Annotated in this window: 53 protein-coding genes (2 of these 53 only partly in view); 24 read left to right on the forward strand and 29 right to left on the reverse strand. The window is 67.4% G+C overall.

Annotated elements, in window-relative coordinates:
- The 5 genes in view from OG394_RS18870 to OG394_RS18890 are tightly spaced (at most 9 nt apart) and all read right to left on the reverse strand, a layout consistent with a single transcriptional unit that may run on beyond the window.
- A protein-coding gene (locus tag OG394_RS18870; protein WP_328996712.1) for a FadR/GntR family transcriptional regulator crosses the window boundary here: on the reverse strand, positions 1-113 show its beginning. Its footprint begins 604 nt before the window's first position; only the first 113 of its 717 coding nucleotides appear in the window; its start codon is at positions 111-113; its stop codon lies beyond the left edge, outside the window.
- A gap of 9 nt (positions 114-122) precedes the next feature.
- Positions 123-902, reverse strand: coding sequence for a 3-oxoacyl-ACP reductase (locus OG394_RS18875; RefSeq protein ID WP_328996713.1), 780 nt, complete (start codon positions 900-902; stop codon positions 123-125).
- Positions 903-905: 3 nt separating this feature from the next.
- On the reverse strand, positions 906-2,264 hold the full coding sequence (locus OG394_RS18880; protein ID WP_328996847.1) for an aldehyde dehydrogenase family protein: 1,359 nt from the start codon (positions 2,262-2,264) through the stop codon (positions 906-908).
- The gene (locus OG394_RS18885) at positions 2,264-2,995 is read right to left on the reverse strand and encodes a gamma-glutamyl-gamma-aminobutyrate hydrolase family protein (protein ID WP_328996714.1); all 732 of its coding nucleotides are present in this window, start codon (positions 2,993-2,995) and stop codon (positions 2,264-2,266) included. Before OG394_RS18885 ends, OG394_RS18880 begins: the two co-directional genes overlap by 1 nt.
- Positions 2,976-4,337, reverse strand: a complete 1,362-nt coding sequence (locus OG394_RS18890; protein ID WP_328996715.1) for a glutamine synthetase family protein — start codon at positions 4,335-4,337, stop codon at positions 2,976-2,978. The genes OG394_RS18885 and OG394_RS18890 overlap by 20 nt, the downstream gene beginning before the upstream one ends.
- Before the next feature lie 196 nt (positions 4,338-4,533).
- Here OG394_RS18890 and eat point away from each other — a divergent pair, with 196 nt between their 5' ends.
- Positions 4,534-5,970 carry an ethanolamine permease gene (eat, locus tag OG394_RS18895; protein ID WP_328996716.1) on the forward strand — a complete coding sequence of 479 codons (1,437 nt, stop codon included), beginning with the start codon at positions 4,534-4,536 and terminating at the stop codon, positions 5,968-5,970.
- Between the two features lie 803 nt (positions 5,971-6,773).
- On the opposite strand, the gene OG394_RS18900 is transcribed toward eat, so the two are convergent.
- Positions 6,774-7,928, reverse strand: a complete 1,155-nt coding sequence (locus tag OG394_RS18900) for an IS30 family transposase (RefSeq protein ID WP_442914290.1) — start codon at positions 7,926-7,928, stop codon at positions 6,774-6,776.
- 820 nt (positions 7,929-8,748) lie between these two features.
- Between OG394_RS18900 and OG394_RS18905 the strand changes: the two genes are divergently transcribed.
- From OG394_RS18905 to OG394_RS18915, 3 genes are all read left to right on the forward strand, one after another.
- The gene (locus tag OG394_RS18905) at positions 8,749-10,062 is read left to right on the forward strand and encodes an MFS transporter (protein ID WP_328996717.1); all 1,314 of its coding nucleotides are present in this window, start codon (positions 8,749-8,751) and stop codon (positions 10,060-10,062) included.
- 83 nt (positions 10,063-10,145) lie between these two features.
- Positions 10,146-11,099 carry a zinc metalloprotease gene (locus OG394_RS18910; protein ID WP_328996718.1) on the forward strand — a complete coding sequence of 318 codons (954 nt, stop codon included), beginning with the start codon at positions 10,146-10,148 and terminating at the stop codon, positions 11,097-11,099.
- Between the two features lie 54 nt (positions 11,100-11,153).
- A complete protein-coding gene (locus tag OG394_RS18915) occupies positions 11,154-12,308 on the forward strand; it encodes a D-alanyl-D-alanine carboxypeptidase family protein (protein WP_328996719.1) in 1,155 nt (384 codons plus the stop codon).
- Between the two features lie 21 nt (positions 12,309-12,329).
- On the opposite strand, the gene OG394_RS18920 is transcribed toward OG394_RS18915, so the two are convergent.
- Positions 12,330-13,430 (reverse strand): YihY/virulence factor BrkB family protein, encoded by a 1,101-nt coding sequence (locus OG394_RS18920; protein WP_328996720.1) that lies wholly within the window; start codon positions 13,428-13,430, stop codon positions 12,330-12,332.
- Between the two features lie 39 nt (positions 13,431-13,469).
- Positions 13,470-13,982, reverse strand: coding sequence for a 2'-5' RNA ligase family protein (locus OG394_RS18925; RefSeq protein WP_328996721.1), 513 nt, complete (start codon positions 13,980-13,982; stop codon positions 13,470-13,472).
- Between the two features lie 104 nt (positions 13,983-14,086).
- Between OG394_RS18925 and OG394_RS18930 the strand changes: the two genes are divergently transcribed.
- Positions 14,087-14,644, forward strand: a complete 558-nt coding sequence (locus OG394_RS18930; RefSeq protein WP_328996722.1) for an alpha/beta hydrolase — start codon at positions 14,087-14,089, stop codon at positions 14,642-14,644.
- On the opposite strand, the gene OG394_RS18935 is transcribed toward OG394_RS18930, so the two are convergent.
- The 7 genes from OG394_RS18935 to OG394_RS18965 form a co-directional block, all read right to left on the reverse strand.
- Positions 14,641-14,778 carry a hypothetical protein gene (locus OG394_RS18935; RefSeq protein WP_328996723.1) on the reverse strand — a complete coding sequence of 46 codons (138 nt, stop codon included), beginning with the start codon at positions 14,776-14,778 and terminating at the stop codon, positions 14,641-14,643. The two genes, OG394_RS18930 and OG394_RS18935, sit on opposite strands and share 4 nt — an antisense overlap.
- A 64-nt stretch (positions 14,779-14,842) precedes the next feature.
- On the reverse strand, positions 14,843-14,980 hold the full coding sequence (locus OG394_RS18940) for a hypothetical protein (protein WP_328996724.1): 138 nt from the start codon (positions 14,978-14,980) through the stop codon (positions 14,843-14,845).
- Positions 14,981-15,339: 359 nt separating this feature from the next.
- Complete coding sequence (gene ngcE, locus OG394_RS18945) at positions 15,340-16,716, reverse strand: N-acetylglucosamine/diacetylchitobiose ABC transporter substrate-binding protein (protein ID WP_328996725.1); 1,377 nt, start codon at positions 16,714-16,716, stop codon at positions 15,340-15,342.
- 11 nt (positions 16,717-16,727) lie between these two features.
- Positions 16,728-17,624, reverse strand: coding sequence for a carbohydrate ABC transporter permease (locus OG394_RS18950; RefSeq protein ID WP_328996726.1), 897 nt, complete (start codon positions 17,622-17,624; stop codon positions 16,728-16,730).
- A gap of 9 nt (positions 17,625-17,633) precedes the next feature.
- Positions 17,634-18,545 (reverse strand): carbohydrate ABC transporter permease, encoded by a 912-nt coding sequence (locus tag OG394_RS18955; RefSeq protein ID WP_328996727.1) that lies wholly within the window; start codon positions 18,543-18,545, stop codon positions 17,634-17,636.
- 27 nt (positions 18,546-18,572) lie between these two features.
- Complete coding sequence (ngcE, locus tag OG394_RS18960; RefSeq protein WP_328996728.1) at positions 18,573-19,997, reverse strand: N-acetylglucosamine/diacetylchitobiose ABC transporter substrate-binding protein; 1,425 nt, start codon at positions 19,995-19,997, stop codon at positions 18,573-18,575.
- 22 nt (positions 19,998-20,019) lie between these two features.
- Positions 20,020-20,778, reverse strand: coding sequence for an SIS domain-containing protein (locus OG394_RS18965; RefSeq protein WP_328996729.1), 759 nt, complete (start codon positions 20,776-20,778; stop codon positions 20,020-20,022).
- Positions 20,779-21,001: 223 nt separating this feature from the next.
- Here OG394_RS18965 and OG394_RS18970 point away from each other — a divergent pair, with 223 nt between their 5' ends.
- The 3 genes from OG394_RS18970 (at position 21,002) to OG394_RS18980 (ending at position 24,097) form a co-directional block, all read left to right on the forward strand.
- Positions 21,002-22,048, forward strand: coding sequence for an N-acetylglucosamine kinase (locus OG394_RS18970; protein WP_328996730.1), 1,047 nt, complete (start codon positions 21,002-21,004; stop codon positions 22,046-22,048).
- 179 nt (positions 22,049-22,227) lie between these two features.
- Positions 22,228-22,839 (forward strand): ArsR/SmtB family transcription factor, encoded by a 612-nt coding sequence (locus tag OG394_RS18975; protein WP_328996731.1) that lies wholly within the window; start codon positions 22,228-22,230, stop codon positions 22,837-22,839.
- Positions 22,832-24,097 (forward strand): MFS transporter, encoded by a 1,266-nt coding sequence (locus tag OG394_RS18980; protein ID WP_328996732.1) that lies wholly within the window; start codon positions 22,832-22,834, stop codon positions 24,095-24,097. Before OG394_RS18975 ends, OG394_RS18980 begins: the two co-directional genes overlap by 8 nt.
- Here the strand turns inward: OG394_RS18980 and OG394_RS18985 are convergent.
- A complete protein-coding gene (locus tag OG394_RS18985; protein ID WP_328996733.1) occupies positions 24,057-25,358 on the reverse strand; it encodes a hemolysin family protein in 1,302 nt (433 codons plus the stop codon). The two genes, OG394_RS18980 and OG394_RS18985, sit on opposite strands and share 41 nt — an antisense overlap.
- Positions 25,359-25,670: 312 nt before the next feature.
- Here OG394_RS18985 and galT point away from each other — a divergent pair, with 312 nt between their 5' ends.
- Both galT and galK read left to right on the forward strand, forming a co-directional pair.
- Entirely contained in the window at positions 25,671-26,717 is a 1,047-nt protein-coding gene (galT, locus tag OG394_RS18990) for a galactose-1-phosphate uridylyltransferase (protein ID WP_328996734.1), read from the forward strand.
- Positions 26,714-27,850, forward strand: coding sequence for a galactokinase (gene galK / locus OG394_RS18995; protein WP_328996735.1), 1,137 nt, complete (start codon positions 26,714-26,716; stop codon positions 27,848-27,850). The genes galT and galK overlap by 4 nt, the downstream gene beginning before the upstream one ends.
- 101 nt (positions 27,851-27,951) lie before the next feature.
- Here galK and OG394_RS19000 read toward each other — a convergent pair whose 3' ends face one another.
- Both OG394_RS19000 and OG394_RS19005 read right to left on the reverse strand, forming a co-directional pair.
- Entirely contained in the window at positions 27,952-29,190 is a 1,239-nt protein-coding gene (locus OG394_RS19000; RefSeq protein WP_328996736.1) for an MFS transporter, read from the reverse strand.
- A gap of 7 nt (positions 29,191-29,197) precedes the next feature.
- Positions 29,198-30,013, reverse strand: coding sequence for a DeoR/GlpR family DNA-binding transcription regulator (locus tag OG394_RS19005; RefSeq protein WP_328996737.1), 816 nt, complete (start codon positions 30,011-30,013; stop codon positions 29,198-29,200).
- Between the two features lie 81 nt (positions 30,014-30,094).
- Here OG394_RS19005 and OG394_RS19010 point away from each other — a divergent pair, with 81 nt between their 5' ends.
- The 4 genes from OG394_RS19010 to OG394_RS19025 all read left to right on the forward strand — a co-directional run bounded on the left by OG394_RS19010 (position 30,095) and on the right by OG394_RS19025 (position 34,337).
- Complete coding sequence (locus OG394_RS19010; RefSeq protein ID WP_328996738.1) at positions 30,095-31,222, forward strand: GNAT family N-acetyltransferase; 1,128 nt, start codon at positions 30,095-30,097, stop codon at positions 31,220-31,222.
- Positions 31,219-32,184, forward strand: coding sequence for a GNAT family N-acetyltransferase (locus OG394_RS19015; protein ID WP_328996739.1), 966 nt, complete (start codon positions 31,219-31,221; stop codon positions 32,182-32,184). Before OG394_RS19010 ends, OG394_RS19015 begins: the two co-directional genes overlap by 4 nt.
- A gap of 8 nt (positions 32,185-32,192) precedes the next feature.
- Positions 32,193-32,852, forward strand: coding sequence for a GNAT family N-acetyltransferase (locus tag OG394_RS19020; protein ID WP_328996740.1), 660 nt, complete (start codon positions 32,193-32,195; stop codon positions 32,850-32,852).
- 687 nt (positions 32,853-33,539) lie between these two features.
- Positions 33,540-34,337, forward strand: a complete 798-nt coding sequence (locus tag OG394_RS19025; RefSeq protein ID WP_328996741.1) for an alpha/beta fold hydrolase — start codon at positions 33,540-33,542, stop codon at positions 34,335-34,337.
- Positions 34,338-34,667: 330 nt separating this feature from the next.
- Here OG394_RS19025 and OG394_RS19030 read toward each other — a convergent pair whose 3' ends face one another.
- On the reverse strand, positions 34,668-35,561 hold the full coding sequence (locus tag OG394_RS19030; protein WP_328996742.1) for an NAD-dependent epimerase/dehydratase family protein: 894 nt from the start codon (positions 35,559-35,561) through the stop codon (positions 34,668-34,670).
- Positions 35,562-35,749: 188 nt separating this feature from the next.
- Between OG394_RS19030 and OG394_RS19035 the strand changes: the two genes are divergently transcribed.
- From OG394_RS19035 to OG394_RS19045, 3 genes are all read left to right on the forward strand, one after another.
- The gene (locus OG394_RS19035; RefSeq protein WP_328996743.1) at positions 35,750-36,718 is read left to right on the forward strand and encodes a CAP domain-containing protein; all 969 of its coding nucleotides are present in this window, start codon (positions 35,750-35,752) and stop codon (positions 36,716-36,718) included.
- A 196-nt stretch (positions 36,719-36,914) separates the two neighbouring features.
- A complete protein-coding gene (locus OG394_RS19040) occupies positions 36,915-37,805 on the forward strand; it encodes a hypothetical protein (protein ID WP_328996744.1) in 891 nt (296 codons plus the stop codon).
- A gap of 99 nt (positions 37,806-37,904) precedes the next feature.
- Positions 37,905-38,156: a hypothetical protein gene (locus OG394_RS19045; protein ID WP_328996745.1), complete on the forward strand. Its 252-nt coding sequence runs from the start codon at positions 37,905-37,907 to the stop codon at positions 38,154-38,156.
- A gap of 54 nt (positions 38,157-38,210) precedes the next feature.
- Here the strand turns inward: OG394_RS19045 and OG394_RS19050 are convergent, their stop codons facing one another.
- From OG394_RS19050 to OG394_RS19070, 5 genes are all read right to left on the reverse strand, one after another.
- Positions 38,211-39,434 carry an NADP-dependent isocitrate dehydrogenase gene (locus OG394_RS19050; RefSeq protein WP_328996746.1) on the reverse strand — a complete coding sequence of 408 codons (1,224 nt, stop codon included), beginning with the start codon at positions 39,432-39,434 and terminating at the stop codon, positions 38,211-38,213.
- A 77-nt stretch (positions 39,435-39,511) separates the two neighbouring features.
- The gene (locus tag OG394_RS19055) at positions 39,512-40,672 is read right to left on the reverse strand and encodes a glycerophosphodiester phosphodiesterase (RefSeq protein ID WP_328996747.1); all 1,161 of its coding nucleotides are present in this window, start codon (positions 40,670-40,672) and stop codon (positions 39,512-39,514) included.
- A 145-nt stretch (positions 40,673-40,817) separates the two neighbouring features.
- Entirely contained in the window at positions 40,818-42,173 is a 1,356-nt protein-coding gene (locus OG394_RS19060; RefSeq protein ID WP_328996748.1) for a M1 family metallopeptidase, read from the reverse strand.
- A gap of 9 nt (positions 42,174-42,182) precedes the next feature.
- The gene (locus OG394_RS19065; RefSeq protein ID WP_328996749.1) at positions 42,183-43,097 is read right to left on the reverse strand and encodes an MOSC domain-containing protein; all 915 of its coding nucleotides are present in this window, start codon (positions 43,095-43,097) and stop codon (positions 42,183-42,185) included.
- Positions 43,098-43,214: 117 nt separating this feature from the next.
- Positions 43,215-44,018 (reverse strand): spermidine synthase, encoded by an 804-nt coding sequence (locus OG394_RS19070; RefSeq protein WP_328996750.1) that lies wholly within the window; start codon positions 44,016-44,018, stop codon positions 43,215-43,217.
- 112 nt (positions 44,019-44,130) lie between these two features.
- Between OG394_RS19070 and OG394_RS19075 the strand changes: the two genes are divergently transcribed.
- Together OG394_RS19075 and OG394_RS19080 are read left to right on the forward strand one after the other, a co-directional pair.
- Entirely contained in the window at positions 44,131-45,195 is a 1,065-nt protein-coding gene (locus OG394_RS19075) for a hypothetical protein (RefSeq protein ID WP_328996751.1), read from the forward strand.
- A 100-nt stretch (positions 45,196-45,295) separates the two neighbouring features.
- Positions 45,296-46,288: a malate dehydrogenase gene (locus OG394_RS19080; RefSeq protein WP_328996752.1), complete on the forward strand. Its 993-nt coding sequence runs from the start codon at positions 45,296-45,298 to the stop codon at positions 46,286-46,288.
- A gap of 57 nt (positions 46,289-46,345) precedes the next feature.
- Here the strand turns inward: OG394_RS19080 and OG394_RS19085 are convergent, their stop codons facing one another.
- The 3 genes from OG394_RS19085 to OG394_RS19095 all read right to left on the reverse strand — a co-directional run bounded on the left by OG394_RS19085 (position 46,346) and on the right by OG394_RS19095 (position 50,813).
- Positions 46,346-49,579, reverse strand: a complete 3,234-nt coding sequence (locus OG394_RS19085) for a S8 family peptidase (protein WP_328996753.1) — start codon at positions 49,577-49,579, stop codon at positions 46,346-46,348.
- Between the two features lie 107 nt (positions 49,580-49,686).
- Complete coding sequence (locus OG394_RS19090; RefSeq protein ID WP_328996754.1) at positions 49,687-49,959, reverse strand: DUF3017 domain-containing protein; 273 nt, start codon at positions 49,957-49,959, stop codon at positions 49,687-49,689.
- Positions 49,959-50,813: a bifunctional methylenetetrahydrofolate dehydrogenase/methenyltetrahydrofolate cyclohydrolase gene (locus OG394_RS19095; RefSeq protein ID WP_328996755.1), complete on the reverse strand. Its 855-nt coding sequence runs from the start codon at positions 50,811-50,813 to the stop codon at positions 49,959-49,961. The genes OG394_RS19090 and OG394_RS19095 overlap by 1 nt, the downstream gene beginning before the upstream one ends.
- 107 nt (positions 50,814-50,920) lie before the next feature.
- On the opposite strand from OG394_RS19095, the gene OG394_RS19100 reads away from it, so the two are divergent.
- Entirely contained in the window at positions 50,921-51,469 is a 549-nt protein-coding gene (locus OG394_RS19100) for a TetR/AcrR family transcriptional regulator (RefSeq protein WP_328996756.1), read from the forward strand.
- Between the two features lie 43 nt (positions 51,470-51,512).
- Positions 51,513-53,681, forward strand: a complete 2,169-nt coding sequence (locus OG394_RS19105; RefSeq protein ID WP_328996757.1) for an MMPL family transporter — start codon at positions 51,513-51,515, stop codon at positions 53,679-53,681.
- A 94-nt stretch (positions 53,682-53,775) separates the two neighbouring features.
- Here OG394_RS19105 and OG394_RS19110 read toward each other — a convergent pair whose 3' ends face one another.
- Together OG394_RS19110 and OG394_RS19115 are read right to left on the reverse strand one after the other, a co-directional pair.
- Positions 53,776-54,609 carry a hypothetical protein gene (locus OG394_RS19110; RefSeq protein WP_328996758.1) on the reverse strand — a complete coding sequence of 278 codons (834 nt, stop codon included), beginning with the start codon at positions 54,607-54,609 and terminating at the stop codon, positions 53,776-53,778.
- A 19-nt stretch (positions 54,610-54,628) separates the two neighbouring features.
- The gene (locus OG394_RS19115; protein WP_328996759.1) at positions 54,629-55,123 is read right to left on the reverse strand and encodes a SigE family RNA polymerase sigma factor; all 495 of its coding nucleotides are present in this window, start codon (positions 55,121-55,123) and stop codon (positions 54,629-54,631) included.
- 189 nt (positions 55,124-55,312) lie between these two features.
- On the opposite strand from OG394_RS19115, the gene OG394_RS19120 reads away from it, so the two are divergent.
- From OG394_RS19120 to OG394_RS19130, 3 genes are all read left to right on the forward strand, one after another.
- A complete protein-coding gene (locus OG394_RS19120) occupies positions 55,313-56,299 on the forward strand; it encodes a pirin family protein (protein WP_328996760.1) in 987 nt (328 codons plus the stop codon).
- A 191-nt stretch (positions 56,300-56,490) separates the two neighbouring features.
- Complete coding sequence (locus OG394_RS19125) at positions 56,491-57,258, forward strand: hypothetical protein (protein WP_328996761.1); 768 nt, start codon at positions 56,491-56,493, stop codon at positions 57,256-57,258.
- Positions 57,259-57,359: 101 nt separating this feature from the next.
- A protein-coding gene (locus OG394_RS19130; RefSeq protein ID WP_328996762.1) for a serine hydrolase domain-containing protein crosses the window boundary here: on the forward strand, positions 57,360-57,452 show its beginning. 1,059 nt of this gene lie beyond the right edge of the window; the window shows 93 of its 1,152 coding nt (coding positions 1-93); its start codon is at positions 57,360-57,362; the stop codon falls past the right edge of the window.

Here is a 57,452-nt window from a genome sequence, read left to right on the forward strand (position 1 = left end):
TCACCGGGCGCGACCACGCCCAGTTTGATTGCCTGTAGCAACCGCTCGACCGTCTCCTCGAACGGATTCCCCGTCCGGACCGGCCGGAACAGCGCCTCATCCGCTCCGCTCACGGCTAGAGCCTAGACCGGGGTGACGTACGCCCCGGAGATGCCGCCGTCCACCAGGAACGTGTTGGCGGTGATGAAGGACGAATCGTCGCTGGCCAGGAAGGCCACCGCGGCCGCGATCTCCTCGGGCTCACCGAAGCGGCCCATCGGCACGTGCACCAGGCGACGGTTGGCCCGCTCGGCGTCCTTGGCGAACAACTCCTTGAGCAGCGGCGTGTTGACCGGGCCCGGGCAGAGCGCGTTGACCCGGATGCCCTGCCGGGCGAACTCGACGCCCAGCTCACGGCTCATCGCCAGCACGCCACCCTTGGAGGCCGAGTACGAGATCTGGGAGGTCGCCGCGCCCATCACCGCGACGAACGACGCGGTGTTGATGATCGAGCCCTTGCCCTGCTTCTGCATGTACGGGATGGCGTATTTGCAGCAGTAGAACACCGAGGTCAGGTTGACCTCTTGCACCTTGCGCCAGGCCTCGATGCCGGTCTCCAGGATCGACCCGTCCTCGGGCGGCGAGATACCCGCGTTGTTGAAAGCGATATCCACGCTGCCGAAAACCTCGTTCGCCTGCTTGAACAGGTTCTCGACGTCGGTCTCGCTGGTCACGTCGGTCTGCACGAAGAGGCCGCCGACCTCGTCCGCGGCGGCCTTGCCGGTGGCCGGGTCGAGGTCGCCGATCACGACCTTGGCCCCCTCGGCCGCGAGCCGGCGGACACTGGCCAGGCCGATCCCGCTCGCACCACCGGTGACGACCGCGACCCTGTCAACGAGCCGGCTTGCCTTGACATCGGTCATTACTCAGTCCTCCGTGCTGATGAAGATGTTCTTGGTCTCGGTGAACGCGTCCAGCGCGTCCGGCCCGAGCTCGCGACCGAGCCCGGACTGCTTGTAACCGCCGAACGGCGTCGAATACCGCACCGACGAGTGCGAGTTGACCGACAGGTTGCCCGCCTCGACACCCCGCGCCACTCGGAGCGCGCGGCCGACGTCCCGGGTCCAGATCGAGCCGGCCAGGCCGTACTCGGAGTCGTTCGCGATCCTTTGGGCGTCCGCCTCGTCTTCGAAAGGCACCACCACTACGACCGGGCCGAAGATCTCCTCGCGCGCTGCTTCGTGTTGCTCGCTGACCGGCGCGAGAACGGTCGGCGCGAACCAATAGCCCGGGCCCTCCGGCTTGCTGCCGCGGATCGCGACGGGCGCGTCGTCAGGCACGTACGCCGAAACGCGATCGTGCTGCGCCTTCGAGATCAGCGGGCCCATCTCGGTCGCCTCGTCCGCCGGATCGCCGACCTTGACGCCCTTGACGGCCGGCTCAAGCAGCTCCATGAAACGGTCGAGGACCTTGCGCTCGACCAGGATGCGCGACCTCGCACAGCAATCCTGGCCCGCGTTGTCGAACACCCCGTACGGCGCTTGGGCGGCCGCCTTCTCCAGGTCGGCGTCGGCGAAGATGATGTTCGCGCTTTTGCCGCCGAGCTCCAGCGTCACCCGCTTCACCTGGTCGGCGCAGCCCGCCATGATCTGCTTGCCGACACCCGTCGAGCCGGTGAAGACGACCTTCCTGACTTTCTCGTGGGTGACGAAGCGCTGGCCGACGACCGTGCCCTTGCCGGGGATGATCTCGAGCACGCCTTCGGGGATACCCGCCTGCTTGGCGAGCTCGCCGAGGCGGATCGCGGTCAGCGGGGTGAGCTCGGCCGGCTTGAGTACGACGGTGTTGCCGGCGGCAAGCGCTGGGGCGAAACCCCAACCGGCGATGGGCATCGGGAAGTTCCACGGCACGATGACGCCGACCACGCCGAGCGGTTCGGCGAAGGTGATATCGATGCCTCCGGCAACAGGTATCTGCTTGCCGAAGAGCCGCTCGGGTGCTGCCGAGTAGTAGGTCAGCACGTCGCGAACGTTGCCCGCCTCCCAACGGGCATTGCCGATGGTGTGGCCCGAGTTCTCAACCTCGATGCGGGCGAGATTCTCCAGGTCCGCGTCGACCGCGTCGGCAAAGCGCCTGAGCAACCGGCCGCGGTCGGCGGGACTGACTTCACGCCATTTGAGGAAGGCCTTCGCGGCCCGGGCGATCGCCGCGTCGGTCTGCTCGAGCGAGGCCAGCTCGATCGAGGTCACGACCTTCTCGGTCGCCGGGTTGATCACGTCGTACATCACTTCGCGGCTCTTTCCTTCTGTGCTTCTGCGACTAGTGCGGTGAACAGGCGCAAGTCGTCCGGGAATTCCTCCGGATGCCACTGCACACCAAGGGCGAATCCCTTGCCTGGCAGCTCGACGGCCTCGATCGTGCCGTCGCCGGATCGTGCCGTGACCCGCAATTCCTTCGCGACCTTGTCGATGGCCTGGTGGTGATAGCACTGAACCGTCGTGGTGTCACCGAGTACGTCGTACGTCAGGCTGTCCGGCTCGATCTTGACCTCGGTACTGCCGAAGACCGCGGGCTCGGGTCGATGGTTGTGATGGGCAACGACGTCCGGGAGGTGCTGGTGCAACGTGCCACCTAAAGCGACGTTGAGCATTTGCAGACCGCGGCAAATGGCCAGTAGCGGCAGATCTCGTTGCAGGGCCGCGTGGATCAGGATCGCCTCGTGCTGGTCCCGCCCGGGCCGGGTGTCGACCGTCTCCGGATGGGCCTCAGCGCCGTACCCCGCGGGGTCGATATCGCAACCGCCCGCGATGACGAGACCATCCAGGATGTCGAGCACGTCGGGATCGGTGCCGACCGGCGGCAGCAGCAGCGGTACGCCGCCGGCCGCGTCGATCGCGTCGAGGTAGACCCGGGGCAGCAGCGCCGCGTCGCGATGCCAGACACCCCAGATCGTCGGCTCGAGGTAGGTGGTGATGCCGATTCGGGGCCGCTTCTTTTTAGAGTCTCTCGAAACCACGGATCCGCTCCCAATCGGTCACCGCCGCGTTGTAGGCGTCGAGTTCGACCTTGGCGGCGTTGACGTAGTGGTCCACCACATCGTCGCCGAAGGCGTTGCGCGCGATCGCGCTGTTGCCGAAGAGCTCCGCCGCCCGGTCGAGCGTCGTCGGCACATGCGGCTTGTCCGAGCTGTACGCGTTGCCCTCGAACAGCGGCTCCGGGTCGAGCTCGTTCTCGATACCGTGCAGGCCGGACGCGATCAGGGCCGCGACCGCCAAGTACGGGTTGACGTCGCCGCCTGGCAGACGGTTCTCGACTCGCAAGGACTCGCCGTGGCCGACTACGCGCAGGGCGCACGTACGGTTGTCCAGGCCCCAAGCGACGGCCGTCGGCGCGAAGCTGCCGGGCACGAATCGCTTGTAGGAGTTGATGTTCGGCGCCAGGAAGTACGTGAACTCTTCCAGGCAGGCGAGTTGGCCCGCGATGAAGCGTTCCATCAACTGGGAGAACCCGTGCGGCCGATCGCCGGCGAGCACCGCCTCGCCACTGGTCGACCGGAAACTCAGGTGGATATGGCACGAGTTGCCCTCGCGTTCGTCGTACTTCGCCATGAACGTGAGGCTCTTGCGATGCTGCGACGCGATCTCCTTGGCGCCGTTCTTGTAGATCGAGTGGTTGTCGCAGGTCCGCAAAGCTTCGTCGAAACGGAAGGCGATCTCCTGCTGACCGAGGTTGCACTCGCCCTTGGCCGACTCGACGTACAGCCCGGCGCCGGTCATCGAATTCCGGATATCCCGCAGCAGCGGCTCGACCCGGGCGGTGCCGAGCAGCGAGTAGTCGACGTTGTACTGATTGGCCGGTTCGAGGTGGTTATAGCGCTTGTCCCAGGCCGCTTCGAAGGTGTCGTTGAAGACGATGAACTCGAGCTCCGTGCCGACGTACGCCAGCAGGTCGCGCTCGGCGAGGCGGTCGAGCTGCTTGCGCAGGATCTGCCGCGGCGAGGCCGGCATCGGTTTGCCGTCGAGCCACTGGATGTCGCAGAGCACCATCGCCGTACCGGGAAGCCACGGGACCAGGCGGAGCGTGTCGAGGTCCGGCGCCATCAGCAGATCGCCGTACCCCTTCTCCCAGGAGGACATCTCGTAGCCGTCGACCGTGTTCATGTCGACGTCGACGGCGAGCAGGTAGTTGCAACCCTCGGTGCCGTGGGCGAGCACTTCCTCGACGAAGTAGCGCGCGCCACATCGCTTGCCCTGCAGGCGCCCCTGCATATCCGTGATGGCGACCAGAACCGTGTCGATCTGGCCGGAGCCGACCAGATCGCGAAGTTGCTGCACGCTCAGCTTGCCGTTCGATGTCACGCTGACTCCCGGGCGGTTGGCGGGTCGCTATTGGTCTGCGATCAGTCCATTGAGCTCATGGTAGGCCGCTCGCCCACACCAATGTCAATGTGCGCGATCCCTTGACACCACCCGCCTCGGCGGCCAGACACTAGTGGTCTGGCCGTAGACCATTGACTGCCCGATTGGTCCGGCCCGGCGATCGGAGGCCGCGGCGATGAAACGTAAAGCGAACGTCGACTACCAGCAGGTCGGCAAGGAATACCTCGAACACCGACAACTCCGGAGGGGCGCGGCCGGCTGGGTGCTGCTCGCCGGTCTGGGAGTCGCGTACGTCATCTCCGGCGACTTCGCCGGCTGGAACTTCGGTCTGGCCGAAGGCGGGTGGGGCGGTCTGCTGATCGCGACCGTACTGATGGCCACCATGTACACGTGCATGGTCTTCGGCCTGGCCGAACTGGCCTCCGCCATCCCGGTCGCAGGCGCCGGCTACGGCTTCGCCCGTCGCGCCCTCGGCCCACTCGGCGGATTCGCCACCGGTGTCGCCATCCTGATCGAGTACGCGATAGCGCCCGCCGCCATCGCGACCTTCATCGGCGGCTATATCGAAGCGCTCGGGCTATTCGGTTTGACGAGCAGCTGGCCGGTTTACCTCGCCTGCTACATCATCTTCGTCGGCATCCACTTGTACGGCGTTGGCGAGGCGCTTCGGTTGACCATGGTCATCACGGGTATCGCCGTGGTGGCGTTGATCGTCTTCGTGGTCGCGATGATTCCGCAGTTCTCGGTCGACCGGCTTTTCGATATCGAGCCGACGACTGCCGCAGGGGCGAACGACTTCATTCCCTTTGGTTATGCGGGGATTTTGGGAGCGCTGGTTTACGGGATTTGGTTCTTCCTCGCGGTTGAGGGTGTGCCGTTGGCTGCCGAGGAGGCGCGGGATCCAGCCAAGGACATGCCGCGCGGGATCATCACGGCAATGCTCATCCTGCTGGGTTTTGCCGCGTTGATGCTGGTCTTCGCACCTGGTGGTGCCGGGTCGAGCACGATCGCGGAGTCGGATAACCCACTGCCGGAGGCTTTGCGTACGGCGCTCGGTGGCGGCACGTGGGTCGCGGATTTCGTGAACTACGTGGGGCTTGCGGGGTTGGTGGCTAGCTTCTTCTCGATTGTTTACGCGTATTCGCGGCAGTTGTTCGCGTTGTCGCGGGCCGGGTATCTGCCGCGCTTCTTGTCGATGACTGGTTCGCGGAAGACGCCGTACCTGGCGTTGATCGTTCCTGGGACCATTGGGTTCCTGCTTGCGGCGATCACGAAGAATGGTGCGCTGCTGATCAACATCGCGGTATTCGGCGCGACTGTGTCGTACGTGTTGATGATGCTCGCGCATATCGTCCTGCGTGTCCGGGAGCCCGGTCTGGAACGGCCGTATCGGACGCCCGGTGGCATCGTCACGACGTCGGTCGCTCTGGTGCTGGCAATCGCCGCGGTCGTCGCAACGTTCTTCGTCGACGAACTGGCGGCTGCGATCACGGCCGGCATTTTCGTCATCGCTGTCGCGTACTTCTGGTTCTATAGTCGGCACCACTTGGTGGCGTCGGCTCCGGAGGAGGAGTTCGCGGCGATCCAGCAGGCGGAGTCGGAGCTTTCCTGATTCCCTTTACTTGCTGGTCATTGGTGGGCACCCGTCCCCTGAGTTCTTGCGAATTGTCAGGCCGGTCCGGGCCGCGTCAAGGGTTTCATCGGCTGACGCCGACGCATGCGCGCCCTTGACCCGGCCCGAACCAGCCAAGGACAGCGGGCTATTCAGGGGACGGGTGCAGTCTGACCGGGTGGGGGCCTGCCGGGCACTGCCGCGTCAACTTGGCGCGTCAACTTGGCGCGTCAACTTGGCGCGTCAACTTGGCGCGTCAACTTGGCGCGTCGAGTTGGCGCGTCGGGTGGGCGCGTCGAGTTGGCGCGTCGGATTGGGCGGACGTGCACGACCACACGACGGCCAGTTTCCGCAGAAAGCGGGCCCTTTCGGTGCCTCGCGTGGGCGTGCACGTCCGCCGCGGACCGCTACGCAGCCACAAGTCCAGTTTTCGGCGGGTTGAAGCGCTTCACTCTCAGGTTGTGGCTGCGCGGCGGTCCGCCCCGCCCAGCTTTGTGAGCCCACTGGACGCTCCCCGGGCCGGAAACGTCCAGCAGCTCACAACGACGACGACTCGCCCCAAACCGACGACCCGCGCCGCATCGCCAGCCGTGCGTGCATCTTCCTGAGCGCCCGAATTCGTGCGTAATCCCCTCGAGTTGTGGGTTCCGGACCGCTTATCTGGCACCGGAACCCAGGACTTCAGGGGACAACGCACGATTTCGGGCCAAGCGGGCCGCCCGGGCAGTCGCTGGCCATGCCGGAGGAGGGTGACCACCTCGGAATGGCGGTTTCGAGGGGTCGTTGCAACACCGGGTTGGTTTCTAGGTGGTGAGTAGATCACGTAGGCGTTCGGCTGGGGTGTCCCAGTCGAGCGTTTTGCGTGGTCGCCCGTTGAGTTCTTGGGCGACGTGTTCGAGGTCTTCGGGTCCGTGGATGCTCAGGTCGGTGCCCTTGGGGAAGTACTGGCGCAGTAGTCCGTTGGTGTTTTCGTTGGTGCCGCGCTGCCAGGGGGAGTGCGGGTCGCAGAAGTAGACGGCCATGTCGGTGGCGATGGAGAACTGTTTGTGTTTGGCCATTTCGCAGCCCTGGTCCCAGGTCAGCGAGCCGCGCAGATGGCCGGGCAGGGTTTTCATCGTCGCGATGAGACCGTCGCGGACCTGTTCGGCGTCGTGGCCGCCGGGCAGGTGGACCAGCATCGTGTAGCGGGTGGTGCGTTCGACCAGGGTGGCGATCGCGGACCGGTTGTTCTCGCCCATGATCAGGTCGCCTTCCCAGTGGCCGGGAACCGCGCGATCGTCGGCCTCGGCGGGCCGCTCGGAGATCATGATCATCTCCTCGACGAACCGGTGCTGGCGCTGGCCGGGCTGGCGTTGTGGTTTGCGGCGGGTCCGTCCGGTGCGCAGCGCGGTCTGGACTTCGCGTTTGAGGCCGCCGCGGGCCTGGAAGTAGAGCGCCTTGTAGATCGTCTCGTGGCTCACGCGCATGCTCTCGTCGTCGGGGAAGTCCTTGACGAGCCTGTTCGAAATCTGCTCCGGCGACAACTTCCGCTCCAGACCCAGCTCGACCTGCTCACGCAACGCGGGATCGGTGACCAGCTTTGAGGTCTTGGGCCGGGCCCTGGCGGCCGCAGCGTCGCGGTGGGCCTGGTGGGGCAGGTAGGTTCCTTCAACACTGTGGGCGCGGATCTCACGAGAGACTGTGGACTTGTCCTTGCCGATGCCGGCCGCGATCGCGGTCAAGGTGAGTTTGTTGACCCGCCCATCGGCGATCGCCAGCCGCTGGTCCAGGCACAGGTAACGGTCGCTGATCACCGCGTCAGCTGATGGGGTCATGGAAGTGGAGTATCGGGTTGTGGTGCCGTAGTCCACGACCCGCCCATCGGGATAGACCCGCGTGTTGCCCACCCTGCGGACCCCGTGATGCCAGTCCCGCGCAGTACCCGGATGCACGCCCACCTCCTTGGCTGCGCGCGTGATGGACCAGCCCGCCTCCAGCAACTCCTCGAGGCGGACCCTGGCCTGGGTCTTGCGTTTCACGGCCCGCACCGCGGGAACCAGCCCGGCCACGACAAGGATCCGCCGGGCAGTGTCATGCCTCAACCCGCAGGCCGAACCCGCGCCAGTGATGTTCCCCGATTCCTTGAACACCGCGATGACCTGCTCCCGCAACGCATCAGTGATCACCGTGCGCGGACGCGAACCACGGCCACGAGCCCGCAAGATCTCATAGCCACGACCACGCCCGATCCCCAACGACTCACACGCAGCCGCTACCCCGACCCCCGAATCCACCAGCCGCAACAAGGCAGCACCGTGACGCTCGTTGTCCTCCACAAACGACATAACCATCACAACTCCTCAAATCGAGGTGTTGCAACAACCACGTGAACCCGCCAATCCGAGGTGGTAACCCACTCTCGCAATGGCTCCCCCCTCGCAAGCGACGACCTAGGCGGCGCGCGACGACCTAGGCGGCACCCGAAGACCTACGCACGAGGAGACCTCTGCGGCATACGAAGACCTATGCATGCGCAGACCACAGCGGACGGGACGGCTCGACGCAAACGGGCAGACCTCACCCGGCCCCCTGATAGCCCGCCGCCCATGGCCGGTTCGGGACGGGTCAAGGGCGCGTCAGCGTCGCCGCCAGGCGATGAAGCCCTTGACGCGGCCCGAACCGGCCTGACAATTCGCAAGACTCAGGGGGCCGGGTGCCCACCAAGAACCCAACACAACGATCCCACATATCAAGACCATCTATCCCAAATAGCGGATGGTTCGAGATACCCTCAACGACGTGCCCGATGACGAGCTGGTTGTGTCTTATCGCTGGGTCGTGCTCGGGATCGGGTTGTTCGCTATGACCGCAGGGGCCGCCTACGCGCAAGGGTTGGCGTCCATTACGCCTGCACTGCGAGCGCACTACGGCATCCAGCTCGGGACCATCGGCGTACTACTCGGCGCCGTCTCCCTCGGCATCACCCCCGCCGTACTCCCCTGGGGCCTGGCGGCCGACCGATGGGGCGAGCGGCCGGTCATGGCGGTCGGCATGCTCTCGGCGGCGGCGTCGCTCGTTTTGCTCGCCCAGCAACGTCACCTGGCGGCAGTCGTCGGACTACTCGTCGCAGGCGGGGCGGCCAGCGCGTCGGTGAACGCGGCAAGCGGGAGAGCTGTCATGCAGTGGTTCCCCGCCAAGGGCCGCGGACTTGCCATGGCGATCCGCCAAACCTCGTCGCCACTTGGGGCGGGTTTGGCGGCCGTCGTCTTGCCACCATTCGCGCGCGCCTACGGCGTACCGGCCGTCTATTACCTACTGGCCGCCTTCTGCACGTCGAGCGCGATCGCCGTACTTCTCTTCATGCGGCCAGCGCCGCCTGCCCAACCGGCAGTGCCCAAGGCCACCCCGCACCCGATCGACAGCCCCGACCCGACCAGAGCCACGAGCCCGAGCGAAGCAAGCAGGCCGACCAGAGCAAGCAGGCCGAGGTCGGTTTTGAGGGACCGACGGCTGTGGATCGTCAGCTTCGCCGCCGGCCTGCTAGTCGTACCGCAGTTCGCCCTGACCGCACTCCTAGTCGAATACCTCACCACCGCCCAAGCCGTCACAGTAAGCGCCGCCGCCCTAGTACTGGCCGTCGCTCAAGCCGGCGGCGCCGTAGCAAGATTGGTCAACGGCGCCTGGACCGACCGCACCACCGAGCGGATCGGCCCACTCGCGATCGTGGCCGGCCTGATCGCCGCAGGATGCGCGGCAGTCGTCGCAACCGCCGGCGCACCAACCCCCGCCGTAATCATCGTCATCGTCCTGGCAGCAACCCTAGCCATCTCCTGGAACGGCATGGCCAACCTAGTCGCGGCCGAGCTAGCCGGCCCAGAACAGACCGGCGCCGCAATCGGCCTAGAGAACACCCTCGCCTTCCTCGCGGCCGCCGCCACCCCGCCCGTCCTGGCCGTGATCATCACGCACACCTCGTGGACCGTCGGCCACGTCATCCCCGGAGTGGCCTCGGTGATCGCCTGCATCCTCCTGATCCGCGTACGACGACAGATCCGCATCGCCGGCAACCAGGCGGAATTGCCTACTTCTGCCGTGGCACGATCCGGACAGTAAACGGCTTTGCACTTGCCGGGATGACGCCCAAAATCTCCTCAACCGGCCGCCCGCCCAGCGGCCCGATCCGAGGAGCGCACCCCATGCGATCTCTCATTACCCGCCCCCGCGCGCTGGCCGTCATGGTGGCCGGCATCGCGCTCACGTTCAGCCCACTCGGCGGTTCGGCTTCGGCCCAGCTGCCGGCCGACGGCCTGGACTCGCTGAACTGCGTCACGCCAGACGGCGTACCGGAGTCCCAAGCTGCTCGTGGCGGCAACGACGCCGACCACCGCGAGGTCAGTGCGGCCGAGATGGCCAAGATCGACGCCCGTACCGCGTCCATCGTGAAGGCGAAGCAGGCTCGCGGCCTTGCCCCCACCAACGGCCGACTGGCCGCCGCGACCGTGCCCGTGTACGTGCACGTCATGCGCAGCAGCAGCGGCGCCGGCGATGTGACGAACACCCAGATCTCCCAGCAGATCGCCGTACTGAACTCGAACTTCCGTGGCGCCGAGTCGAGCCAGGCCGCGAACACCGGCTTCACGTTCACGTTGGCCGGCACCTACCGGTACAACAACTCGACCTGGCACACCGACGGCCAGAGCACGACGTACCGCTCGCAGACCCGCAAGGGTGGCAAGAACGCGCTGAACATCTGGCTGGTCAACTTCAGCTACCTCGGCATCGCGACCTTCCCGTGGGACTACTCGTCGAACCCTTCTATCGACGGGATTCGTGTGCAATACACGTCGCTGCCCGGCGGTAGCGCCACCAACTACAACCTCGGCAAGACCGCGACGCACGAGGCCGGCCACTGGTTCGGGCTCTACCACACGTTCCAGGGCGGCTGTACGTCCACGAACGACCGCGTCTCGGACACCCCGGCGCAGAGCAGCTCGACCAACGGCTGCCCGGTCGGACGGGACTCCTGCTCGCTGCCGGGTCTGGACCCGATCCGCAACTACATGGACTACTCGTACGACTCTTGCTACAACCAGTTCAGCCCGGGCCAGAGCTCCCGGATCAGCAGCATGTGGACGGCGTACCGCGCCTGATGTTCGTCAACCCCTTACGACAGCTGCACCCGGGAGCGGCATAGAGTGCCCGCGATGCGTGCCCTTCTGACCGCTCTGGCCGCCACCGCACTGGTGGTCATGCCGGCAGCGACGGCGAGTGCCGCCGACGGTAACCCCTTCACGGGGCCCGTCGGCGGTGCTCGGCTGGGTACGACGGCGGTGGTCGAGTCCGAAGGTGGGCAGGCGCCGCCCGTGGTCAAGGCCGGGGCGTGGCTGATTGCGGACATCGGTACGGGCGAAGTGCTAGCCGCCAAGGCTCCGCACGCGCAACTCCGGCCGGCCAGCACGCTCAAAACGCTGACCTCACTCGTACTGCTGCCGCGTCTGGACAAGACGGACCAGATCGTCGGCAAGTACGAGGACGCCGCGATCGAGGGCAGCAAAGTCGGCGTCCACCCCGGCCTGACGTACAGCGTGGAACTGCTCTTCCAAGGCCTCTTCCTCGCATCCGGCAACGACGCCGTGCACGCGTTGTCGAACCACGACCAGGGTGGCCTGCCCGCGACGATCGCCCGGATGAACGCGACCGCGGCCCACCTCGGCGCGTTCGACACCCACGTCACCGATCCGACCGGGCTCGACGCCGACGGCCAGCTCAGCAGCGCGTACGACCTGGCGTTGTTCGCCCGCGCGGGTCTGGCCCGGCCGGACTTCCGCCGGTACGCCTCGACCAAGGTCATCACCTACCCGCTGGCCGACAACGCCGGGCGCTACCAGGTGGCCAACCAGAACAACCTGCTCTTCAGTTATCCCGGCGCGATCGGCGTCAAGACCGGCTACACCACGCTGGCCCGCAACACCTTCATCGGTGCGGCGACGCGCGACGGCCACACCTTGGTGGTGACGATGCTGAACTCGCCGCACGGTGTCACGGCCGACGCCGCCACCTTGCTGGACTGGGGTTTCGCCAACCGGGACAAGGTCACGTCGATCGGCAGACTCGTCACCGCGACCGACGTGGCGCGCGCCCGCGGCGTGCCCGCGAAACCGCGAGTGGTCAACCGGGCGGGGACTTCCTCCGGCCAGGACGACGTGCCGATCAAGCCTCCGCGTAGTCCCATGCACCTGGGCGGCACCGACGTACTCGGTCTGCCCTTCTGGCTGTTCCTGCTCCCACCGGCGGGCCTGGTGCTCTTCCTGTTCCGCCCGAAACCCGTAGTCGCGAAAGCCCGTCGCGCCAGGCGATAACTACCGCCGTACGACGTGAGGTCAGGGCTTGCGAAGGACCGTCCGAACGGCCCGCGTAATACCGAGCCCCACGGCTGCGGCAGTCACACCGAGCACGGCGCCGGCCGCCACTGCGACCGAATCGGCCTTGCGCTCGGGAATGGGCACGATCTTGTACTTGATCCCAGCCGGCCCCGGGATCAGGTCACCGGCTTTCCGCACTGGGACGCGACCATTCTCCAACGGCGAAGGTATGGCCGCGCGCGCCGCCTCGGCCGCCTCGCCGGTGTGCCAGCGGTGATCGAGAGTCGCCTCTTTGGTCCAAGCCGCGATCAGCATGATCACCCTGGTCATCAGGTAGATCCAGACCAGCAGCGCCAATGGCAGCGCCAACGCGCCATACGCCGCATTGCCGCCGATCACCTTGTTCACATAGAGATTGCCGAGTTTCTGGGCGGCGAAGAAAAGGATGCCTCCGGCAACGGCCGCGATCATCGCGACCTTACGCGGCAGGATGATCCGCGGCATCGCCGTCTGCATGTAGAGGAACAACAACGCCCCGGAGAAGACACCCAGGACCACGCTCAGGCCTTGCAGACCCCAGTCCGCGAGCCAGGTGCCGTCGAGCCCGACCCAGTCGACGATCTTGCCGATCAGGCCACTCAGGATGGATGAGGAGCCCGTCGCGATCAGGCCGATCAGGCCGAGACCGGCCAGCGCGCCGAGGTCGGCCAGCTTGAGCTTGACCGCGTTACCGGGCTGGTCGTCCAGCTCGTGCATCGAGCGGATCGACGCCCGCAACGAGTCGATCCAGCCCAGACCGGTGAGCAGCAGCGAGACACCGGAGATCAGCCCGATACTGCCCGCGTGGGCGACCAGTCCGTCGATGTCGATCTTGTCGCCGATACCGGGCAGGTTCTGCTCGAGCGCCTTCTTGACCGAGCCGACCTGGCTCGGCCCGAGCAGGGCGGCGGTGATCGCGGCGGTGAGCACGATCAGCGGGAACATCGACAGGAAGCCGAAGAAGCTGGTCGCGCCGGCGAGCCGATTACCCCGCCGGTCGCCGTACCGCTTCCAAGCGCGCCAAAGCTGGGTCCGCGCGAACCGCGCCCAGACCCCCTTGGCCCGCTCCTTGATTGCCATTGACACCCATTACCCCGTCGCTAGAAAACCAAGCGGACGTCAGCCTGCCAGGGGGAAGGCCCTTTGCGGCCGCCACACACCGTCGGAGCCGTGTTCGTAACGGCTGAAGGCCACGACGTCGAACAGGCAGTCGTAGTCCGCCAGCGCCTCGTACGCGGTGTCCAGCAGTTCCTTCTCCAAGTCGTGCGCGATCGTCACGTGCGGGTGGTATGGAAAGCGCAGCTCGACCTCGAGCGGCCCGGACCGGACCTGGCCCTGCAGCACCTCGCAGGACGAGATGCCCTCCGTCAGCGGCACGAATACCACCGGCGAGATCGGCCGGAACGTCGCCGTACCCCGCAGCCGGATCCGGAACTTGGGGAACCGGGCGGCCACATCGGTCAAATGCTCGTCGATCAGGCCGAGATCATCGTCGGCGATCTCGGTCGGCGGCAGCAGCGTCACGTGGGTGGGGATCGACGAGGCCATCGGATCGCCGAACGCGGCACGGTGCTTCTGCAACTCCGAGCCGAAGGGTTCCGGGATCGGGATCGCGACGCCGATGGTCGTCATCGCGTGGTGTCGTCAGAGACGGCGGCAGGCATGCCGCTGATTCTGCCAGCGAGGGGGCCGACCGCCGCACCCGGGAGCCCCGTGATGACCATATTCTCCATCCTATGACCCCATCCAGCCGTTCCGTGACCACCGCCCCAGGCGGCGAGGGCGGGCCCTACGCCCCCTTGCCGATGTTCGCCACCGACGCGGCGATAGCCCGCGGCGCCGAGCCGAACCTGCTGTGGTGGCAGGACCTGGACACTTTGAGAGCACTGCCCGCAGACGAGATCGGTGCTCACATCGCCGCCCAGATCGCCCCGCACGTCGCCGGCCGCGACCCCGCGAACACCTTGCTGGTGGGAAAATCGCTCGGTACGTCCGGCGCGACCGTTGCGGCTGACAACAATCTGCCCGCGGTCTGGCTGACCCCGCTGCTCACTCACCAATGGGTCATCGACGGCCTGCGCCGATCCACGGCCCCCTTCCTGCTGGTCGGCGGCACGGCGGACCCGTTCTGGGATTCGGCCTTGGCCCACGAGCTGTCCCCCCACGTCCTCGAGATCGCCAACGCCGATCACGGAATGTACGTCCCGGGACGGCTCGCGGCCTCCACCGCCGTACTCGGCCAGGTCGCGACGGCAGTGGAGGACTTCCTGGATCAAGTCGTCTGGCCCGCCTAGTTGGTGGTGGGGTTGCCGTCGAGGGCGGCCTTGAGCTGGGGCGCGAGACCGTCCAGGACCATCGGCAGGCTCAATACCCAGACGAAGTTGGTCGCGCCGTAGAACGGGTCCTTGGTGTTGGCGTCGATCATCACGTCACGCCCCTCCTTGCGAACCTTCAGCCCCTTGTAGATCGGGTCCTTCCGGAGCTCGTCGGCCTTACCCCGGTTCGACGAACCAGACCAGTACGTCGACGTCGACCAGGTCGATCCGCTCCTTGCTCAGATTGCCGCCGAACTGATCGCCGATGACCGAGTCCAGCTTGGCCGGCAGCTTGAACCCGAGCGACGCCATCACCCGCGAGCGCGGATCCTTGGTCCCATAAACGAAATACCCCTCGTACGGCGTCGCGACCAGTCCGGTCTTGCCAGCGAACTCGGGATGATCCGCCTTGATCTTGGCAAATCGCGCCTCGACCCCGGCAACGAGTTCCTTCGCCTGCTGGCTCTTCCCGACCGACTGTGGTGGTGACGCCCCCCGACGCCGAGCCGCTGCCCACGAAGGCCGCCAGGGAGAGCATCACCAATGCCATACCGACCTCTCGCCGGGGACCAGCGCTTCCTCCCCGCCCTGCGGGACAGGGCCTCCACGCCGGACAATCCATGAACGAACCTCACAGGACTAGTTAGGGATGCCTAACCTATCCCAGCCCGAGGTCAGTCGCGCCGGTACTTCGGAATGGTCTTGTCCGACTTGAGCGCATCGGCCGCCTTCTGCAGCCGGTCGGACCACTCGGCCGGCGTCAACGCCCCGACCATGAACGCCCCGGTCGCATCCGCCGCGGCCTTCGCCAACGTCGGATACCAGCTGTCGAAATACCATCGAACGACCTGGTCACCGGCGAGATCAAGCAGTCGCCCAGCGGACCTCAGCGCCGTACTGGCCTTCTCGTTGTCATACCCACCCCGTACGACGGTGAGGGTATTCGTGGCGGCCGCATACGCCGACGCGGCGGGCGCCGAGAGCATCGCGCGGATGAACTCGGCGCCACCCGCCGGGTTCGGCGCCTTCTCCGGCAACACCACGGGCTGTTCGTAAGTCACGTGCACGCCGTTCGGCAGCTTCACCTCATCCAGGGGCGGAATCGCCATCGCGGTCAGCCCGAAGCCCTTGGGGACGAACTTGGCCATCTCGTTCTCCAGCCAGTTCCCGCAGGGCAGGAAGGCTGCCTTGCCGGTCAGGAACCGGGTCTGCGAAGCCGTGTGGTCAAGGTCGTCCGAACTCTTGAGCAGCAGGCCGCGACTCGACAACTCACCGAAAGCCTTCAACGCCGCCAGCAGTCCCGGGTGTTTCCAGGCGCCGTCCTCAAGGTTGTCGATGGCAACCATCACCTCATGCCCACCAGTCTTCGCGGCCAGCGTGAGGATCGGCTCGAGGATGTAGTGCGGATGAGCGCCCGCATACGTGAACGGCGCCAAACCCTTTGCTTTCAGGGTGATCGCGGTGCGGATCAGCTCGGGCCAGCTACGCGGCACCTCCCAGCCACGACGCTCGAACAGCGGGGCCGAATACCAGAAGGCGTACACGGTGCTGACATACGGAATGGCGCGCGCGGTTCCGTCGTACGACCCGGACTCGAGCGCACCCGGCAGCAGCGCGTCGCCGACCGTGCGTTGTGGCTGATCCCAGGAAGGGGCCTTGAGCAACGGTCCGAGGTCCGACAAGGCACCACTGGACACAAGGTTGCCCAGGGCAAGCGCGTCGGGGCTCGAGTTGAGCACCACGTCCGGCGGATTGCCCGCGTCGAACCGTGGCTGCAGCGCCGTCGCCAGCTGCGGTAGGGCCACCACCGTCGCGGTCGCCTGCGGGAACTTCTTCTTGTAGAGCTCCAGCGGCGTTTTGGTATCGGCGTCATGCCCGTTCGCTACGGCGACATCCAGCACGCTGTCCGCGCCCACCCCGAACGGATTGTTCGGGTCGGGCGCGGACGGTGCGGGCTTGTCCCCCGTGCACCCGGCCAGCGTCAACACGGCCGCAGAGGCGAGGGCCTGTTGCAGGACAGCGCGGCGGCTCGGCCGGTACTCGAAGGTCACGAGACCAGAGGCTACTTCAAGGTGGCGCCGGTGAGGCCCGCCTGGACCTGCCGGTAGAAGATCAAGTACACGGCGACGACCGGGACCATCGCGATCGTCAGGGCCGCGAACAGTGCGCCCCAGTCGTTCTCGTAGCGCTGGCTGCCGAGCAGAGTCGCGATGCCCTGCGACAACACCGGCTTCTGCGGCGAGAGGAACGACGGCAGCACGAACTGGTTCCACTGACCGAGGACGTTGAAGATGCCCACGCTGAGCAGACCCGGCTTGGCCATCGGCAGCATCACCCGGAAGAACGTCGTCGAATGCGAGGCGCCGTCCACCAGGGCCGCCTCGGCGATCGACTGCGGCAACGTCCGGAAGAACGCGTGCATGAAGAACACCGTGAACGGCAGCGAGTAGGCGATGTAGACCAGGATCAGACCCTGGTACGTCGAGATCATGCCGAAGTTCTGTACGACGAAGAACAGCGGCACGATCGCCAGGAAGGTCGGGAACATCATGCCCGCGGCGAACAGGTAGTAGATGAAGCGGTTACCCGGGAACTCGTACCGGGCGAGCACGTAGGCGACCATCGAGCCGAACAGCATGGTGCCGAAGACACCACCGGTGACCACGACGGCGCTGTTCAGCAGGTAGTCGCCGACACCCTTGCCCCAGGCTCGGGAGAAGTTCTCCCAGAGCAGCTCCTTCGGCAGCGCCCACGGGCTGTCGCCGAAGATCTCACCGGTGCTCTTCAGCGAGGCGATCAACGCCCAGACGAAGGGCACCGTGACCAGCAGGGCCCAGGCGATCAGCGCGGTGTGCGAGAACACGTTCACCGGGCTGAACGAACGGTCCTTGGCGCCGACGGGATGCGCCACCTGCTGGGGGACCGAGGACTTGCCCTCGACATCCAGTTGCAGAGTCATCTCAGGTCCTCAGTATTCGATGCGATCGCGGCGGGTGGCCCGGAGCATGACGGCGGCGATGATCAGGGTGAGGAAGAACAGCACCACACCCATCGCCGAGGCATAACCCGCGCGGCCGTACTGGAAGCCGTTGTCGGCGATCTGCAGACCCATCACCTGGGTCGAGTTGTCCGGACCGCCAGGCCCGGCGGTCATCACCGCGACCAGGGCGTAGGCGTCCAGCGCGAGGATCGCCAGGTAGACCCAGGAGGTCTGGATCGTGTCCCACAACAGCGGCAGGGTGATCCGGAAGAACGTCGACAGCCGGCTCGCGCCGTCGATGATCGCCGCCTCGAAGATGTCCTTCGGAATACCGGACATGGCGGCGTTGAACAGCACCAGGTAGAACCCGACGCTGCCCCAGATCAGCACCCACATGACGCAGTACAGCGCCAGGTTGGGATCGGCCAGGAAGCCCGAGGGCCCCAGGCCGATCCGACCCAGTAGCGAGTTGGCCAGACCGCTGTCCTGCGAGTTCAGCACCACCGACCAGATGACGGCGATGACCGGAACCGACAGGACCTGCGGCATGAAGAAGGCCAGCTTGTAGAAACCGTTACCGCGAACCCCCTGCACGCCCGCGCTGTTCGCCCGGCCACCCACGTTGAGCAGGTAGGCGAAGAACAGCGCGAGCAGGATCGTGGCGGTCGGCAGTCCGATCAGCAAGATCACGTTGTTACCGAGTGCCGTCCGGAAGACGGCGTCGTTGGCCAGGGTCTTGAAGTTCTCCAGACCGACGAAATTGAACTTCGGTGAAATGCCCGTCCAGTCCGTCAGCGAGTAGTAGAACGCCTGGGCGAACGGTGAGATCACGAAGATCGCGTACAACGCGAGCGGTATCGCGAGGAAACTCGCGACGAACCGATAACTGCCGTGCCGCATCTCTCTCCTAATGCAGGGGGCGGAGGATCACTTTTCGCGAGACCGCTTGACCGTCTTCGGGTCCTTGGCGGTGTCGTCGGCGATCTTCTGGATACGGGTCATGAACTCGTCGGACGTCACACGCCCGGCGCACAGCTCGGCTACAACACTGTAAACCGGCTTGTTCATGGTCGAGTACCACGTAGTGAAGTAAGTCGACCAGTTGTTGGCGGCACCCGAGGTCAGCAGGGCGCTGGACGACGCGGCGCCCGGGCTCAGCTTGAGGCCCTCGGCGGCACCCTTGACGATGGTCGGCGAACCGGTCAGCTCGGTGAACTTGCCGGCACCTTCCTTCGACAGCATGATGCGCAGGAACTCGAGGCCACCGGCCACGTTCTTGGCCTTCGCCGGCACGATGAAGCCCTCGCCGGCGCTGATCTCGGTGCAGTCGACGGGCAGCTTCGAGCCCTCGAGCAGCGGCGTGTAGGTCACCGTCGTCGCGAAGTCGGCCGGCGCGACCGGCTTCTGCTCGTTCTCGAGCCAGGAACCGCTGGGGATGAAGGCGGCCTTGCCCTGGTTCCAGGCGGTCTGCGACTGGATGTGGTCCAGACCGTCCGTGCCCTGCATGAAGTAGCCCTTGCCCTTGAGCTCGAGGATCGCCTCGGCCGCAGCCTTGATCGAGGGCGACTTCCACGCGTTCGGCTCGAGGCCGTCGATGGCGTAGATGACGTCCTGGCCACCGTGCTTGACGGCCATGTCGAGCAGGACCTGACCCATGTAGTACGGGTGCTTGCCCTGGTAGGCGATCGGGGCGATACCCGACTTCTTGATCTCCTCGCACAGTGCGAGGAAGCCCGCCCAGTCCTTGGCCGGCTCCCAGCCCTTCTCGGTGAAGAGCTTCTTGTTGTACCAGATGCCGTAAACGGTGAGGACGTAGTTCATCACCAGCGGCTTGCCCTCGAGCTGAGCCGCCTCGATGGCGATCTCCTCGATGCTGTCCTTGACCTTGACGTTCGCGTCGTCGACCGAAGCCGCGTCGAGCAGCGGGGTCAGGTCGGCCAGCTGACCGGTGCTGGCCAGCGTCGAGAACGGCAGCAGCGAAGCACCGGCGTTGTCGATCACGTCGGGCGGGTTGCCACCGTTGAAGCGCGGCTGCAGCTGCGGCGTGATGTCGGTGATACCGGCGTGCTTGATCTCCGCGGCCGCGAACTTCTTCTTGTACAGCGACTCGTGGAACTTGGCGTAGTCGTCGCCGTAGCCGCCCTTGAAGATGACGACATCGAGCGGCGCGTCGGCCTTCACACCGAACGGGTTCTCCGCGGTCTTCTCGCCGCCGCCTTCGCTGCTCGGCGGCGCGTCATCGCCACCGCTGGCACAGGCGGACAGCAGCGTGCCACCACCGGTGGCCATCAGCGTGGCGACCGCGCTGCGCTGCAGGAACGCGCGGCGCGACGGGTTGAGGGGAGCGGTCATTGGTCCACCTTCCAGGTTTGTTTCAGGCAGTACGACGGATCCGGCCGTCGTACCTTTCTTCCAGGACGTGATTGTGGTCGTCCCCGCCCGGGATGTTCGCGGACAGGTAGACCGGAGGTGTCTCACCGGCTTCGGTCAGCCGTCGCACCACTTCGGCGACGAGCAACTGCGCCAGCAGCGCGGCGGTGATGGACGACACAGCACAGACACTGCCACCACTGGGCAGCTCCAGCACCGAGTCGCCGTACGGCGCGCCGTTGTCCAGCACGACGTCGGCATGGTCGATCAACTTCGTTCCGGATGGATGACGGGATTCGACCCCGGAAGTGTGTTGGAGAGAGGTCAGGGCGATCAGCTTGTGGCCTTTCTCCTTGACCACCGTGGCGAGCTCGACGATCGAGCCGTTCACCCCGGAGTTCGACGCGATCACGAAGATGTCGGACGCGGCCGGCGAGGTCAGGTCGTACAGGCGCCGCGCCACCGAGGGGTCGCGCTCGAGAATGCCGGTACTCAGCACCTCGCGCGGTTCGCCGCCCAGCAGGACCAGATCGCGCAACGCGATCCGGTTCGTCGGTACCAGTCCACCGGCCCGGCCCGCGATCTCCATCGCGAGGGCCTCGGAGTGTCCCGAACCGAACGCCTGCACCACACCGTTGGCACGCAACGACTCGACGACCAGATCGGCGGCCGTCTGGATCGGGCCGCTCGCCTGGGCCGAGACCGCGGCCATGATCGGTGCCAGTGCCTCCAGATACCCCTCCGCACTGACCGTGCTGGCCATGTACGCCCTACCCCTCAACTCGTGTATCTGTCGCATCTGCGCGCGTCACGACACACTTGGTGCCGACAACTGCGCAAGTTTGCGCTTTGCTGGACAGAACTTTTCTCACCTGGCACCTAAAGTCAAGGCTCATCTCGTTCTTCTCGCTAGATCGGGACCGATGCGTGACCTTGTTCAAAACTGTTCACTACGGCCGGTCTTCACGCAGTTTGGAGTAACGCATATGACGAATGTGGGGCTGGTTCCGGAACCAGCGCAGAAGGTGGTCTCCAGGCCAGCAGGCCCACTGGTCCTGGGTGGAGATCTGGGTGGAACGTCGACCCGGATCCTGATCGCGTCACATGACGGCACGGTAGTCGGCCGCGGGTCCGCGGGTGGTGGTAATCCGACCAGCCATCCCGCCAGTGCCGCGGCGGCCCTCGGACAGGCCTTGCGGCAAGCGCTCGCCGGGATCGACCCGGCCACCGTCGGCGCCGCGGTGATCGGCGCGGCCGGCGGTTCCGCGCTGACGAAACCGGAGGTCCGGGCCCAGTTCGACGCGGCCTGGTCCGGCGTTGGCCTGACCTGCCGGGCGGACTACATCGGCGATCTCGAAGTTGCTTTCGCGTCAGGCACTTCCGAGCCTGACGGCACCGTGCTGATCGCGGGCACGGGCAGCGCCGCGGGCACCGTCGTCGACCACCGATTGACCCGTACGGCGGACGGCCATGGCTGGTTGCTCGGCGACGACGGCTCGGGTTTTTGGCTCGGCCGCGAGGCTGTGCGCAGTGTCTTGCGCGCACTCGACCTCGGCGAATCGACCGGGCCCCTCGCCACTGCCGTGATCGCGGCCTTGCTACCCGATGGCGGCGGTGCACCGAGCCCGGAAAGGCCCGGATTCAGCCCACTTCGCGACGATCTGGTCCGGGCGGCGAACTCCCAGCCGCCGGTCATGCTGGCCGCCTTGGCCCGCACGGTGGTGACGGCGTACGACGCGGGTGATGCCACTGCACAGGCGCTAGTGAAACGCGCAGCCGAGTTGCTCACAGAGACAGTCAGCCGGATCAGATCAGCCGATGACACCCGCCCATTGGTCCTCGCGGGCAGCGTCGCGGGCGAGAATTCACCAGTCGGTCAGGCCCTCCGGAAAGCCATCCACGACCGCTTCGCCGGCGAAGTCCGAACCGCCCGCGACGGCGTAGGCGGCGCCACCTGGCTAGCCCTCTCCACCCTCAACCCCACCCTCGCCACCCCCACCTCCCACACCAAACTCACCCAGCCCTCCACCTGAGACCCGCCGCCGTCCGCCAAGCCTTAGGCGTTCATTCGTCGGAATCTGCCCTCTCCCCGCCGCTTGCCCGCAGCTGTCCACTGAGCTGAGAGGGCAGATTCCGACGAATGAACGCCAACCACGGGAGTTATTCCAAGTAAGTGCTTGACATCTTGGGTGTCGCGGCGGATATTCCAAGCATGTCTTTGGAGTCGAGTGGGCAGCTTAGGCGGTTGCTGGATGATGCGACGGCGATTCGGGCGTTGGCGCATCCCGTGCGGTTGGAGTTGCAGTCGTTGCTGGGGCGGGAAGGACCGCTGACGGCGGCGGATGCGGCGCGGCGCCTCGGGATCAGCCAGGCGTTGGCATCGCATCACCTGCGGCAGCTGGCGAAGTACGACTTCGTCGAACCCGCGCCCGGCAAGGACAACCGCGAGCGGCCTTGGCAGTTGGTCTCGACGTCGCAGAGCTGGCGAGGGGCGGACGCGACTCCGGAAGGCGCGGCCGCGGCCGACGTACTCGAGCAGTTGCTGGCAGAGCGGGCGCTCACCACCTTCCTCGACTGGCAGCAGCGGCGTAAGACCGAGAGCACGGCGTGGCGGGAGCACAGCGGTATCGGGCACAGCTCGGTCTACCTGACCGCGGAGGAACTGGCCGAGGTCGATAACCGGATCGAGGCCGTGCTGGCGGAGTTCATCGAACAGCGCCCGATCGACGACAAGTCCACCCGGCCACCCGGCAGCCGGTTGGTGGACATCGTCCACATGATCTCGGTACTGCCGGCCGGGCAGGAGGGGGACGGCGATGCGTGAGTTGGGGCGATTACTCAGTGGGCAACGGGATTACCGGCTGATGCTCGGCGCCGGGTTGATCTCGTTGACCGGCGACTGGATCCTGCGAGTCGGCCTGGCGTTCCAGGTGTACGTGCTGACCGGCTCCACCTTGGCCTCGGGCGGAATGCTGCTGGCGTCCTTCGTGCCGCACATCCTGCTCGGCTCACTCGCAGGCGTCTTCGTAGACCGCTGGGACCGCCGCCGGACCATGATCACGGTCAACCTCCTGCACGTCGTGACCCTAATGCCGCTGATCGTCGTACGCGATGGCGCCGACGTGTGGATCGTGTACGGCGTAGTACTGGTCCAAAGCTGCCTCCAACAGTTCTTCGTACCGGCCGAGCAAGCGCTGGTCCCACTCCTCGTCGCGGACGACCAACTGATCAGCGCGAACGCCCTCACCGGCCAGACCCGCGACATCTCCCGCCTCATCGGCGCAGCCCTCGGCGGCGTAATCGCCGGTTTCGGCGGACTCCCCCTGCTGGCCATCGCGGACGCCGCCACCTACCTCCTCTCGGCAGCCCTCCTGCAACGCATGCGCCGACTCGTACTGACCAAAACCGTCGCCGTGAAGGAGAGCTTGGGACCCGCCGTTCGTCGATTGAGGTCCGAGTGGGCCGAGGGTCTTCGGATCAGCCTGGGCAAACCCGGCCTGCGGCTGCTGTTCGTCTTCGGGATCGCGACGAGTATCGGCGAAGGCGTGATGAGCACGCTGTTCGCGCCATTCGTGAGCGATGTGCTCGGCGGCGACGGAGCCACGTACGGGTTCATCGCGTCCAGTCAGGCGATCGGCGGTATCGCGGGCGGGCTGGTCGCGGCGGCCTTCGGCAACCGGCTCGGCGCCGCCCGGATGTGGGGCCTCGGCGCGTTGGCCTTCGGGCTGATCGACCTGACGCTGTTCTGCTACCCGCTCTGGTCCGGCGCACTCTGGCCGGCGTTCGTCTGCATGATCGTGGTCGGCGTGCCCGGCGCGTTCATCATCGCGGGCAGCATGACCGTGTTCCAGCAGCTCACCGACGACGCCTCCCGCGGCCGGGTGTTCGGCGCCTTCTTCGCGGCCGAAGGTGGCGCCTGCCTGATCGGCATCATGGCGGCGGGCGTACTCGGCGAGAGCGTCGGCATCATCCCGATCCTGGTCGCCCAGGGCCTCGCGTACGTCGTCGGCGGGCTGGTCGTGCTGGCTTTGCGGCGGGCGGTCAGCCCTCGGATTCCGGTTCTGGATCCGGCAGCCGGCTGACCCGGACCCGGGCGACACGACGACCGTCCATCTCGGTGACGGTGATCTTGTGCCCGTCGATCTCGACTTCCTCGCCCGCCTCGGGCACCTTGCCGAGGCGCGCGGCGACGAATCCGGCGACCGTCTCGTACGGCCCGTCGGGTAGTTCGAGCCCGGTCTCCTCGGCGAAGTCGTCCAGGTTGAGCAGGCCGTCGACCTCGACATCGCCACTGCGCAATCGGGTGGTCTCGACCGCGGCCTCGTCGTACTCGTCCTTGATGTCGCCGATCAGCTCCTCGACCAGATCCTCGAGGGTGACGATGCCGGCGGTGCCGCCGTACTCGTCGAGCACGATGGCCAGGTGGGTGCTGCGACGGCGCAGTTCGGTCAATGTGGGCAGGAGTTTGGCCGTGTCCGGCAGCAGCAGTACGTCGCGCGCGAGGTCGCCGACCCGGACCTGCCGCGTCGCGACCTCGGGATCGAACAGGTCCCGCACGTGCACGAAGCCGACGATGTCGTCGGCGGACCCGTTCATCACCGGATAGCGCGAGTGCGGGCGCTCGGCGGCGAACTTGACCGCCTTGTACGCCGGCATGTCCGCGTCGAGGAAGTCCACCTCGGTGCGCGGCACCATCAGCTCGCGCAGTTGGCGATCGCCGGACTGGAAGACGTCGTCGACGATCCGGCGCTCTTCCTCACCGAGCGACTCGTGCGCCGAGACCAGGTCGCGCAGCTCCTCGTCGCTCATCACCTCGCGGTTCGCGTCCGGGTCGCCGCCGAGCCCGCGCACCACCAGGTCGGTGGACTTCGACAGTAGCCAGATCACCGGCCGGGCGACCGAGGCGATCCGGTCGACCAGCGGAGCCAGACCGAGCGCGAACGTCTCCGCCCGTTGCAGCGCGAGTCGTTTGGCCGCGAGCTCGCCGAGCACGATCGAGACGTACGAGATCGCGATGGTGATCAGCACCAGCGCGAGCGTGTCCGCGACGCCGACCGGGAGCTTCAGCTGTTGCAGCTTCGGCGACAGGCTGTCGGCCAGCGTCGCGCCACCGAAGGCGGCGGACAGGAAGCCCATCAGGGTCACGCCGATCTGCACGGCGGACAGGAAGCGGTTCGGATCGGCGGCCACCCGGGCAACCGTCGCGCCGCGCTTACCGCGTTGGGAGATCGACTTCAGCTGGCTCTCGCGCAGGGAGACCAAGGCCATCTCGGCGGCGGCGAAGACCCCACCGATCGTGACGAACACGAAGATCAGAAGGACGTTCAGCAGGGTTTCGTTCATGACTGGAAGTTCCTAGCGCCCTCTCCGGCATGCCAGTAGAAGGCGCTTACTTCGGTGTTCGTCGTCCATACCCCCAGCGTAGCGGCGCGCGGGTCGGCGGTCATACCAGCCCGAGTTCGGGCAACTTTTGCATTCATCGGTCCCAAATCACCCGCTCCGGTCGCCGACCTGGGCGGCGCCGCTCAGCTGAGAGGGCGATTTGGGACCGATGAATGCAAAACTGGGTAGAGCGTGCGTGTTTGATTTTGTTGGTTTATGATCGGCCTACGGTGGGAGTCGTCCGACCTCCGCCCCGGCTCAGGAAGTCAGGCGATGATCACAACGCGTGGCGCCCGGCGGACGGACACCTCACTGTCCGACGGCAGGGACTTGTTCTACTTCGATACCCAGGACGCTCCGGCGCGGGTGCCGGTACCGGACGAGCGCGGTCTGCCCCGGCCGCATCCGCAGGTCGAACTGCGGACCGATCCGCTGACCGGTGACGTGATCACGTACGCCACGCATCGCAACACCCGCACGTTCATGCCGCCGACGAACCAGTGCCCGCTGTGCCCGACCAAGCCGGGCAACCAGACGGAGATCCCCGAGCCGGACTACCAGGTCGCGGTGTTCGAGAACCGCTTCCCGTCGTTCGCCGGTCCGGGTCGGTGCGAGGTCGTCTGTTTCACCAGCGACCACAACCGCTCGTTCACCGAGCTGCCGATGGGCCAGGCGCGCCTGGTGGTCGAGGCCTGGGCGGACCGGACGGCCGCATTGAGCGCGCGCGACGACGTGGAGTACGTCTTCTGCTTCGAGAATCGCGGCAAGGAGATCGGCGTCACCCTGAGCCATCCGCACGGCCAGATCTACGGCTATCCCTTTCTGCCGCCGCGAATCCGCACGCTGCTCGACCGGGCCCGCGAGCACCAGGCGGCCCACGGCACCAACCTGTTCGCCGACGTACTCGCGGCCGAGCGCAAGGCCGGCACCCGGGTCATCGCCGAGAACGACACCTGGACCGCCTTCGTCCCCGCGGCCGCCCGCTGGCCGGTGGAGGTGCACCTCTATCCGCATCGCCAGGTGGCCGACATCGCCGAGCTGACGCCGACCGAGCGGGACGACTTCACCCAGCTGTACCTGGACGTGCTGCAACGACTCGACGGCCTGTACGGCGATCCGCTGCCGTACATCGCGGGTTGGCATCCGGCGCCGGTTCGGATCGACCGGGAGCTCGGTTACCTGCACCTGGAGGTGTTGTCGATCAAGCGGTCCGCCGACAAGATCAAGTACCTCGCCAGCAGTGAGTCGGCGATGGGCGCCTTCATTTCCGACACCTCGCCCGAGGACGTGGCCGAGGCTCTGCGAAAGGTCAACGCGTGATCGCCGAAAAGTTCGAGCAGGTCTTCGGCAGGCGTCCGGACGGCGTCTGGCGAGCACCGGGCCGGGTGAACCTGATCGGTGAGCACACCGACTACAACGACGGCCTGGTGCTGCCGATCGCGCTGCCGCAGCAGATCGTCGTCGCCGGCGCGGCCCGTCCGGACGGGCGCCTCCGGTTCGCGTCGACCCAGGGTGGTGACGTGATCGAGGCGGACCTGGCCGCGCTCACGCCGGGCTCGGTGCCGGACTGGGCCGCGTACCCGGCCGGTGCCGCGTGGATCCTGCGCGAGTCCGGGTACGACGTGTCCGGTGCGGAGCTGCTGGTCGATTCGGATCTGCCGACGGGCGCGGGCCTCTCGTCGTCCGCGGCCCTGCTCTGCGCCTCGGCGATCGCCCTGCTGGGACTGCGCGGGATCGAAGTGGCGCCGGACGAGGTGGCCCGCCTGGTGCAGAAGGCGGAGAACAACTACGTCGGTGCGCCGGTCGGGTTGATGGACCAGATGGCGTCGATGTGCTGCACCAAGGGTCACGCGCTCTACTTCGACATCCAGGAGATGTCGCTCGCGCAGATCCCGTTCGACCCGGCGGCCGACGGTCTGCGTCTGCTGGTGGTCGACGTGAAGGCGCCGCATCGCCATGTCGACGGCGAGTACGCCGAACGCCGGCGTAGTTGCGAAACGGCTGCCGCCCAACTCGGCGTACCGGTTCTGCGGGCCATCTCGGTCGACGGTCTGGACGACGCGTTGGCCCGGCTCGACGACGAGGTCGTACGTCGTCGCGTCCGCCATGTCGTGACGGAGGTCGCGCGCGTCGAGCAGGCGGTCGAGCTGATGCGGGCCGGCCGGCTGCGGGACGTCGGACCTCTGTTCACCGCGTCACACGTATCGATGCGGGACGACTTCGAGATCACCGTGCCGGAGCTCGACGTCGCGGTGGACACGGCCCTCGCGGCCGGAGCCCTCGGCGCGCGGATGACCGGTGGCGGTTTCGGCGGCTGCATCATCGCGCTGGTCGAGGCGTCCGCGACCGAGTCGGTGCTCGCGGCGATCGAGAAGGCGTTCGCCGACCACGGCTTCACCCCGCCCTCCCCCATTTCCGCCGACCCCAGCGCCGGCGCTTCCCGCATCTCCTAGCCCTCCTATTCCGAGGGTCGACCCTCGGAATGGGGGGTGGACTCGCCAAATTTGGAGGGGTCGACCCCCTATTCCGAGGGTCGACCCTCGGAATAGGGCGGCTAGACGGGGACTCGGAGGGTGGCCTTTAGCTGGGCGCGGACGGTTGGGGCGAACGCCAGGGTGGCTGCTAGTTGGCAGAGGCCCATGACGAGGTACGGCGTGGTCAGGTTGGTCCGGTGCGCCAGGAAGCCGGCACCAACCGCCCCAAGTGGTGCTGCGCAGAAGGCCACCATTCGGTAGACGGAGGTGACTCTGCCGAGTAGGGCGCTCGGGACGATGCGTTGGCGGAGGGTGATCGTCACTACGTTCCACCAGGCACTACCGAAGCCGAGGATCACTACTGCCACGACTACCGGCACTAGTGATCCCCAGAGGCCCATGACGATCACCGCGAAGCTTGAGATGAGCATCGCGGTAAAGACGTTCGTGAAGGTCGAGAAGGCCTTGGACAACCTAGGCGTGATCACGGCACCAGCGACGCCGCCAACGGCGTACACGGCGACTAGCCAACCGAACGCCGCCTCGGGCAGTCCGAGCACTTCCAGCACGTAGAGCACGAGGATGGCGACCATGCCCGTGCCTACGGCGTTGACGACTACCAGCAACAGGCAGAGCGACCTGAGCAGCTTGTGCCGCCAGAGGTACTTCATACCTTCTACGAGTTCTCTACCTAGGTGACGGTGTTCCGAGACCTCTGGAGGCGGTACGGCCTTACGGATCTTCCAGATCAAAGCGGCCGCCACGGCGAACGAGATCGCGTCGAACAGGATCGGCAGACCGTGGTCGACCACGAACAGGAATGCGCCGAACGGAGGTCCAAGCAAGTTCGAGAGCATCAAGAGCGAGACCTGGTGATAGCCGTTGGCCCGTTCGAGATTGGCCGGGGCGACCAGGTCCGGGACTACGGCCGAGGACGCGTTGTCGAAGAACGGCGCGAACAGACCGAGCACGAATCCGGCCAGCAGCAACAGCGGGACCGTTTGCAGATCGGCCAGGACCAGCGCCGCGAAGGCTCCGGCGATCACGGCCCGGAAGGCGTCCACGATCCACATCGTGCTGGTCCGCCGCCAGCGATCGACCATCACACCGGAGACCAGGCCGAGCAGCAACCAGCCCAGGGTCGAGACGGCCTCGGTCAGCGAGACCACCCGCGGGTCCCGGGTCATCGAGGCGGCCAGCAGCGGTAACGCCCCGAAGGTGATGCCGGTGCCGAGGAACGACACCGCGCCCGCGGTCCAAGCCGTCCAGTACGTGCGGCCCAGGCCCTGCCGCACGTCCTGCTTCACCCCGGGATTCACCCGGGGCTCATGAAGCGATGACCAGCTCGCAGCCCGTGTCGCGCATTGCCTTGCGGGCCGCGGGCGGCAGACCTGGGTCGGTGACGATGACGTTCACGTCGTTCCAGCCGGCGAACGTACTGAGGCCGATCGTGCCCCACTTGGTGTGGTCCGCGACGAGCACCACCTGACGGCTGGCGGCGATGAAGGCGCGATTGGTCTCAGCCTCCATCAGGTTCGGCGTACTCAGACCGTGCTCGGCGTCGAGCCCGTGCGCGCCGAGGAACAGCAGATCGAGGTGCAACGACTGCAGCGCGGCCGTCGCGATCGGGCCGACCAGCGCGTCCGAAGGCGTGCGGATACCGCCGATCAGCACGACCGTACGGTCGGACCGGCTGTTGCTGTGGAAGACGTCGGCGATGCGGGCCGAGTTCGTCACGACCGTGAGGTTTTCCACCCGGAGCAGGTGCCGCGCGAGCGCGTAGGTCGTCGTACCGGCGCCGATGCCAACCGCGCTGTCGGGCTGCACCCGGCTCGCGGCGGCCGCAGCAATCGCTTGTTTCGCGGTCGACTCCTGCGTGAGTTTCGCGTCGAACCCGGGCTCATGCGCACTGCGCAGACCCACCGAGGTCGCGCCGCCGTGCACCTTGTGCAGCAGCCCGCTGGAGTCGAGCGCGTCGAGGTCACGCCGGATGGTCATGTCCGACACACCGAACCGCTCGACCAGCTCCGCCACCGTGATCGCCCCACGGCTGTTGACCTCGGCAACGATCGTCGCCTGCCGTTGGGCGGCCAGCTGGCCACCCCGCCCGCGGGCCGGCTCGACACTCTCAGACGCGTTCACGTCACACACACTAGTGGCCGGTCGGGTTTGCCGGTGGAAAAGTGGGAGGCGCGTCACCCGGTCCATGAGGACACTAGGCACATGAGGTTTCCCGAGGACGTGCCAGTACTGACCGATGGCGTGGTGACGTTGCGCGCGCATACCCCGGCGGATGTCGAGCCGGCGTACGAGATGTGCCAGGACGCCGACATGCAGCACTGGACCACCATCCCGGTGCCGTATGAGCGCGAGCACGCCGTCGCCTTCGTGACCGAGTTCGTAGCGGCCGGCTGGCGCGATGGCGGGTCCTGGACCTGGGCGATCGACTACGACGGCCGGTTCGCCGGGTCGATCGATCTGCGCGGCGGTGACGGCAACGGCGGGGAGATCGGGTTCGGCCTCGCTCCGTGGGCGCGGGGCAATCGCGTGATGACCCGGGCGATCCAGCTGACGCTCACGTACGCCTTCAACACGCTGGGCTGGGACCGGGTCGGCTGGCGGGCGTTCGGGGGAAACTGGGCTTCGCGCAAGGCGGTATGGAACTGCGGGTTCCGGCGGTTCCAGATCGTCACGGGTGGCGTGGTGGTTCGCGGCGTACGACGGGACGAGTGGCTGGCCTCGATCACGCGAGATGAGGATCGCGAACCGCAGGGCAACTGGTGGACGATCCCGGTGATCGAGGGCGACGGCTTCCGGCTGCGGCCGCTCGAGGATCGGGATATCGAGCGCACCACCGAGGCCTGTGCCGACGAGCGGACCCAGCACTGGCTGTCCGCCATGCCCTCGCCCTATACGGCCGAGCACGCGAAGGGCTTCATCGAAACCCGCCGGGAGTTCGCGGCCACCGGCAGCGGCGTTTCCTGGGCGATCGCGGATGCCGGCGACGACCGGTTGCTCGGCAACGTGAGCGTTTTCGACATGACCCACCGCGTCGACCACACTCTCGGCGAGATCGGCTATTGGGCGCATCCCGATGCCCGCGGCCGGGGCGTGATGACGGCGGCCGTCGCACTCGTGATCCGGCAGGCCTTCACGCCCATCGACAAGGGCGGCCTCGGTCGTCGGCGGCTCGTCCTGCTCGCCAACGAACCGAACTCCGCCTCCCGGCACATCGCCGAGGCCAACGGCTTCACCCAGGTCGGCGTCCAGCGCGCGACCGCTCCCCTGCGCGACGGCTCGTACGACAATCTGGTCATGTACGACCTGCTGGCAACCGAGGTGGCGCTGTGATCCTGACCTCTGAGACCGTCCGGCTCTTGCCTTCGACGGGCGACTTGAGCTGGGTGGTCGAGCGCGACGGCGAGAAGACCGGCACGATCGGCCTCACCTCCCCCGCGGGTCCGGGTGGCGACATCACCTTCAGCCCGGGCGTGACGGCCGAGGCGGTGCGGCTGGTGGCTTCCTTCGCGTTCGAGCAGCTCGGCTGGGAGATCGTGCTGTGGCGTTCGCCCGCCAACGACTGGGATGGTCTTCGCGCTCTCTGGGAGGCCGGGTTCGGCCGGTTCGCGTACGTCGACGGGGGTACGGCGTACCAGGGCGTGCGTTGTGAGCAGTGGATCGCCTCGCTCCGGGCCGGAGACTCGCGCGAGCCGCGTACGCCGTGGTGGGACATCCCGGTGATCGATGGCGAGCGCCTCCGGCTTCGGCCGCACCGGCCTTCGGACGCGCAGCGCATCGTCGAAGCGGCGTCGGACGAGCGTACGCAGTACTGGGCGCCGCATTTCGCCTCGCCGTACACCTTGGCCGACGCCGAGTACTACCTGGAGTCGCGGCTCTGGATGAGCGCGACCGGTACGGCCGTCAGCTGGGCCGTGGTCGACCCCGAGACCGACGTACTGCTGGCCAACCTCAGCGTCCTGCACATCGATGGCGACGACTCCGGCGAGATCGGCTTCTGGGCCCATCCGGAGGCGCGCGGGCGCGGCCTGATGACCGAGGCGGTCGCGCTGGGCATCCGGCACGCCTTCACCCCGGTCGAGGCGGGCGGGCTCGGGCGCTACCGGCTCGTGCTCGCCACCGCCGCGGGGAACACCGCCTCGCAGCACGTTGCCCTGGCCAACGGATTCGTGGCCGCGGGCATCGAACGGGAGGCCGAGGTGCTGCGCGACGGGAGCCGCCAGGACATGCTCTGGTTCGACCTGCTGCGAAGCGAATCGCCTTTCCCCTCGCCCGAAACCGATCCGGCTGCTTGAATTCAGCAGTGACCGATCGTGAGGAGCTGGTTCGCCAGTGGCAGGCCGGATGGTCCAAGTCCCGGGGCTGGACGACCGTCGTCGACGAGGACGGCCTGCTGACCGTGCGGGCCGGCGAACAAGGCCGCGCCATGGAGTACGTCGTCCTGGACGCTGACGCCCACCCCGAGCGGCTGGAGCGGGCCGCGGGCCTCGCCCTGGCCACCACCGGCGCGCGCGGTTCCGCCTGGGTCACGGTGGTCACCGATGACCGTGAGGCGCGTGCCGACGAGCTGGAAGACCTCGGTCTGGAGGTCCAGCGGGACAAGGAATGGCTGATGACCATCCGGTTGTCCGACCAGCCCAAGCTGCAACTCCATCCGCGCTACGCCCTCGTCTCCGAGCTCGAGTCCGACGTGATCATCACCCGGGCCACCATCCACGGCGCCGTCGCCTCCAGCGGCCGGATGGCCGTAGTCGGCCAGGACGCCATCGCCGACCGGATCGAGACCGACCCCCAGCACCGCCGACGCGGCCTGGGCAGCGCCGTCATGGCCGCCCTGGTCGAGGCGGCCGCAGCCCAAGGTGCCACCCGAGGCGTCCTCGCCGCGTCCAAGGACGGCCTACGCCTCTACCGCTCCCTCGGCTGGAAGGTCGCCGCCGACATAGTCGTCGGCCGCTCCCGCTGAATCAGGTCGTCTGCGCGCCGCGTGGCCGTACCGGCGAAGACATCCGGTAGCCACGGCCACCCCGGGGTGCTCTCGCACGCCACAGGGTCCGCGATTGCTACAGCCATGACGCAGACGCCCGGCATTCCGTCCGCATCCTTCGTCACGATAATTGACTCATCAACCCACGCCTGCGGGTGAACGGTGTGGGCGCGTCCGACAGATTGTGAATGGCTCGCGGCGCCGCTCTGGACGCCCGACTCTCAGTCACCCAGCGGAGCCGCGAGCCATGTCGGTGAAGGCGGCGGGCCGCTCGCGATGGCCCGGTCGACCCTTTGGGGCAGAAGTGTCGAGGGGAATGGGCAGGGGCGCGACGTACCGCTGAAATTCCCGTTGGCGACTTTAAGGTGAGTGCGTGTTGACGTCCTCCACCCGCCTGAAGGCGAGGGATTCCAACCCACCACCCGGAGGTAGCGAGATGAGGTTCGCGGATCATCGCCGTGCCCGACTGCGCAAGAAGGCTCACCGCGCTGCCACGGCCCGCCCGGCCGCAGTCACTACAAGGTCAAACTGTCGTGCTAATGCTGGACGCTTGGTTATCGCAGGCCAGCACCCCAAAACCTACCCGACGCCCCCGACAAAACCTGAATGGAGGGACCGGCGTTTCCTCCCCGCCCTGAAAGACGGGGTCTCCACGCCGGACCATCAATGATCGAGAAGGACTTGCGGTTGAGTGATGGCAGGACTCTGCACGTCTATGACAGCGGCGGGGATGGGTTGCCGGTGTGCTGGTTGCACGGGACGCCGAATATCGGTCTGCCGCCTGAGCCGTTGTTCCGCGACGATCTGCGCTGGGTGTCGTTCGACCGGCCGGGGTACGGCGGTTCGACCCGGCATCTGGACCGGTCGGTGGCCTCGGTCGCGACGGATACCGCAGCCGTCGCGGACTTCCTTGGGCTGGATCGGCTGGCGCTGGTCGGTCATTCGGGTGGCGCTTCGTTCGCGCTGGGGGCGGCGAGTCTGTTGGGTACGCGCGTCAGCTCCGTGCTCGCGGTCTCGGCGCTTGCGCCTTTCGGTGCGAAAGGGCTGGACTGGTTCGCCGGGATGATCCCGTCGGGCGTGGCTTCGCTAACAGCGGCCGCTGCTGGCCGCGAGGCGAAGGAGCGACACGAGAACTCGGGCGTGGAGTATGACCCGGAGTTCACCGAGGCCGACGTGGCCGCATTCAACGGCGAGTGGTCCTTCTTCGGCAAGGTCGCCGGCCCGGCGATGGCGAACGGGCCGGGCGGCCTGATCGACGACGACCTCTGCTACGTCCAGCCATGGATCTACAACCCGATCTCCCCGGTCATGCTGCTCCACGGCGGCCAGGACGGCATCGCGCCCCCGACGCATGCGGACTGGCTGGCCCACCACATGTCCGTGACCGAGCTCCTCCTCTACCCCGCCGAAAGCCACATCTCCGTCCTCACCCACGCCCGCGAAGCCCTCGACTTCCTCGAGTAAGCCCGCGGTCCTACGGGTAAGCCCCGGTCCTACTACGACGGCGACGGCCAGGTGATCGGCAACGCGAGCGCCGCGCCGTACGCCGTACACGGCGCATCCCCCATTCCCAAGCCCGCGGGCTGATTTGTGGAAAACCCCTCCGCGAGGTGCCGCCTTATGTCGCGCGTGTGCAAACGCAACCAGGCACCTCGCGGAGGGGTTTTCCACAAATCGGCCAGAGGTTGGTTTTGCGCGCGTCGGACTGTGCGCGGGTGCGTTCCTCGACGGCGGCATCGCCCCTCGGAAAGAGGCCCGGGCGGATTCCGGCGAATGAACGGCAAGGGGCGTCGGTTAGAGCTGGAGGGCCTCGTCGGTGGTCAGTGGGGTGATGCCGAAGGTGTTGGTGGCGGCGGTGGAGTCGAGGATGAAGGGGTGGGCGAGTTGGTACTGGATCTCGCGCATCTCTTTCGCGGTCGGGTTGAAGAGGCCGCCCAGCCAGAGGATCGGGGCGGGCATGCGGGATAGCTTCGGCTCCGGCGAGTTCGTGAGTACGGCGTACCGGGTGGCGAGGTCGCGGATCGACATCGGCGCCGGCGTCGGCACATGCCAGACCCGACCCAACACCAGGTCCTCAGAGGCAGAGGCGACCGCCACGAGAGTGCGAGCGACGTCGGCGACGGCTGTCCAGCTGTGCAAGGCGTCCAGGTCGGCCGGGACCGAGGCGGTCTTGCCCGCGCGGACCTTCGGGAAGACCACCACGGACATCACCGACTGCGCCCCGGCGCCGAGGTAGTCCGAGCTGCGGACCTCGGCCGCCCGGATCCGCCCGGCCTGGTGTGCCGCGAGAACGTCCGCCCACATCCGCGCCCGGACCTCACCCTTGACCGAGTTGGGCCGCTCCGGCGTCTCCTCCGTGATCGGGCCATCGACCGGGCCGTACGCGTAGAGGTTCCCGGCGGAGACGAGGACCGCACCAGTGGCCTCGGCGGTCCGGATCAACGCGTCGTTCAGGGGCGGCCAGTCGGTTGACCAACGGTGGTACGGCAGGCCCGCGCAGTTGTACAACGCCGAGGCGCCGGCCGCTACGTCCGTCAGACCCGCGGCCGCATCCGCCTTCACCAGGGTGATGCCGGGGTGGTCCGGACCGGTTCCCCGGCGGCTGACCAGCTTGACCTCTTCCCCTTGCTCCGCGAGCAACCGGGCGGTCGACGTACCCACTGGTCCAGCACCGACAACGACCTGCATAAAGGCTCCTGGTGAGATCGGCCGACGACCAACGCCGGCTAAGTGCCGCAGAGTAGCGGAGCGGCGTGAATGCGAGGAGCGAGTTAAATCTTGAGAAGTCAGCGACTCGCGGGACCCGTTATCCGCTACTGTCTGCGTTCGTACTTCGTGACACGGGGACTTCACGACGACAAAGGAATCGCAGACCCATGACCGACTCGCCCGCCAGCGGCCGGCATCGCAGGAAAGCCCGTCGAGGTGTCCTCGGGCCCGTGGTGAGCGCACTGTCCGTGCTGCTCGCCACTGCACCTGTGGTGTGGGTGATGACCAGCAGCCGTGGTGATTCCGTCCAGGACCGCCAGGCCACGCTACAGAACGTCTCCGACGACGACCTCGGCACCGAGCGCGGCAGCGACGCCATCGACAACACCGGCGAGAAGCGTGCGGGCGTTGTCGTCACGCTGCCGCACGGCAAGGTCGTCACCACGACGCCGGGCGGCACCAGCTCGCTCGGTCCCCTCGTCACCGGTACAACCGGTACGCCGAAGCCGGGACAGACCACCGTACCGACGAAGCCGACACCCACGGCCGGTACGACGACCGCGCCGCCGACGACCACCATCACGGTCCGGCCGACGCGTACGCCGACCGACGAGCCGACGCGGACCGGGCAGAGCACCAAGCCGACCCGGACCCCGACGAGCACGCCGACCCGGACCGTCACGGCGACCCCGACAAAGACGCCGACCACTCCGCCGCCCTCGCAACCGCCGCCTAACGGGACGAACTCCGTGGAGCGCGAGGTGCTCGACCTCGTGAACGCCGAGCGGCGCGACGAAGGCTGCCGCCCACTCCAGCTGAACGACGCGCTGGTCCGGGCCGCCGGCGGGCATGCGTCGGACATGGCCAACCGCAAGTACTTCTCGCACGAGACGCCCGAGGGCAAGACGGCCTCGCGGCGGATGCGCGATGCGGGCTGGAGCGGTCGCACGTACGGCGAGAACATCGCCGCGGGTTACCCGAGTGCCGAAAGTGTCGTCGACGCCTGGATGGAAAGCGACGGCCATCGCGCGAACATCCTGAACTGCTCCTTCACCGTGACCGGAATCGGGTACGACCCCGGCCGGGTGAAGGAGGGCTACAGCCCAGGCAGCTGGGTGCAGGACTTCGGCGGCTGATCGCTGTGCGTGGACGGCCGCTCCCCGTCCGTGCAACTGCCATTCCGGCATTCAGACACAACGATCGATCGTGTATCGAAAAGACCCGGCTGGGTAGGCCCCGCGGGTCAAGGTCCACCGTTCCGCTTTGCTTCAGGGAACGGCCGGACGAGGTGAGGTACGTCTTGGGGGCGACCGTGAAGGGATTTACGCAAGCATGTCAGAGCACGGCGCCAACCGGCGGCCGCACAGTAGGCGGAAGAACCAGTCCAAAGGCCTGAAGCCCTTCGTCATTCTCGGGGCCATCCTGGCTGTGGTCGCGCCCATCGCGTGGATCCTCGGCCAGGAGACCGGCGGCGGTAGCGCCGACGGGGCGATCCCGTACGTCAACCGCGACGACGACAGTTACAACACCCCGGATCACGAGATCCCGATCGTCGACTCCACCCCGGGCGACGTACCGTCCAAGGCCCCGACGCCGACGACCAAGCCGTCGACTCCTGGCGTGACGCCTACTCCGACGCCAGGTGAGACCACGACTCCGGGCCATCTCAACAGCGAAACGCCGGTTCCGACGACGGCGCCGACGGAACGTCCGACGTCCACCGACACGGTCCCGCCGACGAGCCGGCCGACCACCTCAGGCCGGCCGACGCCGACGCCGACCGAGACCTCGACGACGAGTTCCCCAACGCCGACGGCGACTGAGACGACGCGTACGCCGACCGACAACGGCGGCATGGAGAACTTCGAGTTCGAGCTGTTCAGCACGCTCAACGGTGCGCGCGAGTCAGAGGGCTGCGCTCCCCTCAAGCGCAACACCTCCCTCACCAAGGGCGCGCGTGCCGATGCCGCTGGCCGTGCGAAGAGTGGCGAGGTCGACGGAAGAGGTGCGTCCTACGCGGCCGTTGGCGGCAAGGGCATGACCGCCAAGGGCGCAGCGGATCGGCTCCTGCAGGACCACCGGTCGACCGTACTCAATTGCGACCTCACCACCCTCGGGGTCGGGCGGGGCGATCACACCTACACGGAGAGCGGCCTCGTCTGCAGTATTTTCAACACCTGCCCCGATGCCACCCGCTTCGCGTGGGTCGTGGATTTCACCTGAGCGCCGAGCTTACGGAATCGAGACGGAACCGCGGGTCGCTTGAGTAGCGGCGATCCGCGGGGTTAGCTTGTGCTCCACACGCTTCCCGTGGGAGGTCGGATGTACAACGACGACCCGTACGACGACGCCCCCGTTGGGCCCGCGCATCAGGGCATTCCGCCTGGCGCGCACGACGACCGCCGGCCGGTCGAGGCCCGGCAGATGGGGCTCAGCCGGCACACCCAGGAAGGCGCACTCATCGAGTTCGCCTCACAACTCAGCGCGACGAAACCCACTCACCGCTTCATCGCCTTCCTGATGCTGATCGCCTTCGCGGCCCCAGCCCTCTACACGATCGTCCTGATCCTCTGACCCCTGCGACCCAGAAGCCCCGCACCCCCAGTCGGGCGCGCGGGGCTTTTGGATTCAGAGGCCGGCGACCTTCTTCTGCAGGTTCTCGTCGAGGGCCGCGAGGAACTCCTCGGTGGTGAGCCAGGCCTGGTCCGGGCCGACGAGCACGGCCAGGTCCTTGGTCATCAGGCCTTGTTCGACGGTCTCGACGCAGACCGCCTCGAGCGCCTCCGCGAACGCGATGACCTCAGGTGTGTTGTCCAGCTTGCCGCGGTGCTTGAGACCGCCGGTCCACGCGAAGATCGACGCGATCGGGTTGGTCGAGGTCGGCTTGCCCGCCTGGTGCTGGCGGTAGTGCCGGGTGACCGTGCCGTGCGCGGCCTCGGCCTCGACGGTCTTGCCATCCGGCGCCATCAGCACCGAGGTCATCAGGCCGAGCGAGCCGAACCCCTGCGCGACGGTGTCGGACTGCACGTCACCGTCATAGTTCTTGCACGCCCAGACGTACCCGCCCTCCCATTTCAGCGCCGAGGCGACCATGTCGTCGATCAGGCGGTGCTCGTAGGTGAGGCCGTTCTTCTCGAACTCCTCCTTGAATTCCTCGTCGAAGATCTTCTGGAAGATGTCCTTGAAGGCGCCGTCGTACGACTTGAGAACGGTGTTCTTCGTCGACATGTACACCGGCAGGTTGCGCTGCAGGCCGTACGACAGTGAGGCGCGGGCGAAGGCCTCGATGGACTTGTTGGTGTTGAACATGCCCATCGCCACACCGCCGTCGTCGCCGTAGTCCGCGACCACCTGCTCGATCGGCTCGGAGCCGTCGGCCGGCTGGAACTTGATCGTCAGCTGACCGGCCCCGGGAACCTTGAAGTTCGCCGCCTTGTACTGGTCGCCGTGCGCGTGACGGCCGATGATGATCGGCTTGGTCCAGCCCGGCACCAGCCGCGGGATGTTGGAGATGACGATCGGCTCACGGAAGATCACGCCGCCGAGGATGTTGCGGATCGTCCCGTTCGGGGAGCGCCACATCTGCTTCAGGCCGAACTCCTCGACCCGGGCCTCGTCGGGGGTGATGGTGGCGCACTTGACGCCCACGCCGTACTGCTTGATGGCCTCGGCCGCGTCGACGGTGACCTGGTCGTCGGTCGCGTCCCGGTTCTCGATGCCCAGGTCGTAGTACTTGAGGTCGATGTCGAGATAGGGGTGGATCAGGCGGTCCTTGATGAACTGCCAGATGATCCGCGTCATCTCGTCGCCGTCGAGCTCGACGACCGGGTTCTTCACCTTGATCTTGGCCATGGCAGAACGGCTTCCCCTCATCCGATTTGTCTTGACGTCAAGATATCACGAGATATCTTGACGTCAAGACAAGTTCGTCAGCGAGTGGGTACCAGGTCGTTGCGGAAGGCAACGGCTACGTCCGGGTGGTCGGTGAAAACGCCATCCACACCGGCCTTACGGAACACGGCGAGCTCGGCCAGCAGGTTGCCGAAGTCGGCCGGGTTGGTGCTGGTGCGGTACTCCAGCGGCACGAAGTTGTTCTCCGCGCGGAAGGTGTACGGGTGGACCTTCAAGCCGCTCCGGTGCGCGTCGTGGACGAGCGTCGTCGGCTTGGTCAGACGGCCGGCCGCATCCCGCGGGATGACCGTGTCCTTCCACGGGCCGATACCGGCGGCGTACGTCGAGATCTCGCGCAGGCCGGCCGGAGTGACCAGGTCGCCGTACTTCCGCGGGTCGCCCTTGACCACGAAGTCGTACGGTGCGGCGTCGAGCGCGTCGAGCAGTTGCACCAGCGGCACGCGCAGGTCCCGCTTCAGCGCGCGCAGGTTCGACACCTCGAAGGACTGGACGAAGACCTTGGCGCCTCGGTGGTTCAGGCCGTTCTTGGTGAGGGCCTTCACCAGCAGCGGCTCGAGCGCGAGACCCTGCTGCTGGAAGTACGTCGGGTGCTTGGTCTCGGGGTAGATGCCGACCGTACGGCCGAGCTCCCGGGACAGCCGCTTGGACAGGTCGATGACCTCCTGGAAGGTCGGAACCTGGTAGCGGCCGTCGTACAACGTGTTGTGCTGGCGAATCGCCGGGATGCGCTCCTTGGCCCGCAGCGTGCGCAGCTCGGCCAGGGTGAAGTCCTCGGTGAACCAGCCGGTCAAGGCCACCCCGTCGAGCTTCTTGGTCTTCTTGCGGGCGGCGAACTCGGGGTGGGCGGCGACGTCGGTGGTGCCGCCGATCTCCGGCTCGTGCCGGGCGACGAGCACCTTGTCCTTGGTCACCACCAGGTCGGGCTCGATGTAGTCGGCGCCCATCCGCGCGGCCAGCTCGTACGACGCGAGCGTGTGCTCGGGCCGGTAGCCGGACGCGCCGCGATGGCCGACCACCACGAACTTCGGGTCGTGGCTGGTGGTCGCAACGCTGGGCGTGGTGACGCTGGGCGTGGTGACGGGTTTTGCGGGCGCGAGCGTCGGGGCCAAGGCGAGGCCTCCGAGGGTCGCGGTGGTCGCCGCGGCGGCGACGATCTTCCGGGTCAGGGCGGTGGGCACCGGATTCTCCTTACAGGTCAGGGGTCTGCCGGGTCACCTTCAGCCGGGTGGACCAGCATCGCGCGACCACCGTGCGACCATACGGCGTCAACGGCGTGAACGGATAGGGATCGTTCACCCTGCGCAGCCGACTCCGGACCGTACGTCAGCGAATCCGGTGCTCGTGCCAGAACTGGGTGAGGTCCTTACCGGAAACCTTCGCGGCGGCGGCCTTGAAATCGGCATTCGTCGAGACGCCATGCCAATGCGCCCGGGCGTACGACTTCATCAGGCGGGCCATCGCGGTCTCGCCGATCGTGCGTTCCAGCTCGTGCAGCACGCAGGACCCGGCGAAGTACACGAAGAAGCTCCAGCCCCTGCCGTGTCTCGCCCAGTAGCCCATCGAATTACTGATGGCCTGTTCGTTGTTGTCCCAGTAGACCTCGTTCCAGCACCCGACGGCCTTTTCGCCGTAGAACAGGTCCTGCGAATACACCGCAAAGGCCTCGTCCAACCACGGATCGGCGTACTCGTCGTTGCCGATGATCCCGTACCACCACTGGTGCGCCAGCTCGTGCACGGTCGCGCTCTCGACCCCGTCGACGGCGACGAGCACGAACCCCGGGTACTCCATACTCCCGATCGGCTGGAAGCCAGGACTGAGTACGAGGTCCACCTCGCCGTACGGGTACTTCCCGAACCTACGGCCGAGATCGTCCATCACTGCAAGGGCCTCACGCCGTACGGCGTTGATGCTGGCCGGAGCGGTTCCGGCGGTCCAGTGCAGGTTGACCCGGATACCACCGGGTGAGGTGGCACTGGCCGATTTGAACGGCCCTGCCGCCCATGCGAAGTCCCGCACCTTCCGGGCGAGGGCGACGGTGGTGACGCGACCACCCGGTGCAGGTTGTTTGGACGATAGACCCGTCGCGGGGACCGCTAGAGCCTTCGGGTGGTTCAGCCGGACCAGGAAGTCCGAGGTGAGTGTGTAGAAGCTCTCGCCGATCCCGACGTCCGGGTCGAGCCGCCAGCCGCCGGCGTCGCGTACAGCCAACACAGGCAGGGCATTGCCCAGGAAGTTGTGCTGGCCGAGTCGGCCGAACCTGTTCAGCCTGGTCGGTACGTCGATGCTCAGGTCGAACGCGACGTGCCCACGAGCCCCACGCTGCAAGGGCTTTGGCAGGTCGATCCGCAGCGCGCTGCAACGTACGGTCAGCGGTGCCGGCTTGCCGCCCGTGAGACGGCTGACGCGCACAGGAGACGGCCTACTCGTCGTACCGCAGCCGTCGAGGCCGTTGCCCCACAAGCGGAGGTAGATCTCCTTGAGCGGCTTGGCCGAGGTGTTGGTGAAGTAGACCTTCTGACGGCCTCTCCACTGCGTCCCCGTCGCGTTAGACCGCATTGCGACGTCGTACACCGCCTTGGACGGCGTAGCGGCTGCCAACGTAGGAGTCGCTAGAGCCGGGGTGAGCAGGCTAGAGCCGAGACAAAGCGTCAGGGTGGCACAGATCAGTCGTCGCACCCTTTGAAGCTAGCGACTCTTAGGGCCAGCCGTCGGCTCACGAGTCTTCTGGCCGGCCTTGGGCTCACGAGTGGCTGGAGCCGGATCCGGGCCTTCAGGCAGCCAGTCGGTCACCACGAACTCGTCGCCAACCGACACCACCCCAGGCGTGAGCACCGCCGCCTTCATCCCGAAACTGACCCCACCGCCGTACGTCGGTTCGCGCCGGTACGTCGCCAGCGTGCGCGTCGGCTCAGGCCCGCTCCGGACACCGGTGGTCTGGTCGATCGTCGGCACCGCACACCGGATCGACCGGGACGAGTAGCCGATCTCGGCCGCGCCGATCGTTGCCTTGAGCACCTTGTCCTCGGTATGCGGCTCGGGCCAGCCGGATACCACCAGATTCGGCCGGAACCGGTTCATCGGCAGTGCCTCGCCGCCGGTTTCGAGGATGCGCGAGTTCAGCTCGTCGAGCGACGCCGGCGAGGTGATCAGCAAGGCGTGCGCGTCACCGAAACCGCTCTGGCCCGGATGCACACCCCAACCCGGCCGATGGTGCTCCGGCGTGACCCGCACCAGCGTCGCGGGCCGATCGAGCACCTCGGTGAACCACTTCCCGGCGAGCGGATCCTGGTCCACGCCCTGCCCGAACCACTTCCCGAACAGGCTCACGTCGCGCCGCGGTCCCTCCGCCGCCACCTCGACCACCAGGTCAGCCGCCCCGTCCACGCTGAACCGCAACACCGCGCCGTCATCGGAGACCGCCGTCCGAACCGCCGCCATCGCGGGCAGCGTGCGCTGACTGTGGAAGACCCCATCCCGCGGATCCACCAACATCAACTCCCGGTCGAACCGCACCCCGGCAACCCCGACCTCAGCCGCCTCCACCGAGATCCCCGCCAGCCCCTTAACCGGGTAAAACCACAACTCCGCAATCCTCGCCACCCCCCAAACCTACTGCCCACCTCCCCACCAACCCCCAAAGGCCCGTACGCCGTACTCGCGCCATCCCCCATTCCCAAGCCCGCGGGCGGACTTGTGAATAACCCTCCCGCGAGGGGGTCAGCGGAAGGTGCCGGCGGGGGCTGCGGGGGTGGTGAACGCGTCCGCGTCGACGAGGGGTTGGGCCTTGCCGGCGACCTCGGCCAACGGCAGGACGTCGTACGGCGGCTGGGCTTTTCGGACAGCGGGTGTGACGTCGGGCAACGGCTGGCGGGAGGTGGCGAGGATTACGTTGCCGAAGGACTTGCCGCGGAAGACCTTGCGTTCGGCCAGTGCGACGCCTTGGCCGAAGGACGCGAGCATGGTGGCGGCTACCCGGCGGAGGAACGGCAGGCCGGCCGTACCGTCGATGAGGTTGTAGACGGCGACTCCCCCGGGGCGCAGCACGCGAAGGGCTTCCAAAGCGAATTCGGTCGTGACCAGGTTTGCCGGGACTGCTTCGCGGACGAAGGCGTCGACGATCAGTACGTCGACCGAGTCGTCGTACACGTCGGCGATCCCGGCACGGCCCGTCGCACCGCGGACCTTGATCCCCGCACGCTTCGGCACCGGCAGGGCTTCGCGGACGAATTCGGTCAGGTCCTCGTCGGGCTCGAGCACGATCTGCCGGGACCGCGGCCGGGTGGTGGCGACGTACCTCGGCAGGGTGAGCCCGGCGCCGCCGATGTGCAGCACCGAGATCGGCTGACGGCGGCCCGCGACGGCGTCGAGGAGGTCGCCGATGCGGCGCATGTACTCGAAGCTGAGGTTGGCGGGATCGGCCAGATCGACCTGGGACTGCAGCGAGCCGTCGACCCGCAGCACGAAGGTGCCGTCCGGAGCCGCCTCGATCTCGGCCAGTCCGCTGGCCACCTGTCGTTCCACGCCACCCATTGTGACCGTTGCAGGTTCGTGCAACCTCGGCCCGTTCTGCTCAACGGCCGCTTGACTCCCGCTAGGGTCCTGAGCAAAGCGGCCAAAAGCAGGAGGAATAACGATGGGTTACGGACGCAGGACAGCGGCGGCGGGGGCTGCCGCAGTACTGGCGTTGACGTTGGTGGCATGCGGATCGGAAGACCCGGCAAGCAGCCCCAGCGCCAGCAACACCACCCCGACCGACAACGTGAGTACGACGCCGTCGGGGACACCGTCACCCACCCCGGGCGTGTTGAGCGGCAGCTGGGCGGAAGACGCGGGCCAGTCCGAGCGGGTGCAACAGGCCCTGGTCGCGAAGGGGTTCACGTGCACCCGTCATAGCGATCCGGGCGCCGACCTGCGGATGTGCTCGCTGGCGAAGGCGTACCCGAAGAAGGAAGGGTTCGACAGCTACGACAGTGCCGACATCACGTTCCTGGCCGACCAGAAGGGCACGGTCGTGCTCGCCGACTTCAACGCGACCGGTCATAACGAGGAGACCACGGAATCGCTGAAGCGCGCCATGGTCGACAAGATCGTGCCGGCGGCTGACGTCGAGGTCCTGCTTGCGGATGGCAAGGAGCTCACCTGGGGCAAATACCAGCCGATGCAGCCGAACACGGAGCCTGGCGACAAGGACCTGATCAAGACCGGATTCGACCAGATTCCCGGCGGTTATCTGCCGCACTTCGAGTCGATGCCGGTCACCAAGGAGCAGGCGTTGCCGAAGCTCAAGGCGACCAAGCTGAAGTGCAGCTTCGTCGACGGGATCAACACCGAGCCGGATCACCTGGACTGCTACGACACCACCTTCGACGGGATCTCGGCCAAGCCGCCCGTTGATGCCAGGGCCACCCTCAGCGTGATCGACGGCCCCGCCGGGATCAACGCGATCTACTTCGCCGGCGAGAACGGTGACGAGGTGTCGGTCAAGAACGCCATTCGCAAGCTCGCCCCGAGGCTGCCCGCGATCGATCCGTCCCTCCAGCCGATCGCCGACTGGGTGCTCGCCAACATGGACGGTGTCGACCACGAGGCCTTCTTCGGCGGGTGGCGAGTGGACTTCAACGCCGGGAGCGGCCCCGGCCATGCTGCTTACCGCGTCAGCATCGCGCCCCAGAAAGTGCTCGGCGTGGAGCGGCCGTAACAGAGCTAACAGGTACCCAGACTCGTGTCCCTCCGTCCGGATTGCTAACGTCCGGACGGAGTCCACTCCGCCATTTCGAGTCTGTCGTTTGGAGCGTGTCGTGAGTAATACACCCGTGAAGGTCGCCGTCACCGGCGCCGCCGGCCAGATCGGCTACAGCTTGCTGTTCCGGATCGCCAGTGGTGCGCTGCTCGGGCCGGACACGCCCGTCGAGCTCCGGCTGCTCGAGATCACCCCCGCCCTGAAGGCGCTCGAGGGTGTCGTGATGGAGCTGGACGACTGCGCCTTCCCGACCCTGGCCGGGGTGGAGATCGGCGACGACGCCAACACCATCTTCAACGGCGCGAACGTCGCGCTGCTGGTCGGCGCCCGCCCCCGCACCAAGGGGATGGAGCGCGGTGACCTGCTCGAGGCCAACGGCGCGATCTTCACCGTGCAGGGCAAGGCGCTGAACGAGCACGCCGCCGACGACATCCGCGTCACCGTGACCGGTAACCCGGCCAACACCAACGCGCTGATCGCGAAGAGCAACGCGCCGGACATCCCGGCCGAGCGTTTCTCCGCGCTGACCCGGCTGGACCACAACCGCGCGCTGGCCCAGCTCGCGGCCAAGACCGGCACCTCGGTCAACGACCTGAAGAAGATGACGATCTGGGGCAACCACTCGGCCACCCAGTACCCGGACATCTTCCACGCCGAGGTCGGCGGCAAGAACGCGGCCGAGGTCGTCAACGACCAGGCGTGGCTGGAGAACGACTTCATCCCGACCGTGCAGAAGCGTGGCGCGGCGATCATCGAGGCCCGTGGCTCCTCCAGCGCCGCCTCCGCCGCCGCGGCCACCATCGACCACGCGCGCGACTGGCTGAAGGGCACCGCCGAGGGCAACTGGACCTCGATGGCGGTCGTGTCCGACGGCTCGTACGGCGTACCGCAGGGGCTCATCTCGTCCTTCCCGGTCACCAGCTCGAACGGGAACTACGAGATCGTCCAGGGGCTCGAGATCAACGAGTTCTCCCGCGGCCGCATCGACGCCAGCGCCGCCGAGCTCGGCGAAGAGCGCGACGCCGTCCAGGCCCTCGGCCTGCTCGGCTGACCTAGTACCAAGACGTCCGGAGCACCCGCGAGTAAGGGTGCTCCGGACGTCGCTGTTTCAGCCGAGGCGGTACGCCCGGGTGATGGTTTGCTTGGTCGTGTTGCCCGCGGAGTCGACGGCGCTCGCCTTGAGGGAAACGAACGCCCCGCGCGGGGTGGCGAAGAGGGCGACGTACGACGTGGGCCCGGTGCGTCGTACGACGGCCCTGGTCCACGTCGTGCCGTCATCACCCGAGGTCTGTACGTCGACCGCGGACGCCGTCGGCATCACCGCACCGGACTGGACGTCGAGCCGGAACGGCAGTGCCGTCGCCTTCGTACGGCGAGCGGTATTGCGCGAATCCACGTCCGGCTGGAACCGGATCGTGCGAATGGGCAGCCGCAGACCTTCCGCGCCCGCCTGGCCCGATCGGAACGTCCAGACCGAGTCGGTGCGGGTGGACAACGGCGAGAGCGACCGCGTCACGGACTGTTCCGCGCGGAACTCGCCTTCGCCCGCCGGCAGGTCTGCCGCCGCCACCTTGACGCCACCGGCCTCGGCAACGAGCAGACCGTCCCGATAGAGCTTGGTGACGGCCGAATCCGTGATGGTCGCGCCCGCGTTACCGGCCGCGTCTGCATACGGCCACACGTTGAAGGTGAGCTCGTTACCTGCCCTGACGGCACTTCCCGCCACTGCGAGCGGTCCGGACACGGCCGCCCATCTGGAGTCCAGGTAGGACCCGGCTACTGGATAGTTGCGGGGGCTCAGCCTTAGCCGGCCGGTCAGCGTCCAATCAGGACCTTCTTCCACCTCGTGATGCCCGCCCCAGCTGACCTCGCCGGCCTCCAGGAAGTTGACCACCTTGAACGGCCGATCGAAGGTCAGCCCCGTGGACCAATGCGCACTTGCCCCGGGAACGGCGCCGAACAGGAACTCGATGGATCGTCCACCCGGTTCGTCGGCGTGGTGCGTGGTGGTGACCTTCGCCAGCTCCGCGTCCCGGACGACCCGGTGATCGCCGTCGAAGTAGCTGCCGGTTCGGGTGCTGAACAGCCGGTACACGTACGGCGAGTTGTGGAACTTGTCCTCGCCCGACGGCACCGCCCAGCTCGTCGCGTTGTACGCCTTCAGGTGGTCCGCCGGGGCCGGATCCCCCGCAGAGCCGACGTACAGCCCGGATAATGTGTCGCCGCTGACGCCAGCGTCGAGGCCACCGACGCTGCCCTTCCGGGAATAGCCGAGCTCGTATTGCACGAGCTTGACCTCGGGCCGCGGCACGGTAATGCTCACCGGTCGGGTGCGACGGAAGTCGGTCGTCACCGATAACGCCTTGTCCACCAGGAGTTTCGGGCGGACAACGTGGTACGACGCGTCGCCGGTGTCGAGCCGCCCGTCGACGATGTACTCGCCCTTCGGCAGACGCAGGTGGGTCGTGGCGGCGCTGAGCCACTGAATCTCGCTCTGCCCGTCGAGACCGAAGAGCGCGGTGACCGCTTCGGTGGGTCGACCGTCGGGGCCGGTGTGGTTGACCGTCACGTCGTAGCTCTCGACCTCCTTCACTACGGCGATCGGGGTCACCACGGAGCTGCCGCCGCCGGTCGCGACAACCCGGCCGGTGTAGGCGCCGTCGGGTCCGTTGTGCCGAGTGTCGGAGGTGAGCCGGACGGTCGCCGTACCGCCGGCCGGGATGGTGACCCGGTCCTGGTCGAGGCCCAGCGCACCGGCCGGTGCGGGACTTCCGTCCGGCGAGCTGATGGTCGCGGTCACCGACAACCCGACCTCCGTCGGGCCGAGATTGCGATAGGTCAGCTCGCGAGCGACCGGCGCGTCATCGGTGTGCGGCCACTGGACGACGCCGAACGAGATACTTCCCGGCACCGATACGACCGACTGGCCGATCGCCCGGCCGAGATCCACCCGGCCCGAGCCCTGTTCGAAGACGGTCTGCCCGGCGATGGGTTTCGCCGCGGCCATCAGCGCGCCCTTGAGGTCATCGCCGCGCCAGTCCGGGTGCTGCCCGGCGAGCAGGGCGGCGGCCCCGGCCACGTGCGGCGAGGCCATCGACGTACCGGACAGGCGGGTATGGCCTTCGCCGACCGGTTCGCCGAGCTCCGTGTCCGCGGCCCGGGCCGCCACGATGCCCACCCCGGGCGCGGTGACGTCCGGCTTGATCCCGCCATCGCCCAGCCGCGGCCCGCGGCTGGAGAACCACGCCAGTCCGTCCTGACCGTCGACCGCTCCCACCGCCAGCGCGGCCTCGGCGGTCGCGGGCGAACCCATCGTGCCCCGGCCCGGCCCATCGTTGCCCCCGGCAACTACGAACAACGCACCGGTCTGAGCGCTGAGCCGGTTGATGGCGGCCTCGACGGGATCGACCCCGGCGGTGTCCTCCTCACCCAGGCTCACGTTGATCACCCGGGCGGACTTCTCCACCGCGGCCCATTCCATCGCGGCGATGATGGCCGAGTCCGGGCACTGGCCGAACACGTCGCAGACCTTCGCGTCGAGCAGCTTCGCATCGGGCGCGACACCTCGATAGGGGTCTCCCCGGCCGGCCACGGTCGAGGCCACGTGCGTGCCATGGCCGCCATTGTCGCCCGGCTGGTCGTCGATGAAGTTGCGCGCAGCCACGACCTGACCCGCCAGATCGGGGTGAGCGGCGTCGATCCCCGTGTCGATCACCGCCACCGTCACACCCTTGCCGGTGTGGCCCGCCTGCCAGGCTGCCGGCGCACCGATCTGCCGGACCGACCGGTCGAGCAGCGGGCGGCGTTTGCCGTCCAGCCAGATCCGGTCGATCCCCTCGGCCAATCCGGTCCAGGGCCGCGCCTTCGGCAGCCGGACCGCGGCGCCGTTGACAGCCGGCAGCGAGCGCAGCACGGTTGCCCCCGGCAACTTCGGCCGCGGTCCCCGATGCCGGTACGTGAGCAGCAGCGCGGTGTCCCGGCTGTGCGCGTCGTCGTACCCGGCTTTGATCAGGCCGGTGATGCCGAACAATCGCCGGTCCACCCGGCCCTTCGCCACCTCGGTCGCGAGGTCGGCGGGGATGACGCTCAACTCACCATTGGCCCGGTAGGTGCCGAACCGCATGCCCTTCCGGCCCGGGCCTGCCGTGATCGAGATCCTGGCCGGGTCGCCGCCGTGCAGGCGCACCTTGTCCCCGGTGATCAGTGTCACCGTCGGATCGGGCTCGACTCTCAGTTGGCCCGCGGCCGGCTGGGCTGGGGCCGCCTGGCTTGGTCCGCCCCCGGTGGTCGCCAGGGCCAGGGCGATCACCCCCACTGTCCATCGTCTCGCTGTCGAACTCACGTCGTGTCCTCACGCTCGGCATCAGAGCAATCGCTCATCTGCGGAGACTGGTGAGAACCCGGAAACGTTGGGTCGCCCCGACGCCCCGACGCCGCTGCGGGCGCGGGTCAGTTGGGGATGATGACGGCGAGCAGGAAGATGACGGCGCCGACGCCGCCGAGGAAGAAGATGTCGAAGGTGCGGCCGCGCACCCGGAGCAGGCCCGCGCGATCATCGCTCAGCACCAGCCGGAGGAAACCGGCCAGCAGCACCCCGGCCGCGATCAGCGCGGCACCCCGGCGCCAGCCGTCGAAGGTGAGAATGAACAGGCCGGCCACCGCGACCAGCCCGGCCAGCGCCAGCGGCCATTCCTGCCGCAGCGACGTCTGAGCGGGAGGCATCAGCCGCGAGCCGCTTCGGCGGCCTCGACCACGTTGCTGAGCAGCATCGCCCGGGTCATCGGGCCGACACCACCGGGCATCGGCGCGATCCAGCTCGCCACCTCGCGGGCGGCGATGTCGATATCGCCGACGATCTTGCCGTCGGGGCCGCGGCTGGTGCCGACGTCCATCAGTACGGCGCCCGGCTTGACCATGTCGGCCGTGACCAGCCCGGCGAAACCGGCTGCCGCGATCACGATGTCGGCCGTGCGGACGACCGACGCGAGGTCCTTCGTACCGGTGTGGCACTGGGTCACGGTCGCGTTCTCGCTGCGCCGGGTGAAGAGCAGACCCATCGGCCTTCCGGCGGTGACACCCCGGCCGATGACGACGACGTGCGCGCCCGCGATCGGTACGTCGTACCGGCGGAGCAGCTCGACGCAGCCCTTCGGCGTACAGGGCAGGGGGCCGTCCTGGCCGAGCACGAGCTTGCCCAGGCTGACCGGGTGCAGGCCGTCCGCGTCCTTGTCCGGGTCGATCAGGCCGAGGATCGCGTTGGTGTCGATGTGCTTCGGCAGCGGCAGCTGGACGATGAAACCGGTGCAGGCCGGGTCCTCGTTGAGCTCGCGCACCTTGGTCTCGAGCTCGGCCTGGCTGACGGTGGCAGGCAGCTCGACCTGGATCGAGGCGATGCCGACGGCCGCGCAGTCGCGGTGCTTGCCCGCGACATAGGCATGGCTGCCCGGGTCGTCGCCGACCAGGATGGTGCCGAGCCCCGGCACGATGCCCGCCTCGGCGAGTTTGCTGACCCGCTGGGTCAATTCCGCCTTGATCGCCGCCGCGGTGGCCTTGCCGTCCAGAATCTGTGCCGTCACAAGGGTGAAGTCTGCCATCACCGGCGCTGGGGCTCGCCACGGCCTGTGGGCCAGCTCACTGACCGCGTGGTTGAAAACTGGCCGCATGGTCAGGCAAGCTAGGTGACATGGCAGCCATCCCCGTCCGTGAACGCACTCGCCGCGAGATCGAGCAAGAGGCGATCCGCCTGTTCGGGACCAAGGGCTACGTGGCGACGTCGCTGCAGGACATCGCCTCGGCGGTCGGCTGCTCGAAGGCGACCGTGCTCTACCACTTCAACGACAAGGCCGGCGTGCTCGTGTCAGTGCTCGAGCCGTCCGCCAACCGCCTGTCCGCCCTGGTGACCGAGGCGGCCGCGCTGCCGGCGGCCGAGGCGCAGCAGCAGACCATGACCTCGTTCATCGAGCTGGCCGTCGAGGCCCGCGGGCTGATCAGCGTGCTGAACGACATCGTTCCGATCCTCGGTGAGATGCCCGAGTTCTCCGGACTGCTCGCCGCCGGTGAGCAGATGATTCGCCTGCTCGCCGGGACCGATGACGAGCTCGAGCTGGCGATGGCGCGCTATGCGGTCAACGGCCTGCTGGCCGAGTGCCGCGATCCCGCCCAGCGGCCCGACGACGAGTTGCGCCTGATCTGCCGTACGGCGATGCAGCGGTTGCTGCCCGCCGTCTCCTGACTGTTCTGCTTCTGCCCGCCGCCCGATCTGTGAACGGAATCCCATGGCGAACCTGCTCTACCGGCTCGGCCGGTACTCCTACCTGCACCGCCGGCTGGTCGCGTCGGTCTGGGCGCTGCTGCTGGCCGCGCTCGGCATCGCCGCACTCACGCTCGGCGGCCAGACCGCGAACGCCTTCTCCATTCCCGGCACGGAGTCGCAGCGCGCGCTCGACGATCTGAAGACGGCTCTGCCCGCGGCGAGCGGTGCGAACGGCTCGGTGGTCGTCAAGGCGCCCGCCGGGCAGACACTGCAGTCGCCCGCGCTGAAGGCCGCCGTGATGGCGACGGTCGCCGAGGTGGCCAAGGTGCCCGACGTGGTCGCCGCCGTGGATCCCTACACCACCAGGGCGATCAGCGCCGACGGGACGACCGGACTGATCACGGTCCAGTTCACCAAGGCGGCCGAAGAGTTGCCTAAGGCAACAACTGAGGCGTACGACGAGGTCGGTGCCGCGGGTCGTGCCGCCGGGCTGGAGGTCGCACCCGGTGGCGGCATCGTCGGCACTGTGCCGGAGATCGGCGCCACGGAGGCCGTCGGCGTGGCGATCGCGGCGATCGTGCTGGTGATCACGTTCGGCTCGCTCGTCGCGGCCGGGATGACGTTGCTGACCGCACTCGCCGGAGTCATCGCCGGTATGGCTGGGCTGTTCCTGCTTACCGCTTTCGTGGACGTTTCCTCGACCGCTCCGATCCTGGCGCTGATGCTGGGCTTGGCCGTTGGGATCGACTACGCCCTTTTCATCAGCTCACGCCATCGCAGCCAACTAGCGGACGGTATGGAGCTAGAAGAGTCTGTGGCTCGCGCAACCGCTACAGCCGGTTCCGCCGTACTGTTCGCGGGCGCGACGGTTGTGATCGCTCTCGCCGGTCTGAGCCTTGTGGGAGTGCCGTTCCTGACTGCGATGGGCCTTGCCGCGGCAGCGACCGTTTTGACCGCCGTACTGGTCGCGATCACGCTGCTGCCCGCCATGCTCGGGTTCATCGGCACCCGCATCCTTTCCCGCAAGGCCAAAGCTGCTGTGCATGAGACGCCCAAGGAGGGCTTCGGCTTCCGCTGGGCTCGCCTGGTGACGCGCTTCCGCGTACCGGTGGTCATCGCGGCCGTTGTCGGTCTAGGCGTGCTGGCGCTCCCTACGCAGGACTTGCGGCTCGCACTGCCCGACGGCTCGACGGCAGCCGCCGGTACGAACCAGCGCACGGCGTACGACTTGTCGGCGGCAGCGTTCGGCCCAGGTTCCAACGGCCCGCTGGTCGTCATAGTGAAGGACACAACGCCTGCAGCCACTGCGGCTCTCACTGGCCAGGTGACGAAGACAGTGCAGGGTCTGCCGGACGTAGTCGCCGTCACCCCCGGCCCGGCCAGCCAAGCCGGTACGACGCAACTGGTGACGGTAATCCCGGCAAGCGGCCCGACGACCGAAGCGACGGCAGACCTCGTCCGGAACATCCGCGACGCCGTACAGCCGGGTGCAACCGGTTCTGTCGCCGTGACGGGTCAGACCGCGGTCGGGGTGGACGTGTCGGCCAAGCTGAGCGCTGCCCTGCCGAAGTACCTGCTGGTGGTCATCGGGCTGTCGTTCCTGCTGCTGATGCTGGCTTTCCGCTCGCTGCTGGTGCCGCTCAAGGCCACGCTGGGCTTCCTGCTCACCATCGGCGCGACCTTCGGGCTAACGGTCGCGGTCTTCCAGAACGGCTGGGGCGCGGAGCTGCTCGGTGTCGACAACCCCGGGCCGATGGTCAGCTTCCTGCCGATCATCATGATGGGCATCCTGTTCGGCCTGGCGATGGACTACGAGGTCTTCATCGTGTCCCGGGTGCGGGAGGAGTTCGTGCACGGGTTGCATGCCCGCGAGGCGACCATCGCGGGTGTCGGTCACGGCGCCCGAGTGGTGACGGCGGCCGCGCTGATCATGGCGGCGGTGTTCGCCGGCTTCATCTTCGTGGAGGACCCGGTCATCAAGACCATCGGTTTCGGCCTCACCATCGGCGTACTGATCGACGCCTTCGTGGTCCGGATGACGCTCGTGCCCGCCGTACTCAGCCTGATCGGCGACCGCGCCTGGTCCTTCCCCCGCTGGCTTGACCGGATCACCCCCAAGGTCGATATCGAAGGCGAAACCCTCCGCCCGGCGCCCGCCACGCCGTCGGAAAAGGAACTGACCTCCGTCTGACCCAACCTCTCCGTTCATCGGTCCGAATACGGCCTGCGCACAGCGTGTATACAAGGCGTATTCGGACCGATGAACCTATTTCAGGAGGCGATCGTCAGTTCCCTGCTGTGGGCAGGTGCGTCAGGATCGACCGGGGGTCGGGGTTGGACTCGTCGGGCACCCACTCCGGGTGCGATGCCCAGCTCTGGATCAGCGCGGAGAAGCGCGGTTCCGCGGCCACGTCGAGCATCTCCTGATCGCTGAGCGGCGGTTCCGCCGACTTGTCGGCGAAGAAGTACAGGCTGACCGACCGGCCGCGGATCAAGGCGGTCAGGGTGACGGTGGACTTCTTGGTGCGGCTGTCCGGCTGATGATCCGACATCGCCCTTCCCCCATCTGGCAGGAGGCGGGTGGCGCAGCTGGCGACCGGACTGCCCGGTCCCTGCGGCCCGCAGGTTGTCGAAGGCTGACCGGGCATCGGTTTGACCAGGTTGAAGGTGATCGCGAAGGTCTTGCCACCAGCGGTCACCCGGTAGCCGTTGGAGGTCGCGGTTTGCGGGATCACGGCGGTCACCGGCCCGAACCGATCCGGCAGTACGGTCGACAACTCCGTCGCGATCTGCTTGCGGAACGCGTCCGGCGGCCCGGTGTACTTCCCCGGCTTGGCCGACTGTCCCGCGCCGGGCGTCGACGGGGTGCTGGGCACGGCCTGCGGCGGCGGCCCGATCCCCGGTCCTGCGACCTGCGTCTCCGGTCCCGGCTGCAACACGGCAACCGCCGCCACGGCCAAGCCGGCACTGACCATCAGACCACCCAGCGCCGCCACCCCCCGGCGGCGCCGGACACTGCGGCGGCCGGCGATGACGGTCCCGGGTACGGCGTCGGGCATCGGCTCCAGCCCGTCGAGTTCACGGTCGAAGGCCTGCTTGATATCGAAGTCGTTCGTCATGATGTCCTCCTCGTCCTGCTCAAGGGGTGGAGAGCGCGTGGAAGTCGTCGCCGAGCCGGTCCCGTAGCACCGCCAGGGCACGGGAACTGTGCGACTTGACCGTTCCGGTACTACAGCCAAGGGCGCTTGCGGTCTGCTCGATGCTGAGGTCCTCCCAATAGCGAAGGACCACCACCGCCCGTGCGCGGGCCGGCAGTTCCGCCAGCGCGGCCAGCAGCGTCATTCGCAGGTCGTCCGACCGGGGTGCCACCGCCGCGTCCGGTCGGCGGAACCAGTCCCACTCCCGGCGCCGGCGCCGCTCACCCTCGACGAAGGTGCGGACCAGCGTCTTGTAGCTGTAGGCGTCCACGTTGTCCGCCCGCTGCACCGACGGCCAGGCCCGGTAGAGCTTCAGCAGCGTGCTCTGGACCAGGTCCTGGGCTTTGTCCCGATCCCCGCAGAGCAGGTACGCCTGGCGATACAAACGCTGCTGCCGGACCGCGGCGTACTCCGCGAATTCCTCGTCCCGTGGCACCCGCACTCCTCCCGACTCGCTTCCTCTTACACCCCTTCAAGAGCACGCCCGGGCCGGAAAGGTTGAGGTCGGTCCGGAAATGACCGTAGCCCGCGATCCCTCGCACGGGTGGGCGGGAATTCGCGGGACCTTGCTGCGGTTGAGCTGGGTAGTTTATTCTTGAATTATCTGAGAGCGAGGAGCCCACCCATGCCCGCCGTGACCGTCTCCGACATCACCGTGCTGCCCCGGGTCGAAACGCCGGATCCGGCGCTGACCTCGGAGCGCGCGGTGCGTTCCGTCACCTCCGCGCCGAGCGGTTTCGAAGGTGAGGGATTCCCCGTCCGCCGGGCCTTCGCCGGGGTGGACATGCGCGACCTGGATCCGTTCATCCACATGGACCAGATGGGCGAGGTGGAGTACGCGCCGGGCGAGCCGGTCGGCACTCCGTGGCATCCGCACCGCGGCTTCGAGACCGTGACGTACATGCTCGACGGCATCATGGAGCACCAGGACTCCAACGGTGGCGGCGGCGTCATCTCCAACGGCGACACCCAATGGATGACCGCCGGATCGGGCCTCTTGCACATCGAGACTCCGCCGGAGCACCTCGTCGTCAGCGGCGGCCTTTTCCACGGCATCCAGCTCTGGGTCAACCTGCCGCGAGCGCTGAAGTGGGCCGAGCCCCGCTACCAGGACATCCGCGGCGGCGACTCCGCACTGCTCTCCACGCCGGACGGCGGCTCGCTGATCCGAGTCATCGCCGGCTCGGTCGCCGGCCACAACGGGCCCGGGTCGACACACACCCCGATCACGCTGGTGCACGCGACGGTGAGCCCGGGCGCCGAGATGGTGCTGCCCTGGCAACCGGACTACAACGCCCTGGTGTACGTGCTCGCCGGGCAAGGGACGGTCGGCAACGAGCGCCGCGCGATCCGCAAAGGTCAGCTGGCGGTCTTCGGCCCCGGCGACACCCTGCGTACGGCGGCCGCGACCAGCCAACCGCAGGCCGAGCCCAACCTCGAGGTGCTCGTCCTCGGCGGCCGGCCGATCCGCGAGCCGATCGCCATGGCCGGCCCGTTCGTGATGAACACCCGCGCCGAGGTGGTCCAGGCCTTCGAGGACTTCCAGGCCGGCAAACTCGGCACCATCCCAGCCGTCCACGGCGCCCCGACCGAACTGCGCGAATCCAACTAAACCCAAAGCCCAACTAGTGTCCTGCGCCGGAAGTTGTTCGAGTGTTTTCGGTGTTCAGGTGCGTGCATCGCGGTGCTGGCGGAGCGTCCTCGATGCGGAGCATCGTGGATGGTTCGCCAGTGCCGTGAGGTGCGTGCCTGGGCGCCGAAAACACCGAAGAACTTCCGGCGCAGGACACTAGCCTGGCAGGCATGACGATTGACCTGCTGCTGGACGAGGGATTCGGGCTCGACGTCGAGGCGCACTGGGGTGCCGGGTTCCTGCCCGGGCGATACCTCCCGGGCACGCCGAGCTGGACCTGGCCGGAGCTCGTCACGCCACACCTGACCGGCATCAGCGCATTACTCGACCTCGGCACCGGCGAAGGTGGCATCCTGGCGAACCTGCCAGGCCTGCCACCTTTCACCGTTGCCGCCGAGGAGTGGCTGCCGACCGTGCCCGCGGCCGCGAAAACCCTTGCGCCGAAGGGGATTCGCCTCGTCGTCTGTGGCGGCGGCCAGGACAACACCAATCCGGACGGCCCGCGCCGGGTGGGACTGCCGTTCCGCGATTCGTCGTACGACGTGGTGCTTTCCCGGCACGAGGCCTTCGACCCTTCCGACGTACGACGCGTGCTCAAACCGGGCGGCGTCTTCGTCACCCAGCAGGTCGGCGCCGACGAAACGGCCTCGGTACGGGCGTTGTGCGGGCTCGACCCGAAGGCGGAAGTCTGGGACCTCGCGGAGTCGATCCGCCAGACCGAGGCCGGCGGCCTGACCGTGACGGCGTCGGGCGAGGAACGTCCGGCCAGCACCTTCACCGATATCGCGGCGCTGATCGGCTACCTCCGGACCATCCCCTGGTCCGTCCCCGAGCTCGACCGCGACACGATGCGCTCGACCTTCGAACGCCTCCACACCCAAGGCCATCTCGAGGCGGTAAGCCACCGCTTCTGGCTAACCGCCACTCGCGCGCACTGAGGTCGTTGGTATAGCTGGCTCTACCTTCGGTTGGGGAGGTCGCTGGCGGGTGCGAGGGCGCTCCGGCTGACAGGGTTTGAGCACTGTCAGAAGGAGGAGCGATGAGGAACAAATTGCTGGCCGGGGTTGCCGCGGCAACACTGCTGGTAGGCGCGGCCGCGGCACCAGCCGCCACCGCCATAGCCCCCGAACGC

The sequence above is a fragment of the Kribbella sp. NBC_01245 genome (genome assembly GCF_036226525.1).
Classification (GTDB): domain Bacteria; phylum Actinomycetota; class Actinomycetes; order Propionibacteriales; family Kribbellaceae; genus Kribbella.

Bases quoted from the DNA above. Each gene is read 5' to 3' on its own strand.
- OG394_RS18875 (WP_328996713.1), bottom strand. From the start codon at position 902: ATGACCGATGTCAAGGCAAGCCGGCTCGTTGACAGGGTCGCGGTCGTC.
- OG394_RS18880 (WP_328996847.1), bottom strand. From the start codon at position 2,264: ATGTACGACGTGATCAACCCGGCGACCGAGAAGGTCGTGACCTCGATC.
- eat (WP_328996716.1), top strand. From the start codon at position 4,534: ATGAAACGTAAAGCGAACGTCGACTACCAGCAGGTCGGCAAGGAATAC.
- OG394_RS18910 (WP_328996718.1), top strand. From the start codon at position 10,146: ATGCGATCTCTCATTACCCGCCCCCGCGCGCTGGCCGTCATGGTGGCC.
- OG394_RS18915 (WP_328996719.1), top strand. From the start codon at position 11,154: ATGCGTGCCCTTCTGACCGCTCTGGCCGCCACCGCACTGGTGGTCATG.
- OG394_RS18920 (WP_328996720.1), bottom strand. From the start codon at position 13,430: ATGGCAATCAAGGAGCGGGCCAAGGGGGTCTGGGCGCGGTTCGCGCGG.
- OG394_RS18925 (WP_328996721.1), bottom strand. From the start codon at position 13,982: ATGACGACCATCGGCGTCGCGATCCCGATCCCGGAACCCTTCGGCTCG.
- OG394_RS18930 (WP_328996722.1), top strand. From the start codon at position 14,087: ATGACCCCATCCAGCCGTTCCGTGACCACCGCCCCAGGCGGCGAGGGC.
- OG394_RS18950 (WP_328996726.1), bottom strand. From the start codon at position 17,624: ATGACTCTGCAACTGGATGTCGAGGGCAAGTCCTCGGTCCCCCAGCAG.
- OG394_RS18955 (WP_328996727.1), bottom strand. From the start codon at position 18,545: ATGCGGCACGGCAGTTATCGGTTCGTCGCGAGTTTCCTCGCGATACCG.
- ngcE (WP_328996728.1), bottom strand. From the start codon at position 19,997: ATGACCGCTCCCCTCAACCCGTCGCGCCGCGCGTTCCTGCAGCGCAGC.
- OG394_RS18965 (WP_328996729.1), bottom strand. From the start codon at position 20,778: ATGGCCAGCACGGTCAGTGCGGAGGGGTATCTGGAGGCACTGGCACCG.
- OG394_RS18970 (WP_328996730.1), top strand. From the start codon at position 21,002: ATGACGAATGTGGGGCTGGTTCCGGAACCAGCGCAGAAGGTGGTCTCC.
- OG394_RS18975 (WP_328996731.1), top strand. From the start codon at position 22,228: ATGTCTTTGGAGTCGAGTGGGCAGCTTAGGCGGTTGCTGGATGATGCG.
- OG394_RS18980 (WP_328996732.1), top strand. From the start codon at position 22,832: ATGCGTGAGTTGGGGCGATTACTCAGTGGGCAACGGGATTACCGGCTG.
- OG394_RS18985 (WP_328996733.1), bottom strand. From the start codon at position 25,358: ATGAACGAAACCCTGCTGAACGTCCTTCTGATCTTCGTGTTCGTCACG.
- galT (WP_328996734.1), top strand. From the start codon at position 25,671: ATGATCACAACGCGTGGCGCCCGGCGGACGGACACCTCACTGTCCGAC.
- OG394_RS19010 (WP_328996738.1), top strand. From the start codon at position 30,095: ATGAGGTTTCCCGAGGACGTGCCAGTACTGACCGATGGCGTGGTGACG.
- OG394_RS19025 (WP_328996741.1), top strand. From the start codon at position 33,540: ATGATCGAGAAGGACTTGCGGTTGAGTGATGGCAGGACTCTGCACGTC.
- OG394_RS19030 (WP_328996742.1), bottom strand. From the start codon at position 35,561: ATGCAGGTCGTTGTCGGTGCTGGACCAGTGGGTACGTCGACCGCCCGG.
- OG394_RS19035 (WP_328996743.1), top strand. From the start codon at position 35,750: ATGACCGACTCGCCCGCCAGCGGCCGGCATCGCAGGAAAGCCCGTCGA.
- OG394_RS19040 (WP_328996744.1), top strand. From the start codon at position 36,915: ATGTCAGAGCACGGCGCCAACCGGCGGCCGCACAGTAGGCGGAAGAAC.
- OG394_RS19045 (WP_328996745.1), top strand. From the start codon at position 37,905: ATGTACAACGACGACCCGTACGACGACGCCCCCGTTGGGCCCGCGCAT.
- OG394_RS19050 (WP_328996746.1), bottom strand. From the start codon at position 39,434: ATGGCCAAGATCAAGGTGAAGAACCCGGTCGTCGAGCTCGACGGCGAC.
- OG394_RS19075 (WP_328996751.1), top strand. From the start codon at position 44,131: ATGGGTTACGGACGCAGGACAGCGGCGGCGGGGGCTGCCGCAGTACTG.
- OG394_RS19090 (WP_328996754.1), bottom strand. From the start codon at position 49,959: ATGCCTCCCGCTCAGACGTCGCTGCGGCAGGAATGGCCGCTGGCGCTG.
- OG394_RS19100 (WP_328996756.1), top strand. From the start codon at position 50,921: ATGGCAGCCATCCCCGTCCGTGAACGCACTCGCCGCGAGATCGAGCAA.
- OG394_RS19105 (WP_328996757.1), top strand. From the start codon at position 51,513: ATGGCGAACCTGCTCTACCGGCTCGGCCGGTACTCCTACCTGCACCGC.
- OG394_RS19110 (WP_328996758.1), bottom strand. From the start codon at position 54,609: ATGACGAACGACTTCGATATCAAGCAGGCCTTCGACCGTGAACTCGAC.
- OG394_RS19120 (WP_328996760.1), top strand. From the start codon at position 55,313: ATGCCCGCCGTGACCGTCTCCGACATCACCGTGCTGCCCCGGGTCGAA.
- OG394_RS19125 (WP_328996761.1), top strand. From the start codon at position 56,491: ATGACGATTGACCTGCTGCTGGACGAGGGATTCGGGCTCGACGTCGAG.